The organism is Pseudomonas sp. VI4.1, assembly GCF_002029345.1.
Lineage (GTDB): Bacteria > Pseudomonadota > Gammaproteobacteria > Pseudomonadales > Pseudomonadaceae > Aquipseudomonas.
Window position 1 is genome coordinate 1 of record NZ_MULM01000130.1, and the last position, 41,772, is coordinate 41,772.

Annotated in this window: 39 protein-coding genes, 1 tRNA gene, 3 pseudogenes and 1 riboswitch; of the genes and pseudogenes, 25 read left to right on the plus strand and 18 right to left on the minus strand. The window is 61.0% G+C overall.

Annotated features, from left to right (window positions below; all coding sequences use genetic code 11):
• Positions 1-82: 82 nt before the first annotated feature.
• The 4 genes from BZ163_RS09605 (at position 83) to BZ163_RS09620 (ending at position 1,757) form a co-directional block, all read left to right on the plus strand.
• Positions 83-700 (plus strand): TPM domain-containing protein, encoded by a 618-nt coding sequence (locus tag BZ163_RS09605; protein ID WP_128870709.1) that lies wholly within the window; start codon positions 83-85, stop codon positions 698-700.
• Between the two features lie 133 nt (positions 701-833).
• Complete coding sequence (locus BZ163_RS09610) at positions 834-1,127, plus strand: helix-turn-helix domain-containing protein (protein ID WP_178110456.1); 294 nt, start codon at positions 834-836, stop codon at positions 1,125-1,127.
• Positions 1,124-1,480, plus strand: coding sequence for a putative holin (locus BZ163_RS09615; RefSeq protein WP_128870710.1), 357 nt, complete (start codon positions 1,124-1,126; stop codon positions 1,478-1,480). Before BZ163_RS09610 ends, BZ163_RS09615 begins: the two co-directional genes overlap by 4 nt.
• A 10-nt stretch (positions 1,481-1,490) precedes the next feature.
• Positions 1,491-1,757 (plus strand): phage holin family protein, encoded by a 267-nt coding sequence (locus tag BZ163_RS09620; RefSeq protein ID WP_128870711.1) that lies wholly within the window; start codon positions 1,491-1,493, stop codon positions 1,755-1,757.
• A gap of 23 nt (positions 1,758-1,780) precedes the next feature.
• Here BZ163_RS09620 and BZ163_RS09625 read toward each other — a convergent pair whose 3' ends face one another.
• Positions 1,781-2,206, minus strand: coding sequence for a helix-turn-helix domain-containing protein (locus tag BZ163_RS09625; protein ID WP_128870712.1), 426 nt, complete (start codon positions 2,204-2,206; stop codon positions 1,781-1,783).
• A gap of 299 nt (positions 2,207-2,505) precedes the next feature.
• Between BZ163_RS09625 and BZ163_RS09630 the strand changes: the two genes are divergently transcribed.
• The 3 genes from BZ163_RS09630 to BZ163_RS09640 all read left to right on the plus strand — a co-directional run bounded on the left by BZ163_RS09630 (position 2,506) and on the right by BZ163_RS09640 (position 4,486).
• Positions 2,506-2,790 carry an ogr/Delta-like zinc finger family protein gene (locus BZ163_RS09630; RefSeq protein WP_128870713.1) on the plus strand — a complete coding sequence of 95 codons (285 nt, stop codon included), beginning with the start codon at positions 2,506-2,508 and terminating at the stop codon, positions 2,788-2,790.
• Positions 2,787-3,149 (plus strand): hypothetical protein, encoded by a 363-nt coding sequence (locus BZ163_RS09635; protein WP_128870714.1) that lies wholly within the window; start codon positions 2,787-2,789, stop codon positions 3,147-3,149. Before BZ163_RS09630 ends, BZ163_RS09635 begins: the two co-directional genes overlap by 4 nt.
• Positions 3,150-3,280: 131 nt before the next feature.
• Positions 3,281-4,486, plus strand: a complete 1,206-nt coding sequence (locus tag BZ163_RS09640; protein ID WP_128870715.1) for an SAM-dependent methyltransferase — start codon at positions 3,281-3,283, stop codon at positions 4,484-4,486.
• Between the two features lie 65 nt (positions 4,487-4,551).
• On the opposite strand, the gene BZ163_RS09645 is transcribed toward BZ163_RS09640, so the two are convergent.
• Positions 4,552-5,457 carry a DMT family transporter gene (locus BZ163_RS09645; protein ID WP_128870716.1) on the minus strand — a complete coding sequence of 302 codons (906 nt, stop codon included), beginning with the start codon at positions 5,455-5,457 and terminating at the stop codon, positions 4,552-4,554.
• Positions 5,458-5,776: 319 nt separating this feature from the next.
• Here BZ163_RS09645 and BZ163_RS09650 point away from each other — a divergent pair, with 319 nt between their 5' ends.
• Genes BZ163_RS09650 through BZ163_RS09660 form a run of 3 tightly spaced genes read left to right on the plus strand, consistent with a single transcriptional unit; the run spans position 5,777 to position 7,070 of the window.
• Positions 5,777-6,358, plus strand: a complete 582-nt coding sequence (locus BZ163_RS09650) for a DJ-1/PfpI family protein (protein ID WP_128870717.1) — start codon at positions 5,777-5,779, stop codon at positions 6,356-6,358.
• Positions 6,359-6,372: 14 nt separating this feature from the next.
• Positions 6,373-6,678, plus strand: coding sequence for a ribbon-helix-helix domain-containing protein (locus BZ163_RS09655; RefSeq protein WP_128870718.1), 306 nt, complete (start codon positions 6,373-6,375; stop codon positions 6,676-6,678).
• A 47-nt stretch (positions 6,679-6,725) separates the two neighbouring features.
• The gene (locus BZ163_RS09660) at positions 6,726-7,070 is read left to right on the plus strand and encodes a YegP family protein (RefSeq protein WP_128870719.1); all 345 of its coding nucleotides are present in this window, start codon (positions 6,726-6,728) and stop codon (positions 7,068-7,070) included.
• Between the two features lie 117 nt (positions 7,071-7,187).
• Here BZ163_RS09660 and BZ163_RS09665 read toward each other — a convergent pair whose 3' ends face one another.
• A complete protein-coding gene (locus tag BZ163_RS09665) occupies positions 7,188-8,207 on the minus strand; it encodes a DUF4917 family protein (protein ID WP_128870720.1) in 1,020 nt (339 codons plus the stop codon).
• A 155-nt stretch (positions 8,208-8,362) separates the two neighbouring features.
• Between BZ163_RS09665 and yiaY the strand changes: the two genes are divergently transcribed.
• Positions 8,363-9,511, plus strand: coding sequence for an L-threonine dehydrogenase (gene yiaY / locus BZ163_RS09670; protein WP_128870721.1), 1,149 nt, complete (start codon positions 8,363-8,365; stop codon positions 9,509-9,511).
• Here yiaY and BZ163_RS09675 read toward each other — a convergent pair.
• Positions 9,508-10,673 (minus strand): annotated as a pseudogene (locus BZ163_RS09675) (MFS transporter). The gene yiaY and the pseudogene BZ163_RS09675 overlap by 4 nt on opposite strands.
• A gap of 224 nt (positions 10,674-10,897) precedes the next feature.
• Here BZ163_RS09675 and BZ163_RS09680 point away from each other — a divergent pair.
• From BZ163_RS09680 to BZ163_RS09720, 8 genes and pseudogenes are all read left to right on the plus strand, one after another.
• Positions 10,898-11,806 carry a LysR substrate-binding domain-containing protein gene (locus BZ163_RS09680; protein WP_128870722.1) on the plus strand — a complete coding sequence of 303 codons (909 nt, stop codon included), beginning with the start codon at positions 10,898-10,900 and terminating at the stop codon, positions 11,804-11,806.
• A 107-nt stretch (positions 11,807-11,913) separates the two neighbouring features.
• Positions 11,914-13,108 (plus strand): annotated as a pseudogene (locus BZ163_RS09685) (CaiB/BaiF CoA transferase family protein).
• A pseudogene (locus BZ163_RS09690) lies at positions 13,105-14,030 on the plus strand (hydroxymethylglutaryl-CoA lyase). Before BZ163_RS09685 ends, BZ163_RS09690 begins: the two co-directional pseudogenes overlap by 4 nt.
• 180 nt (positions 14,031-14,210) lie before the next feature.
• On the plus strand, positions 14,211-15,542 hold the full coding sequence (locus BZ163_RS09700; protein WP_128870723.1) for an MFS transporter: 1,332 nt from the start codon (positions 14,211-14,213) through the stop codon (positions 15,540-15,542).
• Positions 15,543-15,617: 75 nt separating this feature from the next.
• A complete protein-coding gene (locus tag BZ163_RS09705) occupies positions 15,618-16,256 on the plus strand; it encodes a LysE family translocator (protein WP_128870724.1) in 639 nt (212 codons plus the stop codon).
• 85 nt (positions 16,257-16,341) lie between these two features.
• Positions 16,342-17,691, plus strand: a complete 1,350-nt coding sequence (locus tag BZ163_RS09710; RefSeq protein ID WP_128870725.1) for a diguanylate cyclase domain-containing protein — start codon at positions 16,342-16,344, stop codon at positions 17,689-17,691.
• A gap of 116 nt (positions 17,692-17,807) precedes the next feature.
• On the plus strand, positions 17,808-17,966 hold the full coding sequence (locus tag BZ163_RS09715) for a KGG domain-containing protein (protein WP_082930399.1): 159 nt from the start codon (positions 17,808-17,810) through the stop codon (positions 17,964-17,966).
• 74 nt (positions 17,967-18,040) lie between these two features.
• On the plus strand, positions 18,041-18,544 hold the full coding sequence (locus BZ163_RS09720) for a DUF4142 domain-containing protein (protein WP_128870726.1): 504 nt from the start codon (positions 18,041-18,043) through the stop codon (positions 18,542-18,544).
• Positions 18,545-18,602: 58 nt separating this feature from the next.
• Here BZ163_RS09720 and BZ163_RS09725 read toward each other — a convergent pair whose 3' ends face one another.
• Complete coding sequence (locus BZ163_RS09725) at positions 18,603-19,013, minus strand: low affinity iron permease family protein (protein WP_128870727.1); 411 nt, start codon at positions 19,011-19,013, stop codon at positions 18,603-18,605.
• A gap of 238 nt (positions 19,014-19,251) precedes the next feature.
• Between BZ163_RS09725 and tam the strand changes: the two genes are divergently transcribed.
• The 4 genes from tam to BZ163_RS09750 all read left to right on the plus strand — a co-directional run bounded on the left by tam (position 19,252) and on the right by BZ163_RS09750 (position 24,367).
• On the plus strand, positions 19,252-20,022 hold the full coding sequence (gene tam, locus BZ163_RS09730; protein WP_128870728.1) for a trans-aconitate 2-methyltransferase: 771 nt from the start codon (positions 19,252-19,254) through the stop codon (positions 20,020-20,022).
• Between the two features lie 775 nt (positions 20,023-20,797).
• Positions 20,798-21,952, plus strand: coding sequence for an LssY C-terminal domain-containing protein (locus BZ163_RS09740; RefSeq protein WP_218190501.1), 1,155 nt, complete (start codon positions 20,798-20,800; stop codon positions 21,950-21,952).
• A gap of 56 nt (positions 21,953-22,008) precedes the next feature.
• Positions 22,009-23,229, plus strand: a complete 1,221-nt coding sequence (locus tag BZ163_RS09745; protein ID WP_218190502.1) for an LssY C-terminal domain-containing protein — start codon at positions 22,009-22,011, stop codon at positions 23,227-23,229.
• A complete protein-coding gene (locus BZ163_RS09750) occupies positions 23,216-24,367 on the plus strand; it encodes a hypothetical protein (RefSeq protein WP_218190503.1) in 1,152 nt (383 codons plus the stop codon). Before BZ163_RS09745 ends, BZ163_RS09750 begins: the two co-directional genes overlap by 14 nt.
• Positions 24,368-24,472: 105 nt before the next feature.
• Here BZ163_RS09750 and BZ163_RS09755 read toward each other — a convergent pair whose 3' ends face one another.
• From BZ163_RS09755 to BZ163_RS09815, 13 genes are all read right to left on the minus strand, one after another.
• A complete protein-coding gene (locus tag BZ163_RS09755; protein WP_128870731.1) occupies positions 24,473-26,017 on the minus strand; it encodes a Fic family protein in 1,545 nt (514 codons plus the stop codon).
• Positions 26,018-26,368: 351 nt separating this feature from the next.
• Positions 26,369-26,442, minus strand: a tRNA-Gly gene (locus BZ163_RS09760).
• Between the two features lie 181 nt (positions 26,443-26,623).
• Positions 26,624-27,508: an alpha/beta fold hydrolase gene (locus tag BZ163_RS09765; protein ID WP_128870732.1), complete on the minus strand. Its 885-nt coding sequence runs from the start codon at positions 27,506-27,508 to the stop codon at positions 26,624-26,626.
• Positions 27,509-27,820: 312 nt separating this feature from the next.
• Positions 27,821-28,513, minus strand: a complete 693-nt coding sequence (locus BZ163_RS09770; RefSeq protein ID WP_128870733.1) for a pseudouridine synthase — start codon at positions 28,511-28,513, stop codon at positions 27,821-27,823.
• A 56-nt stretch (positions 28,514-28,569) separates the two neighbouring features.
• Positions 28,570-28,767 carry a cysteine-rich CWC family protein gene (locus tag BZ163_RS09775; protein WP_128870734.1) on the minus strand — a complete coding sequence of 66 codons (198 nt, stop codon included), beginning with the start codon at positions 28,765-28,767 and terminating at the stop codon, positions 28,570-28,572.
• Positions 28,768-28,773: 6 nt separating this feature from the next.
• Positions 28,774-30,261 carry a sensor domain-containing diguanylate cyclase gene (locus tag BZ163_RS09780; protein WP_128870735.1) on the minus strand — a complete coding sequence of 496 codons (1,488 nt, stop codon included), beginning with the start codon at positions 30,259-30,261 and terminating at the stop codon, positions 28,774-28,776.
• Positions 30,262-30,486: 225 nt separating this feature from the next.
• Positions 30,487-32,265: an allophanate hydrolase gene (gene atzF, locus BZ163_RS09785; protein ID WP_128870736.1), complete on the minus strand. Its 1,779-nt coding sequence runs from the start codon at positions 32,263-32,265 to the stop codon at positions 30,487-30,489.
• A 25-nt stretch (positions 32,266-32,290) separates the two neighbouring features.
• Complete coding sequence (uca, locus tag BZ163_RS09790; RefSeq protein WP_128870737.1) at positions 32,291-35,920, minus strand: urea carboxylase; 3,630 nt, start codon at positions 35,918-35,920, stop codon at positions 32,291-32,293.
• A 310-nt stretch (positions 35,921-36,230) separates the two neighbouring features.
• Entirely contained in the window at positions 36,231-36,896 is a 666-nt protein-coding gene (locus BZ163_RS09795; protein WP_128870738.1) for an urea amidolyase associated protein UAAP2, read from the minus strand.
• An 11-nt stretch (positions 36,897-36,907) separates the two neighbouring features.
• Positions 36,908-37,633 (minus strand): urea amidolyase associated protein UAAP1, encoded by a 726-nt coding sequence (locus tag BZ163_RS09800; protein WP_128870739.1) that lies wholly within the window; start codon positions 37,631-37,633, stop codon positions 36,908-36,910.
• Positions 37,634-37,645: 12 nt separating this feature from the next.
• Positions 37,646-38,434 (minus strand): ABC transporter ATP-binding protein, encoded by a 789-nt coding sequence (locus BZ163_RS09805; RefSeq protein ID WP_128870740.1) that lies wholly within the window; start codon positions 38,432-38,434, stop codon positions 37,646-37,648.
• A gap of 42 nt (positions 38,435-38,476) precedes the next feature.
• Complete coding sequence (locus BZ163_RS09810) at positions 38,477-39,292, minus strand: ABC transporter permease (protein WP_128870741.1); 816 nt, start codon at positions 39,290-39,292, stop codon at positions 38,477-38,479.
• A gap of 15 nt (positions 39,293-39,307) precedes the next feature.
• On the minus strand, positions 39,308-40,375 hold the full coding sequence (locus BZ163_RS09815; RefSeq protein ID WP_128870742.1) for a putative urea ABC transporter substrate-binding protein: 1,068 nt from the start codon (positions 40,373-40,375) through the stop codon (positions 39,308-39,310).
• Between the two features lie 63 nt (positions 40,376-40,438).
• Positions 40,439-40,539, minus strand: a riboswitch (guanidine-I (ykkC/yxkD leader).
• A 265-nt stretch (positions 40,540-40,804) separates the two neighbouring features.
• On the opposite strand from BZ163_RS09815, the gene BZ163_RS09825 reads away from it, so the two are divergent.
• The gene (locus BZ163_RS09825) at positions 40,805-41,053 is read left to right on the plus strand and encodes a hypothetical protein (RefSeq protein WP_128870743.1); all 249 of its coding nucleotides are present in this window, start codon (positions 40,805-40,807) and stop codon (positions 41,051-41,053) included.
• A gap of 166 nt (positions 41,054-41,219) precedes the next feature.
• Complete coding sequence (locus tag BZ163_RS09830; protein ID WP_128870744.1) at positions 41,220-41,693, plus strand: hypothetical protein; 474 nt, start codon at positions 41,220-41,222, stop codon at positions 41,691-41,693.
• Positions 41,694-41,772 lie beyond the last annotated feature (79 nt).

A 41,772-nucleotide genomic window follows, 5' to 3' on the forward strand; every position in this document is an offset into this window, starting at 1 on the left:
CGGGGGCAGTTTCGGGGGCGGCGGTTCGTCGGGCGGCTGGTGATGACAGCGGTAAAACAATAGCGAACAGGCATCTTTGAACATGGCATTACTGACTGAACACGAACAACGCAAAGTCGCCGAGGCGATTGCCCGGGTCCAGCGCGATACCGACGCCGAACTGGTGACAGTGCTCGCGGCCCGTGCCGACGACTATGCCTACATCCCGTTGCTCTGGGCCAGTCTGCTGGCGCTGGTGGTGCCGGGTGTCGTGCACTACCTGACCGGCTGGCTGACCCTGCATAGCCTGCTGCTGGTGCAATGGGTCAGCTTTATCGTGCTGTGCCTGGTGTTCCGGATTCCGCAGGTCACCACGCACCTGATCCCGCGCTCGGTGCGCCACTGGCGCGCCTCGAACCTGGCCCGTCGGCAGTTCCTGGAGCAAAACCTGCACCACACCATGGGCAGCACCGGCATGCTGATTTTCGTCTCGGAAGCCGAGCGCTATGTGGAAATCCTGGTGGATGAAGGGATTTCGCAGCGCCTGGGTAACGAAAACTGGGACTCGATCGTGACGGCGTTCACTCAACAGGTGAAACAGGGGCAGACCTTGCAGGGGTTTGTCACCTGCGTCGAAGCCTGCGGCGAATTGCTCAAGGTGCATGTGCCGGTGACCCATGTGCGCAATGAGTTGCCCAACCGGTTGGTGGTGCTTGGCTGAGGACTGGGTCTGTATATGTAGCTCGCGTCGCTACAACCTCCACGCGTTGTCTGAGTGCAGGCCTGTCTTCAACATCTCTCTCTAACAGTGAGCGCCCGGTCAAGGGTGTTCTGACATAGAGGGAGTTCTTGTCATGTCAATGCATCAACCGCTCGACTCTTTTGCTTATGCAGTGCCCGGTGGCGCCGCAAATGCCCCATCGGTCCGACTGACGGCGAAAGAAAAACAAGCTCTGATCTGGTGCTACCAAGGAAAAACCTCCTGGGAGATCGCCAGGATTCAGAATTGCTCGGTCTCCACGATCAATTTCCACTTCTCCAATATCCGCCGCAAGTTTGCCGTCAGCTCGCGCCGTGCCGCTTTGCTCAAGGCCATTGAGACGGGCCTCTTTGCTGTGGGAAATGATCGATCCGCGAGGCACCCATGAGCCTGACTGACTCGATCTACAACAGCCTCAGTGGGCTGATGCTGGGCCTGGGCATCGCGACGCTGCCCTCGATCGATGGCGAGGCCCTTTTCGGTGCGGCGCTGGGCGCGTGGCTCGTGACCACGACCGGGAGCAATTTCAAGGCCTGGCAGCGTATCGGTTCCTGGTTGCTGTCCGCGGGCGTCGGCTATCTGTTTACCCCGGTTGCGTTGCGGCTGGCCCCGTTCCTGACCGGCGGCGTGACCGCCTTTTTCTGCGCACTGATCGTTATCCCCATCAGCATCAAGCTGATGCAGTGGATTGACGGTGCCGGTATCGGCGAAATCATTCGGCACCTGCGGGGGCGGGGATGATGGGGGTGAAATGATGGCGTTGGTGTTCGTCACGGCTGTTGCTCATTTGCTGAGTGCGTTCAGGCTTGCCTGTTATCAGCGCAACGAACAACGTCATTGCTGGCGTGACGGACTGTTGACCAGTGTGTGCGGAGGGGTGTTCTGCCTTGCCGGTATGGATGTACTGCTGACATTTGCTCCGGTAAGTCCATGGCATGCAGTGACGAGCGTTTTGTCATGCGCACTGATTATGCGCAGCAGCGGCAACATTATGTTGTTGTGGCATGCCTTGAAGTAACGGAATGTCGGCTTACATGAACTTTATCTGTCGTCTGAATGTTGCAGTGCCGCGAGGGTAGAGGCCATTTCCGACAGCTTGAGTTCCATATCGCGCAGTCGCCATTTTTCTTCCAGTGCGTGTTGTATGGAACAGCGATCCTCTTCGCCGAGCAGTCGCCAGAGCGCGAGCATGGTGTTTTCCCGTGAGTTGCTTTCTTCAGTGTCAGCGGGGGGCGCGGCCAGTGTATGGCGCAGGACAGGGCCTTCACCCAGCAGTAGCCAGTCGAGCGAGATGCCCCGCGTTTGCGCTATGTCTACGCATAATGAGTATGGCGTGCTGTCGCGTCCTTTCCAGCTGCTCAGTGTTTGAGGGCTGATCTGCAGCGCGCTTGATAACGAAGCATCAGTTTTTGTGCCTGTTATCAGCTTTAAGCGAGTCAGGACATCTTGTGATTTTTTGCTACTCAATTTGAGCCTCTTCCTTTTGACACGTGCATTTTGAGTGTCTAAATTACGCGTATCGCGTACTTTTTTCTTGTGAGTGATCAATCGTCAACTATGAATCAGAACACTACGATGTCGAAACTTCCTAATGGTAGCAGGGTGATTTCCTACGAGCTTGACTCGTGCATATTACGGAGTTGCCCATTGCACTTCCCTTTGTCTGGCAAACGCTATTTGCAAAACCGACCCGGGGTGATCAATGTTTCAAGCAGTATTGCGTTTGATCCTATTGATTGCCACCCGATCACTGCCAGGAGTCAAGCATGAGTACTTACAAAATGGTGTGTCCGCATTGCCTGAACCGGATGCGTATTCGTACCAGCGAGGGTCGTCATATTTTCCTGCGGGTGGCGTATCTGCAATGTACGTCGGAGGCGTGCGGTTGGGCGGTTCGGGCCGAGTTCGAAATGACCCATGAGCTTTCGCCCAGTGGCATGCCCAACCCGGCCGTGCACTTGCCCTGTGCGGGGCCCGACCTGCGTCGCGCCGCTCGGCCCGTTGCGGTGACGACCTCGTTGGCGGAAACGCCACAGGAGTCATTGACATGAAGGAAGGCGATGAACGCCAGGCATTGAATGCTGAGTTGCTAGCCGTCGCTCAGGCATTCCTGGCCCGCCATGAGGGCGACGGATCGATCGATGATCAGGTGTTGTTCTGTCGGGCGGTGAAGCACCTGGAGCGTATCGATGTGCCGATGCATCTGGCGGAGCGACTGGTCAGCCATGCCTATGGAGCGCTCAAGTCCAGCCAGGATCGCCGGCGTCTGGATGTCTCGGCCAGCTCCGAAACCGTCGCCGTGGTCACTGATCCGGCCAACGGCCTGACCTGGGCGGTGCCGGTGGGGTTGATTGTCAAATACGTCATCAACTCGCCCATCCACCGTAAACTGCGGTTGGTGGAACCCTGAGGGTTCAACGGGCGTATTCAGGTCCTGGCGGCGTGGCCGGGACCTGTCGAAAAAATAACCCCGTGCCGAAACCCCCTATCCCCCTTAAAATGCCGGTCATTCCCCGATTTCCACGCCGAGACGTTTTCTACATGTCCGTTACCGCCAGCCTCACGCCGGATCATCACGCGCAGTTTATCGACCTGTTGACATCCAGTCTGAAGCAGAACGCTTTCATCAAGCTGGTGCTGGCCAAGTACGTTGGCACAGAGACCGACCTGCAGCGGCTGAACATCAAGCTGTTGACGGTCAAGGATCAGCCCTGCCTGTCCTTTGTCTACCGTTACAAGACCCGCGACATCACCAAGAATCTGGCGCTTGACGAGGGCATCGCGACCATCGCCGGGTTGCTGCCGGCCTCGTTCAAAAATGCGCATTTGCTGGCGTTGACTGATGAAGTCCAGCTCGAATACAGCAAAAAGGGCAAGTCCTCGTTGTTCAAGAGCAAACCTCAGCAATTACGCGAAGTGCCGTCCGCCGAACACAACCGCGAGAAAAACCGCTTTCTCGACCTGAGCCGGCCATTCCTCGCCGACCTCGGCGTGACCAATCGGCAACATGAACTGATCCCGGCGATGTCGCGCAAGTGGAAGCAGATCAACAAGTTCATCGAAGTCTTCAGCCACGCGTTGACCTCCTCACCCCTGGCGCTGGACAAGCCGGTACGCGTCGCGGATTTCGGTTCGGGCAAGGGGTATTTGACGTTCGCGATCCACGACTATCTGCGCAATACCTTGAACGCCGAAGGCGAGGTGACCGGGGTCGAGCTGCGTGAAGACATGGTCACCTTGTGCAACACCGCGGCGGCAACGCTGGAGCATCCGGGGCTGGTGTTCAAATGCGGTGATGTGCGCAGCGTCGCACCGAGTGAACTGGACGTGATGATCGCGCTGCATGCCTGCGATATCGCGACCGACTATGCGATTCACACCGGCATTCGTTCCGGGGCCTCGATCATCATGTGCTCGCCGTGCTGCCACAAGCAGATCCGCCTGCAGATCCAGAGCCCGGCGCTGCTCAAGCCGATGCTGCAATACGGCCTGCACCTGGGCCAACAGGCGGAAATGGTCACCGACAGTTTGCGCGCCTTGTTTCTGGAAGCCTGCGGCTACGAGACCAAGGTCTTCGAGTTCATTTCGCTGGAGCACACCAACAAGAACAAGATGATCCTGGCGGTCAAGCGCGCCGAACCGGTGGACCCGGCGCAGCTGTTGGTGAAGATTCAGGAACTGAAGGATTTTTACCACATCAGCGAGCATTGCCTCGAAACCCTGCTGCGAGCCGACGGCTACCTCTGACCCCTGTGGGAGCGAGACCGGCTTGCCGGCGAAGGCGGACAGGCAGTCAATAAAGATGTTGGTAGTTACGGACCCTTCGCGAGCAGGCTCGCTCCCACAGGGGGCTTGACTGCGGTCTTGCGCCCCAGCATCACCGTCACGATCACTCCGGCGGCAAACAGCCAGGTGATCGGCTCGACGTGTTCACCGAAGAACAATGCCGAAAACGCGATGGTGAAGAAGATCTGCAACAGCTGGATCTGACTGACCCGGGCAATGCCGCCCATGGCCAGCCCGGCGTACCAGGCAAAGAAGCCGATGAACTGCGAAAACAGCGAGACGTAACCGAACGCCCACCAGGTCCTGGCCGAAATCTCGCCTTGATGTTGCTGCGCCAGGTACAGCACCGGTCCGATCAGCAGCGGTGTCGACAGCACCAGCGCCCAGCAGATGACCTGCCAGCCACCCATTTCCCTGGCCAGCCGGCCGCCTTCGGCATAACCCAGGCCACCCGCGGCGATCGCCCCAAGCATCAGCAAATCACCGGTCTGAATGCTGCCGGCACCGCTGATCAACGCATACCCGAGCACCAGCGCGCTGCCCAGTGCCGCGCAGGCCCAGAAGGCTTTCGAAGGTCGTTCATGGGACAACCAGGCGGCGTACAGCGCCACGCACAGCGGTTGCAGGCCATTGACCAGCGCACCGTGGGACGCCGGCAAGGTTTGCATGGCCCAGGCCGAGAGTACCGGGAAGCCGAGGATCACCCCGGCAATCACCAGGCTCAGGCCTTTGACCTGTTTCCACGTGGGCCATCGTTCCCGGCGCCACAGCAACAACAGCGCCGCCGGAACCGCCGCGAACAGCGCACGGCCCAGGCCGTTGAGCAACGGATGGAGTTCCTGCACGACGATCCGCGTGAAGGGCAGGGTGAGGCTGAAGATCACAACGCCGAGCAGGCCGAGGGCCATGCCGGTGTTTTCGCGCGAGGACATGATGGCAACCGGAATCGAAGGTGGCGGGAAGAGCCCTCATCTAGCCATAAACCGTGGCGTCTGCGCTGTTACAGCTAGGTGCAGAGTTAGGCGTACAGTTGGGGGTAATCCCCCCAACGTAGGAGCTGGCTTGCCAGCGAAGGCGGCCTGACATTCAACATTGATGTCGACTGACCCACCGCTTTCGCTGCGGTGCAGCGATCCGACAAGCCAGCTCTACAAGTGATCGGCGTAGTAGTCGGGTATTACCTGTCTTGCTGATTAAGGACTACCTTGAATACTCCTGCGAGCCCACCTGTTCCCCAGAGGAGTCCACCCCATGGCTGCCAAGAAAATTCTGATGCTGGTCGGCGATTACGTCGAGGACTATGAAGTGATGGTGCCCTTCCAGGCACTGCTGATGGTCGGCCATACGGTGCACGCCGTTTGCCCCGACAAAACCGCCGGCCAGACCGTGCGCACGGCGATCCATGACTTCGAAGGCGACCAGACCTACAGTGAAAAACCCGGCCACCTGTTTGCCCTGAACTTCGATTTTGCCAAGGTGGCCGAAACGGATTACGACGCACTGCTGGTGCCGGGCGGTCGTGCGCCGGAGTACCTGCGCCTGAACGACAAAGTCCTGGACCTGGTGCGAGCATTCGACAAGGCCGGCAAACCGATCGCTGCCGTGTGTCACGGCGCGCAGTTGCTGGCGGCGGCGGGCATTCTGGAAGGTCGCGAGTGCAGCGCCTACCCGGCGTGTGCCCCGGAAGTGCGGCTGGCGGGCGGTACGTTCATCGATATCCCGGTGACGCAAGGTCACGTTCAAGGCAATCTGGCCACTGCCCCGGCCTGGCCCGCCCATCCGAGCTGGCTGGCCGGTTTCCTCGGCTTGCTGGGCACCAAAATTACCCTGTAACGAGGGACCTGTGCATGTGCGAGCTCTACGTCAAAGCCGATCCGATTCTCTACGAATCGCGCTCCCGCTCGCTGCGAATCTGCGGAGTGGTCACCACCTTGCGCCTGGAAAATCAGTTCTGGGACATCCTCGGCGAAATCGCCGAAGTCGACGGCATGACCACCAATCAGTTGATCGCCAAGCTGTATGAAGAGGTGATGGACTATCGCGGTGAGGTGGTCAATTTCGCTTCGTTTTTGCGGGTGAGCTGTACGCGATACCTGAGTCAGCGACGGGGGCAGGCGCCGGCGTTGTCGGTGGTGCGGGCGGGGGTGAAATAGGCTTTACTCTGAAGCGCGAAACCTCTCAATCGCCAAGGAGAACGAACATGTCTGGATGGTACGAAGTCAGCAAAAGCAGTAATGGTCAGTTCAAATTTGTCCTGAAGGCCGCCAACGCCGAAACCATTCTGACCAGCGAGCTGTACGCCACCCGTGCGGCCGCCGACAAAGGCATCGCATCCGTTCAGGCCAACAGCCCGCTGGATGAACGCTACGAAAAGAGAACCACCCGGGATGGCCATCCTTACTTCAACCTCAAGGCCGGTAACCACGAGGTTATCGGCAGCAGCGAGTCATACGCGTCCGCTGCGGCGCTGGAAAAAGGCATCGCCAGCGTCAAGGCCAATGGTCCGACCAAGGTGATCAAGGACAAGACCCTGCCGGTGCTCTAACCACACCCCTGTAGGAGCTGGCTTGCCAGCGAAGGCGGCGTGTCAGGCAACATCATTATCGGATGTGACGGCCTCTTCGCTGGCAAGCCAGCTCCTGCAGGGGTAGCCGCGTCGCGGCTAAACCTCGACCGGCACGGTCAGCTTCGGGCTACCCAGCGCATGTGTCTTCGAGTCAAAAAACCGCAACTCACTCCCCGTCCCCTCAAACACCTTCGCGTAATGCCGCTTCTGATGCTGGATGAACGCCTTGCTGCGTGGATTGATCGAGATTGCCACCACCGTCGGTTTCGCGTGGCGCAACGCATGGACGATATGACTGTCCTGCTCGCCCAAGGCATGACCGAAGATGCACAACCCATCGCCATGCCCCAGTAACTGGTCATAGCAGAACGACAGATAATCCGAGCTGCGGATGGTCTTGAGCTTGTCCTGAGCCGGTCCTTCGTTGACGAACAGCGGCACATTGTCGAGGGTCTTGATCGAGTTGTTGATGGCGAAACTGCCGAGCAAGGTACCCTCGGTCGACATCAGCTTGCGCGCCGTGCCGTCCTGGTTGCGCACCAGATGCAAGCCACCGTGCAGGTACAGCAGCCGGGTTTTATCGGTGGCCGTGGCGCTCAGGTCGAAGCCTGGCTCGACGCCCTGGAACAGATCGGTGATCGAGTCAGGCTGGTGCTGGGTCGCCCAGTAGTTGAGCAAATCGTAGTTGGTGGTGAACACCGTCCGGTAGCGGCCCAGTTCCTGATTGATCGTCGCCAGGGTCGAAGGCACCACCAGCCGCCACGGGATGTGCACCGCGTGCACCGTGTTGATCAGCGCTTCCTTGATCGCGTAGTAGCGGTTGCGCGGTGCGGCGGAGCTGACGGCGAGGGCCTTGTTGACCCGGCTGGTGGTTTTCAGCGCGCTGAGCACCTGTTCGAAGCTGCGAGTCTGCAGGGCGTCGAACACGCTCAGCTCGGACTGGCTCAGGGGTTTTTCTTCGACGGTGCGGGCGTTCTCAAACAGCGAGTCATAACCGAAGTCATCCCACACCGCGCGACTGGCGCCATTGCCCACCAGCAGGCCGCTGAAAGAGGCGGTGGCGCGCAAGGCGTTCCAGTCTTCAAGCTGGGCATCGACATCCTGGAAATCGGTCATTGCAGTCGGCGTCTCAAAGCAAAAGGTCTGATGGGCGGCGACTTTATCACGACCGGGACTTGAGCCAGATCAAGTTACTGCGCAACCGAAGGGCCGATCCTGTGGGCGCCCGCTGGATCCGCCCTCCGATTCGGCCCCAGATTGGAAATTCGCTCATGAGCAGCACGTTTTTCATCCCCGCCGTGAACATCATGGGCATCGACTGCCTCGACGAAGCCATGGTCGCCATTGGCAAATACGGCTTTCGCAAGGCGTTGATCGTCACCGACACCGGGCTGGCCAAGGCCGGCGTGGCGAAGATGATTGCCCAGAAGCTGGCGGTGCTGGACATCGACTCGGTGATCTTTGACGGCGCCAAGCCTAACCCGAGCATCGCCAACGTCGAGCTTGGCCTGGGACTGCTCAAGGAAAGCCGCTGTGATTTCGTGGTGTCCCTCGGTGGCGGTTCGCCCCATGACTGCGCCAAAGGCATCGCCTTGTGCGCGACCAACGGCGGACAGATCCGCGACTATGAAGGCGTGGATCAGTCCACCCGACCGCAACTGCCGTTGATCGCCATCAACACCACCGCCGGCACGGCCAGCGAAATGACCCGCTTCTGCATCATCACCGACGAATCCCGCCATGTGAAAATGGCCATCGTCGACCGCAACGTCACGCCGCTGATGTCGGTCAACGACCCGGCGCTGATGGTCGCCATGCCCAAAGGCCTGACCGCGGCCACCGGCATGGATGCATTGACCCATGCGATCGAAGCCTACGTCTCCACCGCCGCCAACCCGATCACCGATGCCTGCGCACTCAAGGCCATCACCTTGATCAGCAACAACCTGCGCCTGGCCGTCAGCGACGGCAGCGACCTGGCGGCACGGGAAAACATGGCGTATGCACAGTTCCTCGCCGGCATGGCGTTCAACAACGCGTCGCTGGGCTACGTCCACGCCATGGCTCATCAGCTGGGCGGGTTCTACGACTTGCCCCATGGCGTATGCAACGCCGTGCTGTTGCCTCATGTGCAAAGCTTCAACGCGCTGCAGTGCGCCGATCGCCTGGCCGATGTTGCCGTGGCAATGGGCGTCGACACTCATGGGTTCAGCCCGGAAAAAGCTGCTCAAGCTGCCATCGCGGCCATCCGCAGCCTGTCCAGGGACGTGGACATCCCCGCCGGTTTGCGTGAGCTCGGTGCCAAACTCAACGACATCCCGATGCTTGCCAGCAATGCCTTGAAAGATGCCTGTGGCCTGACCAATCCGCGGGTGGCGGATCAGCGGCAGATCGAGGAAATGTTCCGCAGCGCGTTCTAAATGGATTTACCCCTGGGCGCGAGCATCACGCAAAGCATCGCGCCCACCGCCAGCAAGGTGCATAACAGCGACAGTGGCCAGGCCTGCGGACTGGCGATCAGGCTGGCGACCCCGCCGATGGCGGCAGCCATCAGTTGGTGAATGAACCCGCCCAACGCCATCGCATAAGCGCCGCCGACCGGCGAACCGGCGTTGGCCAGCGACAGGCTGATCGGGTAATTCAACGACTGGCCGAATACGGCAAGGCAATACGGCAGCCAGAACAGCAAGGCCACTGAAGTGCCCGCGATACTCCCCAGCAACATCGCTGCGCTGCCAGCCAGCACCAGCCCTGCGCCAGCTGTCATCAGCCTGCGTTGACCGACATGAAGCACAAACGCATTGACCCCCAGCGCCCCCAGAAAATACGCCGCACTGATGGGCCAGCCCAACAACCCGTACTCGACTGCCGACCAATTGAACGGTCCTTGCAGAATCAGCGGCGCGGCCGTGTTGAACGCGATGATCACGCCGTAACCGAGACCGCCGGCGAGGGCTGGTAACAGAAAGGCCCGATCACACAGAATGCCCAGTAGCTCGGCCAGGCGGACAATCGAACGTTGTCCTCGGTCAGTATCGGGAACGTAACTCGCACTACAACCCCCGCCATCAACAGGCTCGCACCACCCAACAGGTAGAAAATCGCTGACCAGCCCAGCGCAACTTGAATGATCGACCCCAGGTATTGACCGATCCCCAACGCCACCACGAAGGAAATGGAAATCCAGGACAGCGCTTTGGCCAGCACGTCACCGCGGAAACTGTCGCGGATCAGCACCCGCGCCATCACCGAAATTCCGCTGGCGCCAATGCCCTGAACCAGTCTCAGCACCAGGAACGATTCAAGCGACTCGGCCAGTGGAAGCGCCAGATTGCCCGCTCCATAGGTACCGAGTGCGGCGAGCAACACGGGCTTTCGGCCAATGCGCTGGCCCAGGCTGCCCCAGAACAGCATCGGCAGGGCCATGCCGATCAGGTACACCGCCAGTCCCCATGAAAGCTGCGAGGCGTCGGCGGAAAGGCTTCCAGCCATCTCCGGCAGGGCGGGCAGATAAATGCTCATGCCCAATTGAGCGAGAAAAACTGTGCTGCAGGTGACGAGGAGGGTGGTGCTGCTATTCATGGAATCTTCCCTGGATTTCAGTGGCCGACTCCTCAGGGTTAATCTGATGGCTGCACTGTTCAGCGTTTTTTCCAGACTATATAAACTGTGTGGCGGCGTGAAATCAGCTATTTCCATTACGGTTGAGTGCTAAGCGATTTATGTGCAGGGCGAGCGCTTATGATGATGTTGGCCAAAACCGGGCTATCCTGCCGGCTCAGTCGAACCAGATATCGAGCTCTCTCATGCTGCAAAAAAGCCTGATCCGCCGTCTCGACCTGATCACTCTCCAGCTGTTTGTCGCCGTCCATGAAGAAGGCACGTTGACCCGTGCCGCTACCCGCGAAGCGATTGCGGTGTCGGCGGCGAGCAAGCGGTTGATGGAGCTCGAGGAGGCGCTGGGCATCAGCCTGTTCGTGCGCCAGGCAAAGGGCATGACGCTGACGCCCGCCGGTGAAACCCTGTTGCACCATGCGCGGCAGATGCTGTTCAACGTCGAGAAAATGGGACTTGAGCTGGGTGAGCATAGTCATGGCATTCGCGGCTATGTGCGGATGCTGGCCAACCTGTCGGCGATCATCCAGTTTCTGCCGGAAGACCTGCGGGACTTTTCCGAGCGGCATCCCCAGGTCAAGACCGACCTTGAGGAACGGCCCAGCGCCGGGGTCATTCAGGGGGTGCTCGATGGTGTGGCCGACCTGGGGATCTGCTCCAGTGACAGCGACGTCAAAGGCCTGCACAGCGTGCTGTATCGACAGGACAAGCTGGTGGTGCTGATGCTGCCCGATCATCCATTGGCGAGCCGCTCCGCCCTGGCGTTTGCCGACACCCTGGACAGCGATTATGTCGGCCTGCACGCCGCCAGTTCGATCAACGCGCGCACCCATGCTGCGGCGCGCAAGGCCGGAAAAGTGTTGCGGCTGCGGATTCATGTGCCGGGTTTTGATGCCATGTGCCGGATGGTGCAGGCCAATATGGGCATTGGTATTTTGCCGCACAAGGCTTACGAACTGTTTGGCCGGGCGTTGGGATTGCACGCGGTGCCGTTGACGGATGACTGGTCGGATCGTGCGTTGATCCTGGTGGTGCGCGATGAAGCATCGTTGTCGCCGGTGAGCCGGATGTTGTTTGAGCAGTTGCGGGGGCAGGTTTGAGCGTTCGCGTTTCGCGAACGCCCCTTGCCCATTGAGGGGTGGATTCATCACCCAGCGGTCCTCTAGCCTTGGCGCATATTCCAAGAACAACATAGAGGTACCCCGCGATGACTGCCCCCTTAAGTGCAATCAAGGTGATCGAGATCGGCACGCTGATCGCCGCGCCGTTCGCCGCCCGCATGCTCGCCGAGTTCGGCGCCGAGGTGATCAAGATCGAAGCCATGGGCCAGGGCGACCCCCTGCGCAAATGGCGCAAGCTGCACGAAGGCACCTCGTTGTGGTGGTACCTGCAATCGCGCAACAAGAAGTCCCTGGCGTTGAACCTGAAATCCCCCGAAGGCATCGAGCTGGTCAAGCAACTGGCGACCAGTGCCGACGTGCTGATCGAAAACCTGCGCCCCGGCGCCCTGGAAAAACTCGGCCTGGGTTGGGACGTGCTGCATGCCCTTAACCCCAACCTGACGCTGGTGCGGATTTCCGGTTACGGCCAGACCGGCCCGTACCGCGACCGCCCAGGCTTCGGTGCGATCGGCGAGGCCATGGGCGGGATTCGCTACACCACCGGCACCCCCCGGTTCGCCGCCGGCCCGGGTCGGTGTCAGCCTCGGCGATTCCCTGGCGTCGCTGCACGCGGTGATCGGTGCCTTGATGTCGCTGCTGCGGGTCAAGACCGGGCAGGGCGGCGGACAAGTGGTTGATGTGTCGCTGGCCGAAAGCGTGTTCAACGTCATGGAAAGCCTGGTGCCGGAATACGACATGCTCGGCCATGTGCGTGAACGCAGTGGCGGAGCCTTGCCGGGCATCGCGCCTTCCAACACGTACCTGACGGCCGATGGCGCTTATGTGGTGATCGCCGGCAACAGCGACCCGATCTACAAGCGTCTGATGCACGTCATCGGTCGCGACGACCTGGCCGAAGCGCCGGAGTTCGCCCATAACGATGGCCGTGCCGCCAAAAGCAATGTGCTCGACGCCGCCATCACCCACTGGACCAGCAGCCTGCCGATCGACGAAGTCCTGTCGGCCCTGGAAGCCGCAGAGGTTCCAGCCGGGCGCATCTACTCGGTGGCCGACATCGTCGCCGATCCGCATTACCAGGCGCGAGACATGCTGCTCAGTGCCGAACTGCCTGGCGGCGCCCGGGTGAAGATGCCGGGAATCGTGCCGAAAATGTCGGAAACCCCCGGCGGCGTGAACTGGTCCGGCCCGAGCCTGGGACAGCACACCGACGGCATTCTCGCCGGGCTGGGCCTGACGGCATCGGATATCGAGCGGCTGAAAACTGAAGGGGTGGTGCAATGATCACTGATTTTTTCCAGACCCTGATCGTTCAGGAAGTCTCCCCGCGGGACGGCTTGCAGATCGAGCCGACCTGGGTCGACACCGTCGACAAGATTGCGCTGATCGATCAGCTGTCACTGGCCGGTTTCAGCCGAATCGAGGCGGGTTCGTTCGTCTCGCCCAAGGCGATCCCGGCGCTGCGCGATGGCGAGCTGGTGTTCAAGGGTATCGCCCGGCAACCGGGGGTGATCTACGTCGCGTTGATCCCCAACCTCAAAGGCGCGCAACGGGCGCTGGAGGCCCGGGCGACGAGCTGAACCTGGTGATGTCCGCCAGCCAGACCCACAACCTGGCGAATATGCGCATGCGTTGCGAAGCCTCGTTGGCGGCGTTCGGCGAGATCGTGCAGTACGTGGACGGCACGCACGTGCGGCTCAACGGCAGCATCGCCACCACCTTCGGCTGCCCGTTCGAAGGCAAGATCGACGAGGACCGCGTCCTGCAGATTGTCGAGGCTTATCAGGAACTCGGCATCCAGGGCATCACCCTGGCCGACACCACCGGCATGGCCAATCCGCGGCAGGTCGATCGGCTGGTGCGACGGGTACTGCAACGGGTTTCGCCAACGGACCTGACTCTGCATTTCCACAACACCCGCGGCCTCGGCCTGTGCAACGTGCTGGCCGCCTATGAGGCCGGTGCCCGACGCTTCGATGCGGCACTGGGTGGTCTCGGTGGTTGCCCCTTTGCACCGGGCGCCTCGGGCAATATCTGCACCGAAGACCTGGTGAACCTGTGCGATGAAATCGGCATTCATACCGGCATCGATTTGCCGCTGTTGCTGAAGTTGTCCCGAGGGTTGCCGGCGCTCCTGGGCCATGAAGTGCCTGGTCAACTGGCCAAGGCCGGACGCAATTGCGACCTGCACCCCAGCCCTTCCTGACTCCCCCCCTGTGGGAGCGAGCTTGCTCGCGATGACTGAATCACATCCGACATCGATGTCGACTGACACACCGCCATCGCGAGCAAGCTCGCTCCCACAGTAAAAGCACAGACACCGACCCTCTCAACCAGACAACAAAAACAATCGGACCCCCACGGGAAGTCCGCCTGGAGAACCCCTATGAGCCTTAATGTACTGGATGCGGGCGCGAGCCCGTCCGTTAGCGTCGACGAAGAAAAAGCCCTGGTCAGCAAAGTCGCCTGGCGCCTGATGCCCCTGATCATGGTCTGCTACCTGTTCGCCTTTTTCGATCGCATCAACATCAGCTTCGCCAAGTTCCAGCTGCAAACCGACTTGAGCCTGAGCGACACCGCCTACGGCCTTGGCGCCGGGTTGTTCGTGGTCGGTTACGTGATCTTCGAAGTGCCGAGCAACATGATGCTCTACAAGGTCGGCGCCCGCCGCTGGATCGCGCGGATCATGATGTCCTGGGGCGTAGCCACCGCGGCCATGGTCTTCGTCAACAGCGAATGGCAGTTCTACGCACTGCGCTTCGTGATCGGCGCGATGGAAGCCGGTTTTGCGCCGGGTGTGCTGTATTACCTGACGCTATGGTTCCCGCAGCACTATCGCGGACGCATCACCTCGATGCTGTTCCTGTCGTCGGCCTTTGCCGGCCTGGTCGGCGCACCGTTCTCCGGACTGGTGCTGCAACACCTTGACGGCTTTATGGATATGCGCGGCTGGCACTGGCTGTTTCTGCTTGGCGGCGTGCCTTGCATCGGCCTCGGATTGCTGGTGCTGACGCTGCTCAAGGACCGCATCGAAGATGCCCATTGGCTGACGCCATCGGAGAAGACCTTGCTGGCCAGCCGCATCGCACACCATGAGCCGCACAAGACGGGCGGCTCGTTGCTCGCCGCACTGCGCATCCCCGGTTTCCTGACGCTGGGGCTGATCTACTTCCTGATTCAGGTGGCGTCCTACGGTTTGAATTTCTGGGCGCCGCAACTGATCCGCAGTGCCGGCACCGAGAGCCCGGTGATGATCGGTTTGCTGACTGCCATCCCTTACATCTGCGGCGCCATCAGCATGGTGGTGATCGGGCGCCTGTCCGACTCGACCGGTGAGCGACGCAAGTTCGTCGCGGGCCTGGTCGCGGTGGGCGCGGTAGGGTTCTTCTGTGCGGGGATCTTTGCCAACCACACGACTTTCCTGATTGTCGCGCTGGGCTTGCTCGGTGCCGGGATCATCGCTTCCATCCCGAGCTTCTGGACCCTGCCGCCGAAACTGCTGGCCGGCGCTGGTGCCGGCGCGGCGGGCGGGATCGCGGTGATCAATACCCTCGGCCAGTTTGGCGGCATCGTCAGCCCGGTCATGGTCGGACGGATCAAGGACCTGACCGGCAGCACCACCCCGGCCCTGTATGTCATCGGCGTCTGCGCGCTGATCGCCGTCGCGCTGCTGTTGTGGGGGTTGCCGCAGAAGCTGCGTACGCTCGACAAGTACTGACAACAAGCGGCACCACCGCCCCGCAGACCTGAGATAAACTGGCGCGCATTCATCCAGGCTCGACAAGGACTTCCCATGACCCCATCGCTACTAATGGCTGTTCTCGCCTCGGGCTTTATCTATGGCATCACGCCGGGGCCGGGGGTGCTGGCGGTGTTCGGCATCGGTGCGGCGCATGGCCGGCGGGCCGGGGCAGGGTTTCTCTGCGGGCATTTGCTGGGGGATGTGGTCTGGTGCAGTACCGCATTGATCGCGATTGTCGGTGCGCGGGAAATCGGCAGTACAGCCTTCGATGTGCTGGGTGTGCTCAGCGGCCTCTATCTATTCTGGCTCGGCGTGCGCGCGGTGCGTGCTCGTCGCAGCAGTGTCGAGGCGCCTCAAGGCCCGGCGCGGCAGCCGTTCTGGCACGGCATTCTGTTTGGCCTGACCAATCCGAAGGCTTATCCGGTGGCGGTCGCGACGTTTACCGCGCTGCTCTCGAGCCGCGCAGAACTGCTGAATTGGTCAATGTTGCCGTGGTTGATTGTTCTGAGCTTCGTCGGCGGCCTCATGGCCTACGCTATCCTCATTGGCATCGTCGGTGCGCGGCGGGTGCGCAGCCTGTATCAGCGGCATGAACTGGCGATCACCCGGTTGTGCGGGGTGATGTTCATCGGTTTCGCCATCAACGCCCTGGTGCATGCATTGCCGGGGCTGATGCCGAACAAGGCGTGAGGCTGATGGCACGGACGCGTCAGCGGCACTGATCGGTCGGGATGGTTTTTTTTTTGCTGCATTGTCGGGAAGCGCCCAACGCACCATGGCAACCAGAAATTCAGCGCCTCAGGCAAGCTACCTCGATCTCTTGCTGGACGCTGTCTGTGCGGTCGATAAACAAGGTCGCTTCGTCTTTGTCAGCGCAGCCTGCGAGCGCATTTTCGGCTACACCCCCGACGAGTTGATCGGCCAGCCGATGATCGATCTGGTGCATCCCGCCGATCGGCAGCGCACCCTCGACGCCGCCCGGGAAATCATGGGCGGCGAGCCCAAGCTCAACTTTGAGAATCGCTACCTGCGCAAGGATGGCCGGGTGGTGCACATCCTCTGGTCGGCCCGCTGGTCGGAAGTCGACCAACTGCGCATCGCCGTGGCCCGCGACATTACCGAGCGCAAGGAGGCCGAGGCCCGGCAAGCGGCGCTGTACGCGATTTCCGAAGCCGCTCACGTCACGGAAGATTTGCTCGCGCTGTTCCAGCGCATCCATTTGCTCATCGGCGAATGGCTGCCGGCGCTGAATTTCTCCGTCGCCTTGTATGACGAACATTGCGGGCAGCTGGATTTTCCGTATCACGTCGACGACCATGAACTGCAACCCGAACAGCCCGGAACGATCACCGGGCGTCTGTGCGCCGAGGTCATTCGCAGCGGCCAGCCGATCCTGCTGACCCCGGAACTGGCCAATGTGCCTGAAGGGTATGAGGCGCTGGTCGCGAACCAGCAATCGTCCTGTTGGCTGGGCGTGCCGTTGAGTTCTCAAAACGGCACCATCGGTGCGCTGATCGTCAAAAGCGTGCCCGGTGGCGAGCGCTACACGGAGCAGGACAAGGAGCTGTTGCAGTACGTTTGCGCTCAGGTCGCGACGGCGATCGAACGCAAGCAATTGCATGCCCGGCTGCAGCGCATGGCCCAGTACGATCAACTCACCCAGTTGCCCAATCGCGAGTTGCTCCGTGAGCGACTCAAAGCGTCATTGGTACTGGCCCGGGCAGACGGCGGCCGAATGGCCTTGCTGTACATCGATCTCGACCGCTTCAAGGAGGTCAACGACACCCACGGCCACGCGGTGGGCGACATGTTGCTGCAAGCGGTCGCCAATCGGCTCACGCACTGCGTGCGCGAAACGGACACGGTGGCGCGCATCGGCGGTGACGAGTTTGTCGTATTGCTGCACAGCATCCACGCCTGCGAAGACGCCGGCAACGTGGCGGAAAAAGTCCGCCAGGTCCTCTCCCAGCCTTTGCGCCTGGACGGGCACAGCGTGAACATCCAGCCGAGCATCGGCGTTGCGCATTACCCCGAGCATGGCACCGAGGAACATCAGTTGTTCAGGCATGCCGACGAGGCGATGTACAGCGCCAAACGCCAGCGGCATCTGCCACCCGATACCTGAAAAACCGCCGCCGTTCGTCGCGTCGACCCGATGTTTTTCTAAACCTTTGCGGTGTTCGAAATTCTGATTCTATGCGGGCTTCTGCTCGCTGCGCTCATCAAAAGAGGTAGAAAATCATGCCTAACTCAAGAAACTCGAACTCGGGAAACTTCGCCAACGATCGAACGAAGGCGTCTGAAGCGGGTCGCAAAGGTGGGAAAACTACCACTACGACTGTCGAAAAAGACCCTGCGAAACCCGATATGGGCCGCAAAGGCGGTCAGAAATCGAAATAGTCGCTGAGGTAGTTTTGATTGAGAGGCGGGGGCGCAAGCTCCCGCTTGAATTTTACGAGAAGGAGGGCGCGACCATGAGCCGGATGGCCACCCGATTACGCAATGCCAGTTTTGCCACGTTACTGGGCCTGTGTGCCAGCAGTGCCTTTGCCCAGTCCCCTGCCGAATTCATCAATGATGCCTCGGCCAAAGGCATGGCCGACATCGAAGCCAGTCGCCTGGCGCACCAATTGTCCGAGTCCAAACAGGTCAAGGATTACACCATCGTCGTCATCAACGACCGCACCACCGCCAACCAGCATCTGGCGAAAATCGCCAAGCAACTGGATTTGCCAGTCGCCCCGCGCGAAGAAGTGGTCGACAAGGCCAAGGCCCTGATGCCGGAAGTGAAAGCTGACGCAAGCTTCGACCAGACCTACGCGGCCAGCCAGGTGAAAACCACCCAGGAAGCCATCGAGCAGCTGCAGCAGGCCGCGCAGACCACCGATGTGCCGCAAATCAAAGCCTTCGCTGAAGAAACCCTGCCCAAACTGCAAAACCATCTGCAGATGGCCAAGGCGCTGCAAGCCAGTCGCTAGGAGTTGGCAGTGTTAAACGCAAACGGCGCGTGACTCAGGTCAGGCGCCTTTTTTTTGCTCAGCACTCGTCCCACTTGGGTTTTTGCTTGCCCTTGGAGACGAGGCCTTCGAGGTCGAACACCTCATTTTCGCCCATGGCGCGATAGTGTTTGCGCAAGGCTTCCAGCTGCTTGAGATCGAGCAATTCGAGCCCCAGCATCGCGTTGCGCGCCTCCTTGTTGACCCGCAGCAATTCATCGATCTTCAGGTGCAGAATGTCGGTATCGCGGTTCTGCGTGTTCTGGATCAAGAACACCATGAGGAAGGTGATGATGGTGGTGGAGGTGTTGATGATCAGCTGCCAGGTGTCGTTGTAATCGAAAATCGGACCGCTCAGGCCCCACAGACCAATCAGGATCAGCGCGCCCATGAAGGTCTTGGGGCTACCGGCCCACAGAGCGAGTTTCTGCGAGATTTTTGCGAATTTCATTGCCGTGTTCCTTATTGGGATGCGCCTGATTTTGTGACAGCGCCGGCATGCTGAAAATTCTGCTTACATATTCCCATTCGGCCAAATCGGCTCTTTCGGACAATACGGACGCCACCAGGTTTTCGGTGCAGATGCAGGAGAAGGGGGGGATAAGTAGAGATCGCGGGGGTAGGGCGGAGCTTGTCGACCGAGGTATCGTAGCGGACAGCCCATGACAACGCACAGACAGGAGAACGCAATGAGTTGGTCCGCCAAACAATACGTCGCTTTTGAAGATGAACGCACGCGCCCGGCCCGTGACCTGCTGGCGGCCATTCCCGGCACTGACGTGCGCTCGGCCATCGACATCGGTTGCGGCCCCGGAAACTCGACCGAGTTGCTGGTGGACCGCTTCGCCAACGCCGCGGTGCGAGGGCTGGACAGTTCGACCGACATGATCGACGCCGCTCGCAGGCGTTTGCCACAGGTGCAATTCGATACCGCTGACATCGATACCTGGAACGAAAGCGGCCCGTTCGATGTGATCTTTGCCAATGCGGTGCTGCAGTGGCTGCCTGATCACGCGAACTTGCTACCGGCATTGGTGAACAAGCTGGCGCCCGGCGGCAGCCTGGCGATCCAGATGCCGGACAACCTCAACGAGCCCTCGCACCGCTTGATGCGCGAAGTCGCGGCCGATGGGCCGTGGGTTGGCAAGCTGGCAGGCGTCGCCGGGCAGCGGACGCCAATGGACAGTGCCAGCGGTTACTACTCGATGCTGCGCCCCCACTGTTCCCGGGTCGATGTGTGGCGCACGACTTATCACCATCCGCTCGCGGACGGCGCGGCTGGTGTGGTCGAGTGGTTCAAGGGCAGTGGATTGCGGCCGTTTCTCGAGCCGCTGGATGAAGCGGAGCGGGGGCAGTTCCTCAAGCAATATCAGGCAGCCATCGAGCGTGCTTATCCGCCGTTGGCCGATGGCTCGGTGCTGCTGCCGTTCCCGCGGTTGTTTATTGTTGCGACCCGTTGATGCAAAAATGTACAGGTGACGCTGAACGTCATCCGTCTAATTTGCCCAGCGGGTCTCTATTCAGCGCTGAACCTTAACCCGCCTCATCATCGGCCGTTCCCGTTCTCAGCCCTGCTGCAACACCTTGGTCGCTGAGAATCACCGAATCCGTGGTGATGTCACCGCGCATCGCGAGGTTTTCCAGGACCTGTGTCACCGCACCAATTCTGTAACGGGCGGTGCTGAGCACTGGAGTGCAGCGGTTGGGTGGGAACAGTGCCAATCATTGCTCGACGCGCAGAGGTTGTGCCAGTGCGATGTCGTAACGGTTTGCAAGGTGCCTGAAACCGACTTGCATTGACGAAATCCTTTACTGGGGCAAGAAAAACGCTAACAGAACAGCAGTTTTATGCGAAAACGATAATTTTCGTCGGTGTGAAAACGCTAATGCTGGATGAAATTTGATACTGAATCCGTGATATGTGAAAAAAACGCTAACAAATTTCAGTGTAGATGACAGCGTCCCTGCTACAGATACAAAAAACCTGCGCAATTCCCGGGGCGGTTCATAATGAAAGGCTGAGACATGGAAACCGATGTGCGCAGTCGCCACGGATTACCCAGGCAGGGCAGCGAAGCTCAGTTGATGAGGTTACGCGATGCATCGCATGGTGAGACACGCGCTCGCAGCAATGGCCATCGCAGCCGCGCTCGTCGGCTGCGCCTCCCAGCCTCAGTCAACGACGAGCCTTGACTACAAAAGCCGCGCGGTGACGCGCAGCGATGGCGCCTGGGGGTGTCGACCGCCGTACTGTCGGCCGCAGAAAGCGAAGTGGTCTACGGCGTGCCCCTGGCGAATAAATCGATACAGCCAGTCTGGGTCGAAGTCAAAAACCGGGAAGACCGCGCCTACTATCTGCTTTCGCCGGGCCTCGATCCAAATTTCTTCCCTGCATCCGAGGCGGCCGAAGCATTTTTCCCGGGGGGCACGCAGGACGAGCGGACGGCGCTCGACCGGCACTTTCGTCGGCTGGCCTTCCGCAACCCTGTCGCACCTGGCGCGACAACCTCGGGCTTCGTGTTGACCCATCTCGACGAGGGGTTCAAGTTCGTTAACCTCGATCTGGTGGCAGACGGGCGGTCGAGGCATTTCTCTGTCCTGGCCATCGTGCCGGGCCTGCGCACCGATTACCACATCAGCGAAGTGTTCAGGCAGGGCATCTATCCGCCCGAAGACATTGTGAACTACACCGATGACGCCAGTTTCCAGGCGGCGCTGGAGGCGCTGCCGTGCTGCGTCACCAACGAGGAGGGTTCCAGGAACGGCGATCCGCTGAACCTGGTGATCGTCGGCGGCCTCGATGATGCCTTCCCCGCATTCGCGCGTCGCGGCTGGCGCGGAACCGAGGAAAAGTGGTCGGGGGCGATCATGAAAATGGTTCATTCGGCGCTTGCCGGCGAGCGCTATCCCTATGCGCCGGTGAGCGATCTCTATCTGTTCGGGCGAGCCCAGGACCTTGCCTTGCAAAAGGCGCGTGACAACGTCCACCAGCGTAATCATCTGAGGCTGTGGCTGAGTCCGATGCAATATCACGGCAAGAAGGTGTGGATCGGACAGATCAGCCGTGATATCGGCAGCCGGTTGACCATGCATACTGCGACGCTGACGACGCACAAGATCGACCCTGATGTCGACGAAGCGCGCAGTGCGCTGACGCAGGATATGGCGTATTCGGTGACGCTGGCCAAGTTCGGATTCGTGAAGGGTGTGGGGGCCGCGCCCAAGAGCGCGCCGCGCGAGAACCTGACGACCGATCCTTACTACACGGATGGGCTGCGCTGTGTCCTGGTATTCGATCCCATGCACACCTCCCTGGCGCAAATAGAGTTCTTTCTCTCGAAGGGCATCTATGAGAATGACGGACAATCACCGGGGCGGGTCAAGCCATGAGCCGCTTGCCGTCGGCGCCACCCGCCAGGGGGACTCTGCGGTGTGCAACACGCTGCTTGTGCACCCTGGGTTGTGCAGCGATTCTTGCGCTCGTCGTTGCTTGTACGACCTGGCAGGCACCCGCCGATTTAAGTACTACCGAGTTGCGTGAACGTGCGCAGACGGCCACCAGGCATCAGGTGCGCGTCAGCGCCGCCGTGCTCAGTGCCGAAGACAGGCAGCGCATGCTGGGTGTGGAGCTGGACAAGACACGCGTGCAGCCCGTGTGGGTCGAAGTCCAGAACCAGACTGCCGATCCGCTCTTGTTGCTGCGACCGGGAACCGATCCCGACTATTTCTCGCCACTCGAAGTCGCCTGGTCCATGCACGGGATATTCGCCCCGGCCGCGAACGCACGCATCAATGCACACTTGGACCAACTGGGGTTCAAGAATCCCGTCCTGCCAGGCGAAACGAAAGCCGGCGTGCTGTTCATCAACCCGGAGCGCGTTACGCGGCTGCTGAATATCGATCTGCTGCAGAGAAAGACGCTGATCCCGTTCTCCCTTTTCTTGCGGGTGCCGGACGATGCCGGGGAAAAATGGTTTGCCGAAGGCTTGTTCCAGCATCATGGTTCCGAGATCAAGGACTATGACGATCTGGCCGCGTTGCGTTCCGCGTTGGAGCGCCTTCCCTGCTGCGCCACTGACGCGAACGGCAAGGCGCCCGGCGATCCGATCAATGCCATTCTCGTCGGCGAGTTCGCCGATATCGCCGCCGCATTTGTGCGTCGCGGCTACCGGCGTGCCGCGAACCCCGCGGATGCGGCCGAACGTGTGTTCGGCCGCATGCCCGATGCCGTGGTTCGCAAGCGATCGCAAGCCGGAGCGCCGGCGACCTGGGTGCGCGTGTGGAACACGCCAATGCGCTTCGAAGGTCACTCCGTCTATCTCGCGCAGGTCGCAAGACCGACCGGCGGACGCTTTGCACCGCGCGATTCGCAAAACCTCGTCTTGCATGAAGATGTCGATGAGGCGAGAAACCTCCTGATCCAGGACATGATGTATTCGGCCGGTCTGGACAAGCTCGGGTTCGTCACCGGCGTCGATCCCGCGTCCCAGGCACACTCGCGAACGACGTTCAGCGGCGCCCATTACTTCAGCGACGGTCTGCGTGCGGTCATGTTCTTTGCGACGCGGCCGCTCAGCCTGTCGCAGGTGAAGCTGCTCGATTGGGAACCGTATCTGGACCGGCGCGACTCGCCTGCACAAAAGGAGGTCGATGATGCCCGCAAGTGACCTGTTCGGCAGGCCGGATGACTCGGCCGGCCGTTTGTGCGGTACCCACCCATTGTTGTGCAGCGCTGGCATGGCATGGCTGATGATCGCTGGCTGCCATGCGCTCACCGCCTGCACACCCGCGCCGCTGATTGCCTACTCGGCGGACACCCCGCCGCTGGTACTGGTCCCAGCGTCGCAGGCCGGCGTGAAGGACCAGCGGGCGCGCTTTCGCGAGATTTTCTGCTCGATCCTCGACACGCGAGCAAGCGTTCTGCCCGATAGCCGCCCTTGCGAGGAGGCATTGACGCGCGTCGGTAGCGAACCGGGTGGCACCGGCAAACCCGTCGATCTCGGTCAATCGAAACGCCGTCTGGTTGGCGCTGTGGTGGCCGGCGTCGGCTACGAATGCTTCGAGCAATGGCTGCAAGCGCCGGGCAGCGTAGCGGTTCATCTGCGCCAGTTCGGATATGACCTGGTGCAGATCAAGGTCGACGCCTTATCGAGCTCCGCAAAGAACGCTCGGCAAATACGCGACGCGATCATGGCGATGCCAGCTGACGCCGGACCGCCGCGCCTCGTCCTCATCGGCTATTCGAAGGGCGCGCCCGACATCCTCGAAGCGATGGTCGCTTACCCGGAAGTCCGCGGCCGCGTGGCGGCAGTGATCAGCGCAGCCGGCTCGGTCGGCGGCTCGGCGCTGGCCAACGATGCCGAGCAGTACCAGGCGGACCTGTTGCGGCACTTTCCCGGTGCGACCTGCGATTCGGGCGACGGTGGCGCGATCAACAGCCTTCGACCCGCAACGCGCAAGAACTGGCTGGCGCAGAACCGGCTGCCGTCCGAACTGAACTACTATTCGCTCGTGACCTTCCCGCAGCCGGATCACATCTCGGCCGTGCTGAAATCGAGTTACAACAAGCTGGCGCGCATCGATGCCCGCAACGACAGCCAAGTGATCTTCTACGATCAGGTTGTGCCCGGCAGCCGCCTGATGGGCTATATCAACGCCGATCATTGGGCACTGGCAGTGCCGATCGCCCGAACGCATTCCACCCTAGGTTCACTATTGGTGACACAGAATGCCTATCCGCGGGAGGCACTGGCGGAGGCGATGCTGCGCTTCGTCGAAGAGGATCTGGCGGCATCTTCGCGCTGATCTGCTCCCGCATGTATCGGCGGCTGGAAGCGTGAGGATTCTTCGCGTCGAAGAGCGCGGGCAGGGCTGGAGGCTCGAGAGCACCTTATCCGGATTCGCCGGAAATCACTCTTCGCCAGCCCCCATCTCCCGATTCTCAAACGCGGAACGCACGGCCTCGACGACGCGTTTCGCCGTGCCCTCATCTTCAAGCTGCGGATACCCTTTCTTTAGCTTGCCAGATACCGTCCAGCCATTCTCCTTGATGGAGCGGATGATGCGGTTTGCATCCTGGTCTGGCATCTCCAGTACCTCTTTCAGCTGCTCCTGCGCTCGCTGAAAAATCACCAGTACTCGGGCTTCATCCGCCATTTCCTTTCGAATCGTGTGCTCGACGACGCGTGCGGTGTACAGGACGTGTTCGGTCAGATCGGGATACCGCCAGGCAAAGCACGCGTCCTCGTATTCATCGAAGATGAAGTTGCTGGGAGTGCCGTCCTCGTAGGTCACGAGTTCGCCGAACCGGTAGTCCGTTGCGTAACGTCGCATGAACGGCCGCGAGAACGCTTCGAGCGTACGATCGTAGCCAGCCCTGAAGTCGATCGAACTGGTGATGGTGGCCGACACTGGCAGTATCACGCCGTCAGGCACCGCCTTATCCCGAATCAAGGTGTCGTTGATCAGGAAGCGATGAATCCGGCCATTGCCGTCGCGCATGGGATGGATATACACGAAACCAAATGCCAGCACCGCGGCACGTGCCAGTGACTCCGCACCACGTGTTGCGACTTCAAACTCGTTGAGCCCTGCCAATAGCTGCGCGAGATCCTCAAAATGAGGGGCAATGTAATGCACGATGTCCTCGCGCATTGTGGCCTGGCCCACAAACACAGGAGAGCGCCGCAAGCCCAGTCCGATGGCATCACGCCCCAGAATGCCGGCTTGCAGGGACTGCAGGCTGTCGTTGCTCAACGGGTTTTTGATATGACCGCAGTGCTGGGCAATGACATGGGCAAACCGCTGGATGCGATCCGCCTGGTCGGCTTCCTTTTCGATGAGAAAGCTCGCGCGCGATTCCTTGAACGTCAGCCAACTGGCCGTACGCATCAGAATGTCGGCGCCATAGGCGTGATCCAGTTCTTCCAATGCCTTGCGCAGATCGAATTGCAAAGCTTCCTGGACTGACGGGGTACGACGAACCAAGGGGCAGAACTCAGCCGTCCCCGGGAGGTTGTTATTGACACGCCAACGCCGTGTTCGCAGTGCCTCACTACGTGTCAGGTAATCTGTTGGAGAAACGGCATCAACATAGCGGCCATTGGTCACGTCAGGCACATCCAGACGTTCCCCTGTCAGCCATTCGTAGAAGAACCCGGTGCGACGGGCGTACTGGCCGAAAGGCTCCCGTCGACACCAGTCTTCGATAGGCTGCGGGCCTGTGACCGCGAACAGGCGAGCAAAAAACTCGAGATGAATTTCTTCGTACTTGAGACCGAATTCGAAATGCCCTGCGAAATCGTCTGCAGGTCGGTAGCTTGGTGGATACCGGTTCTCCACCTGGCCCTCACTTTCGCGGCTGACGCGAACCGTGCCGATCATCGACTCGGCACGCAGAGGCTGCGCCAATGCGATGGCGTAGCGGGTCGCGAGGGTCTTGAAACCGACTTGCATTGACGAAATCCTTTACTGAGGCAATAAAAACGCTAACAGAAGGCCGATCTTATGCGAAAACGATAATTTTCGTAGCTGTGAAAATGTTAATGCTGGATGAAATTTGATACTAAACCCGCGATTTGAGAAAAAAACGTTAACAGAGTAAAGGGTAGGCGCTTCCCTCCCTCGGACACTAGCTCAACGACCAGCGGAAAATGGGTGAGGGGACGATGAAAATGGGGGTCGCTTTGCTTGTAAAAAATGAGCCCAATCCCACCAAACCCCAGACACAAAAAAACCGGCCATCAAGGCCGGTTTTTTCTTTACCTGCATCCCCCGTCAAAAACCGACGTGAGACTGAAATTCGATTGGAGCGGGTGAAGGGAATCGAACCCTCGTTATCAGCTTGGGAAGCTGGAGTAATGCCATTATACGACACCCGCTCAGAGCGGCTGACTTTGTACCAGATGTGCGCATGGATTTGAAGTTTTTCTTTGTGCTCGTTGCATTTAGCAGCGGATAAAGCAAAAACAGGGACCGCGGGACGGTCGTTCGCGGGCAAGCCTCGCTCCTACAGGATGCGTTTAACGCTGTAGGGCGGGGCTTGCTCGCGATGACGCTGTTTCAGATGGACAGTGCATGTTGGTCCTGGACGTAGTGGTACCGCGGTCGGCTCGACTGTGGCGCCGGTTTCAGGAAGCCCAGCAGTGCGTTGCGGCTGTCTCGGCAGGCGGCTTTGTGCTCCATGTCGAGAAAGTGGCCGGTGGCCTGCAGGGTGCTGAAGGTGGCGTCTTGCACGTGGTTGGCGAATAACCGGGCGCCATCGGCGGCGGTGTATTCGTCCCATTCGCCGTTCATGAACAGCACGGGCACGGTGATTTTCTGCGCGGCCTTGAAAAAGCACTGGCGATCGCTGTGCAGAAGGTCGCTGATGTGGAAGTGCATCTGCCCGTATTCATGCTCGGCCAGGGAACTGACGTGCCGATAGTTGAAGCGCTTGAACAGGGTCGGCAGGTGTTTGCCGATGGTGCTGTTCACCAGGTTGCCGACCCGGTCGCCGTCCCGGCTGCCGAGGTAATCGATGCCGCGCTCGAGGTAGTCGAGCATGTGCGAGTTGATCTCCGGCGAGAACGAGCTGATCACGGCTTTTTCGATGCGCCGTGGCTGTTGGGCCAGGGCGACCAAGGTCGCGGCGCCACCCCAGGAAAACGACAGCACGTGTTCGGCGGCGAAGTGATCGATCAGTTCCAGGAGGATCTGCCCTTCGATTTCCTTGGTCAACGATTGCTCATGCAGGTTGTGGGCTTTTGACTTGCCCGCGTAGGGCTGGTCGTAGCAGACCACGTTGAACTGCGGGTGGAGGTTTTTCACGGTTTGTGCAAACGACGCAGTCGTGGCCAGCGAGCCGTTGACCAGAATAATGGTCTTCTCTGCGGCGTCTGCGCGATAGAACTCCGTGTAAACCCGATACTGACCCTGTATATCCAGCACAGCGATTTCTGGCCTCATGTCATCAGACTCCAAGCAAGCGGGTATGCGCGCAACTGAGATTGCACGAGCTTTATGACAGGTAGGCATACGCCTGGAATTCTGGAGCCCATGTCGATCCAATGCAGTCCGGTCGACGGGTATTGTTATTGGCGGGCAGTCTGCCGGGGGAAGGCGGAACCTGAGGGTTCTCTACCGGCAAAAAGTTTCTTAGAAGTATGTTGTGACTCGTCGGTCACATTTCGGCCGACGTCCTGATTCAAGCAGGGGTCACGTTCGCGCGCAAGTATCATTCGTAAATTGTTCGACAACTTCTGCTGAGCGGTCGTCTGCTTAGAACAAAAGGATCTCTTCGGTGCACAATGCGCGGTACTCGCCCGGTTTTAGGGCATTGTCGAGCGCCAGCGGGCCCATGCGTTCGCGGTGCAGGCGCAACACTTTGTTGTCGAAGTGGCCGAACATCCGCTTCACCTGGTGATACCGGCCTTCGACGATGCTCAGGCGTGCGGATTTCGGCCCGAGCACCACCAGGTCGGCGGGCTGGGTGACGAGGTCTTCGAAGGCGAAGTACAGGCCTTCGGTGAAAGTGATCGCGTAGTCGGGACCGATGTCCTGTTCAGTCTCGACGTAATAGACCTTGGGCAGTTTGGTCTGCGGTTGGGTCAGGCGTCGTGACCAGCTGCCGTCGTTGGTGATCAGCATCAAGCCGGTGGTGTTGTAATCCAGGCGCCCGGCGATGTGCAGTTCGTCCTTGTCCGGCTCATGGATCAGGTCGAGTACGGTCGGGTGTTCCGGGTCGCGGGTGGCGCTGACGCAGCCGACGGGCTTGTGCAGCATGAAGTAGCGGGCGGGCTTGCCGACTTGCAGTACGTGCTCGTCGACCTCGACGCGACTGAACACCGAGACCTCGGCGTGGGTGTCGCTGACGATGTTGCCGTCGATCCGCACGCGCTTTTCCACCAGCAACAGGCGCACCTGCTGACGGTTGAAGCGGGGCAGGTTGCTGAGGAAACGGTCGATGCGCATGACGACAATCAGTGGAGAAAGGGGGCCGTATCTTACGTGATCGACAGCGCGGTTGCTTAACCCAACTGTGCCTCGACCTGGGCGCAGCGGGGGCACAGGCAGGATAGGTCGCGCAGTTCCGGCGGCAGCGCTTCGAGCACCGCCGGGTCGATGCTGACGCCATAGCACCAGCAGGCCCGATCGGCGGTTCGAGGGTCGGCCAGGGTGCAGTCGTTGGAGGCGCCGCAGGCCGGGCAGAATTCTGGTTTGTTCATGTAGGACTATGCATAACTGGAGTGAGGCATTTCCACGCAGGTGCGGTTACGACCGGAATGCTTGGCACGATACATCGCTTGATCGGCCCGGGACAGTAGCGTGTGCAAGGTGTCGTCCGCTTGCAGGGTGGTCAGGCCGATGCTCACCGTCAGGCGCAGTTGCTTATCGTTGTAGGCATAATGCTGTTCTTCGACATGCCGGCGGATCTTCTCGGCGATCATCTTGCCGGTGTGACCGTCGGTGTCCTTGAGCAACACGATGAATTCTTCACCGCCCCAGCGGCAGACGATGTCGGAGTGCCGCAGGCAACTTTCCAGGTCCCGTGCGAAGCCGATCAGCACCTGATCGCCGGCCAGGTGACCGTAGGTGTCGTTCAAGGCCTTGAAGTGGTCCAGGTCCAGCAACAGCGCGGTCATTGGCCTGGGCTCGCGCCGGGCTTCGTGCATGGCTTGCGCGGCCAGCAGGTCGAAGCCGCGACGGTTGGGCAGTTCAGTCAGGCTGTCGAGGGTTGCCTGAGTCTGGATTTTGCCCTGATAGCGCTTGATCACCCGGTTGAGCAGGGCCAGCACGGTCAGGGTGACGATCAGGCAGATCAGCAGGTTGAGGTACAGCGACTGGCGGATCTCGCTGAGGGCGCCATCTTCGCGCTTGTCGACGAACAGGTACCAGTTCAGCTCCGGAATGAAGCGCACGTTGAGGAAGTGGCCCTGGCCCTGGACAGAATACTCGTAGCTGCCGCTGTGGGGTTTGGGCAGTTGGCTGACCAGGCTCTTCATGCTGTCGAGTTCGCCGAGGGTCTGTCCAACCTGGGCGCCTTGCGGGCCACCTTCTGCGCCGGTGAGCACCAGGCGCCCGAAGGTGTCGACGAAATACACGCTGCGCTGGTAGCGCTGCTGGTATTTGTCGATCAGCTTGATCACCGCGTCGACCGTCAGGCCGACACCCGCCGCGCCGATGAAGCGGTTGTTGTAGTCGTAGACCTTGTAGTTGATGAAGAAGGTCAGGTTGTCCTTGTTGGCCAGGTCCGGGTCGACATTGATCTCATAGGGATCGGCCATGTCGCGGACGCGAAAGTACCAGGCGTCGCGGGGCTCATCGACCTTGACCTGCTTGAGCACGCCTTTGGCGTGGTAGTAGGTCAGCGTGCCGTTGGAGACGAAAAACGCGGTGTAGGCGCCGTAGTGGGTCATGACCTCGTCGAGGTAGCGGGTCATCTGCCCTGGGTCGTTTTCGCCATTGACCACCCAGTCCCGCATGAAGGTGTCGCGGGACATCATCGAGGAAATCAGGATCGGCCTGACCAGGTCTTTCTGGATTTCCGAGTAGACCGTGTCCGAGGTCAGCGGCAATTCGGTATTGACGATACTGTCGCGGATCGACGCCCGCGAGGCGTAGTAGCTCAGGAAAGAAGTGGCCAGGAATCCGGCGCCCAGCAACGCAATCAGCGTGAGCACCAACGAGCGTTGCGAATACAGCGGCGAGCGAAGCGGCATGGCGATTCCGTTGCAGTAATCCGATGCAAGCATTCTAGTGGCACTTTGTGGAAATAACTGCGGGATTTGTGGGGTGAATTGGCAAGGATCAGGGCCGGTGGTGTCTGGGCTTGCCAGCGAAGGGGGCATGCCTGATACACCGCATCGCCTGGTTCGCCAGCAAGCCGGCTCCTACAGGGTTTTGCGCGGACCTTGTAGGAGCTGGCTTGCCAGCGAATCGTGAGATCAACGCAGATCTTTCAGGTACGCCCGCCACCCGCCCAGATGACTGATATCCACCGCCCCCTCCAACCCATACGCCTCGCAGATAAACCCGCTCTCCCAGCGCCCATCCGCCAGTTGCACCTTGCCCAACCCCAGCGGTGCCGGAATCCCGGTCAGAAACGAGCCCAGCTCACTGCTCGGCAGTTCCCAGACCTCCACGGCGATGGCGACACCACCTGCCTTCACCCGAACCATCCCGGGCCGCAGCGGTGGGCCGCCGGCCAATGCATACAGCTGGTAGTCAGGTGAGCTGAACGTCGTCTCGATCAACCGGGCTCCACGGCGTTTCAGTTGCCAGTTCAACGCCAACCCATCCAGATGCGCACCGCACACCACCAACCGTGCTCGATCATTGCGCGCGACAGTCGTCGGTGCAGAGGTTGCCAATCCTTGCCGACGTTGCAACGCATCCGCCACCCCTAACAAATACTGATCGGTGAACGCCCGGCCAAACAGCGTCACGCCCCATGGCAGGCCGTTGCGCATGAAGCCGGTGGGCACGGCGACGGCGGCGTAATCGAGCAGGTTCATGAAGTTGGTGTAGTAGCCCAGTTCCGAGTTGCGCACCACCGGTTCGGCTGCCAGTTCCGCCAGTGTCACCGGTCGGCCGATGGTTGGCGTGAGCACGCAATCGAGTCCGTCCAGCGCCTGGTCGCACAGCGCTTTCAAGGCTTGCAGGCGATACTGGGCACGGAAGGTTTGCACGCCGCTCACCGCCGGCGCCTTGGCCAGTACCGCGCGAATCACCGGCAGCACGGCTTCGGGATTTTGCGCCAGCAACTCGCCGGCGACGCTGTAGCGCTCGGCTACCCACGGCCCTTCGTAGAGCAGGCGCGCCGCTTCCAGGAACGGCGACAAATCCAGCGCCACCGCCTCACCGCCCAACGCGGTGAGTTGATCGACGGCATCGGCGAATAACAACGGACCTTCAGGGCAACCGAAGAACTCCAGGTCTTGGGTGCGCGGCACGCCGAAACGGAACGGGCGCGGCGTACCGAACGCCGAGCCGTCATTCCACAGCGGATTGCGGCGGCTGTATTCATCCCGTGGGTCGAGTTGCGCGGTGAGCGCCAGGAGTTGGCTGGCTTCCCGGGCAGTGGCGGTGAAGGTCGTGACGCAATCGAGCGTGCGGCAGGCCGGCACCACGCCCGCCGTGGAGATCAACCCTTTGCTCGCTTTCAACCCGACCAGATTATTCAAGGCCGCCGGCACCCGCCCGGAACCTGCCGTGTCCGTGCCCAGCGAAAAGCTCGCGACACCCAACGCCACTGCCAGCGAAGAACCGGCACTGGAACCGCCCGAGGGATAATCCGGCAACACACTGTTCGGGCACGCGCCATAGGGTGAGCGACTGCCGTTGAGGCCAGTGGCGAACTGATCGAGGTTGGTCTTGCCCAACGGAATAGCGCCCAGGGCGAGCAGTTGCTCGACGATGGTCGCCGAACGCTGCGGCACGTAGGCAAACGCCGGGCACGCCGCCGTGGTCGCAATGCCCGCCAGGTCGATGTTGTCCTTGATCGCGAATGGCACGCCGTACAGCGGCAGACTGTCCGGGTCACGACCGTCGAGGGCGGCGAGGTAGGGTTCCAGTTCCTCGACGCTGAGCAAGTGGATGAACAGGTGATAGTCCGGGTTCAACGCTGCGGCTTTATCGCGCAGGCTCGACAGCAATTGCCGAGGCGTGGTGCTGCCATCGCGGTAGGCGCTGCGCAGGGCGTCGAGTTGCAGATTGATGTTCATGGCATTCATCCTTTTCAAAATGGGTTCACTCGAGTTCCAGCACCACGACGCGCTGGCCGGCGCGCACGGGCGACCCCGGCTGTACGCGAATTTCCCGGACGACGCCGGCCATGGGCGCGAGCAAGGGGATTTCCATCTTCATCGATTCCAGAATCACCAGCACATCACCGGCGGCGACCCGGCTGCCGGCCTCCACCTGGACCTGCCAGAGGTTGCCGGCGATGTGGCTGTCGACGCTCTGTTGACCAGGGGCCAGTGGCGCGTCTTCGGTGGCGTCCGGGGCCGGTTCTTCGCTGTCGAAATGTGCTTGGCCGCTGGCGATCCAGCGCTCGCGTTCGGCGTTGAACGCGCCTTGTTGCTGATCGCGAAACGCGGCAATGGTCTCGGCTTCTTTGCTCAGGAACGCCTGGTAGTCCGCCAGGTTCAGCTGACTGTGCTCGATATTCAGATCGAAACGCCCCAAGGGGAAATCCCGGCGAATGCGCAGCAGCTCATCGGCGCTCACCGGATAGAACCGGATCTGGTCGAAGAAGCGCAGCAGCCATGGTTTGCCATCGAACGCGGCGACCTCTCGGTAGCGATTCCACATCTGCAAGGTACGACCGACGAACTGATACCCGCCGGGGCCTTCCATGCCGTACACGCACATGTAGGCGCCACCGATGCCCACCGAGTTTTCCGCGGTCCAGGTGCGGGCCGGGTTGTACTTGGTGGTGACCAGCCGATGCCGTGGATCGAGCGGGGTGGCGACAGGTGCGCCGAGGTAGACGTCGCCCAGGCCCATCACCAGGTAGCTGGCGTCGAACACCGTGCGCTGCACCTCGTCGAGATTCGGCAGGTCGTTGATGCGGCGGATGAACTCCAGATTGCTCGGGCACCAGGGCGCGTCCTTGCGCACGGTGGTCATGTATTTTTCGATCGCCAACTGACACGCCGGGTCGTCCCAGGACAGTGGCAGGTGAACGATGCGCGAGGGCACTTGCAGGTCCCTGGCGGCGCACACGGCGTCCCATTCGCCGGCGACGATGCCGAGCAGATCGGCCAGTGGCAGTTGTTCGGGTTGGTAGTGTACTTGCAGCGAGCGGATGCCTGGGGTCAGGTCGATCACGCCGTGCAGGTGCTGGCTTTCCAGGGCTTGCATCAGGGCGTGAGCGCGGAAGCGCAGGACGAGGTCCAGCTCAGGTGCGCCGATTTCCAGCAGCAGGTGAGTGTCGCCGGACAGCCTTGCGACAAGCCGCGTATCCCCCTGACCCAAATCCAATACCACAGGCGACACAACCCCCTGTAGGAGCTGGCTTGCCAGCGAAGGGGCCCTGACAGACACCGCGTCAATTTCTTCGCTGGCAAGCCAGCTCTTACAGGGGGTATTCCATTTCAAGGCGAGGTTGCGGGCGGTCTTCAGGTCGACGGGGAGGAACTGAACTTTATCGCCTGCCTTGAGCTGCCCCAATTGCCAAAGATCGGCCTCGATCACCGTCACCGGGCACACAAACCCGCCCAGGCTCGGGCCGTCCGGGCCAAGGATCACCGGCATGTCCCCGGTGAAATCCACCGCGCCGATGGCATACGGATTGTCATGGATGTTCGACGGATGCAATCCCGCCTCGCCACCGTCGGCGCGCACCCATTCCGGCTTCGGCCCGATCAATCGCACGCCGGTACGGCTGGAGTTGAAATGCACTTCCCACTGGGTGGCGAAGAAGGTGGCGATGTAGTTTTCGCTAAAGTATTCCGGCGCGCCATGGGGGCCGTAGATCACCCGGATTTGTCGCACGGCGGGTAGCTCGGTGCCGTGGTCCAGTTGTTGGCCGACGCTGCGGTCGATCAATGCAGGTACATGCAGCACATCCCCAGCGCGCAATGCTCGGCCACCATGCCCACCGAATTGTCCCAGGGTGAAGGTGCTTTTGCTGCCCAGGTATTCAGGCACTTGCAGTCCGCCGCGCAGGCACAGGTAGCTGCGAGCGCCAGCACCGGCAATCGTGCCAAGGCTTAAGGTCGCGCCTGCCGGGATCAGCAGCGCCGTGTTCATTGCGACGGTTTCACCGTCCAACATCAGTGGAATCACCGCCCCGGTCACCGCTATCACCGCCTCGCAATTGAAGCGCAGCAACGGGCCGCTCATGGTGATTTCCAGCGCTGCCGCCCCTTCGTCGTTGCCCAGCAACAGGTTGCCCAGGCGCAACGCGCGGCTGTCCATCGGCCCCGACGGCGGTACCCCCACCGCCCAGTAGCCGAGGCGGCCGGGATAGTCCTGGACGCTGGTCTGGGTGCCGGCGCTGAGCACTTCGAAGGTGTTGGCCCGATAGACCAGGCCTTCCAGGCAACGGGTCCACGCCTGGCCGCTGGCGAAGGGTGCATCGAGCAGGATCTGGCGCAGGTAATCGCGGTTGGTCTCCACCCCGTAGAGCAGGCTGTCGCCCAAGGCCTGGTGCAATTCGGCGCGGGCCTGTTCGCGGCTCGGCGCCCAGCTGATGACCTTGGCGATCATCGGGTCGAAGTAGGGCGGGATCTCGCAACCGGCTTCGACCCAGGTGTCGATCCTTAACTGTTTGCCATCGGCGACAGGAAAATCCACCGCCGTGAGCAGGCCGGGGCTCGGTTGAAAATCCCGGCCCGGATCTTCGGCATACAGCCGTGCCTGAATCGCGTGACCGCAAGCTTTCAACCCTTGGCTCAACTCGCTCAACGGTGGTAGATCACCGGCCGCCAGTTGCACCATCCAGCGCACCAGGTCCACGCCCCACACTTGCTCGGTGACGCCGTGCTCCACCTGCAAGCGGGTGTTCACTTCCAGAAAGTAAAAGTGCTGATCTTCACTGTCGAAAACGAATTCCACAGTCCCGGCGCTGCGGTAGTTCACGGCTTGCGCCAGTTTGATCGCCGCCGCGCAAAGCGCTTCGGCCATGCCGTCGGGCAGGTTCGGCGCCGGGGTTTCTTCGAGGACTTTCTGGTTGCGCCGCTGCACCGAGCAGTCGCGCACACCCAGGGCGATCACTTCACCGTGGCCGTCGCCGAACACCTGGACTTCCAGATGCCGCGCCCGCTGGATGTACTTCTCGATGAACACCCCGGCGTCGCTGAAATTGTTCTGGCCGAGGCGTTTGACCGCTTCAAAGGATTCACTCAGTTGCGCCGCGTTGCGGCATACGCGCATGCCGATACCGCCACCCCCGGCGGTGCTTTTGAGCATCACCGGGTAGCCGACCTGTTCCCCTGCGATCAAGGCGGCGTCGAGGCTGTCGAGCAGCTCGGTGCCTTCGAGCAGGGGCACCCCGTGTTGCCTGGCCAAGGCGCGGGCGGTGTGCTTGAGGCCGAACACTCGCAGTTGTTGCGGCGTCGGACCGATGAAGGCGATACCGGCGGCTTCGCAGGCTTCGGCGAACGCGGCGTTTTCCGAGAGAAAACCGTAGCCGGGATGAATCGCCGTGGCGCCGGTGGACTTGGCGATGGCGAGCAGCTTGTCGACCATCAGATAGGTGCCGGCCGCGGCACCGTCACCCAGGCTGTGGGCTTCATCGGCCTGCAGGATGTGCAGGCTGGCGGCATCGGCTTCGGAGTAGACGGCAACGCCCTGGACCTGCAATTGGCGCAAGGTGCGCAGGATACGGCAGGCAATGGCGCCACGGTTGGCAATCAGGACTTTTTCGAACATGGCAAAACCCCCGGAGGCGATAGCGCATCAGCCTCGACCTGGGATGCGGGCCGTCCCGCAGTTTTTCGATGGGCGCCGGGGTCGTCCCCGGCGGCAGAATCACTGAACTTGAAACCACTGCTGATCCACCCCTGTGGGAGCGGGCTTGCTCGCGAAAGCGGAGAGTCAGTCGACATCAATGTTGAATGTGCTGGCCCCTTCGCGAGCAAGCCCGCTCCCACATGAGGGCTGTGGTGTTCTTACTGTTTGAGGCATTGGCTTGAACGGGCCTGACACAGGGCAAACAACCACCGCCGCAACCGCGCCAATTTCAGTTCCATACCAGCACCTCCGCCGGCGTAGGGTTGTAGGCGTTGCACGGGTTGTTCAGTTGCGGACAGTTGGAAATCAGTACGATCACGTCCATCTCCGCCCGCAGGTCGACGTATTTACCCGGTGCCGAGATCCCATCTGCAAAGGTCAAACCACCCTCCGCCGTGACCGGCACGTTCATGAAGAAGTTGATGTTCGGTCCGATGTCGCCCTTGCCCAGTCGTCCGTCGTGGACGCAGGCGCGCAGGTAGTTGTCGCGACAGCTGTGCATGTAGCGTTTTTCCAGCGCGTAACGCACGGTGTTGCTCTCCTGGGCGCAGGCACCGCCGAGGGTGTCGTGCCGGCCACAGGTGTCGGCGACAATGGTCAGCATCGGTTGGCCGAGATTGGAATAGAGCACGCTGCCGGTGCCCAGGTAGACGCTGTTTTGCCGGCGCAAGGTGCGTTGCACGTCGTAGCGTTCCTTGGGGTTGGCGACACTGTAGAACAGGGTGTCGATCGCCTGGTTGCCTTCCAGGTCGAGGATGCGCAAGGTCTGGCCGGCCTTGACCTCCAGCAGCCAGGGTTCGCCGGCGGGGATGGTGGCGCGGTAGACCGCGGTGTCTGGCTGCCTGTTTGCGGCAGTGTCATCAGAAGCGGCAGCGGTAGCGATGGCGAGTGACATGGCAGCGATCCTCAGGCGAACAGGCGGTCGGTGTTGATGAAGCCGCGCTCGTTTTCCGGGCGCGAGGTGCGGCAGTGTTCGGCGACGCTGGCGTCGGCGTTCATCCAGCTGAGCTTCAGGGGTTGGGGCGCGTATTGCGGCGACGGGTCCATCGGGTGTTGCAAGGCGGTCAGCACCACCAGCGTGTCCATCGGCGCATACAACTCGATGTAATCGCCGGCCCTGGAGTTGCCTTCGACGAAGTGGAAACGTCCGGCCTCATCGACGTTCACCCGACTGAACAGGTTGAGCGTCATCAGCAGATCGGACAGGCCCAGCCCCCATTTGCCCAGCTCCACCAACAGGTTGTCGGTGCCGTTGCGGTAGAAACCGTTGCGCAGTTCCTGATAGCGGCCCTGACCGTATTTTTGCGTGACCTCTTCAGCGCACAGCACGCCGCCGAGGCTGTCGCTCCAGCCGCAGGTGTCGGCAGTGATGGCAGCCAGCACCCGGCCCATGTCCGAGTACAGGCAATGGCCCGTGGTGAGCTTGGCGGTGTGTTGGCATTTGAGGCTGTCGGGCAGGTTCAGGCGCTCGGTTTTTTCGTTGGCGTTGAGCAACGTCAGGCTGACGTTGGCGCCACCGCGCAGGTCGGTCAGGCGCAGCAATTGGCCGCGCTTCAATACGAAAGAGCGATGACCGCCGCCGGGGAGCATTTCTTCGGCGAAGGGCGGGAACAGTTGAGTCGAATCGGTCATTGCAAAATTCCTCTAGGCAATACGAAGCGTGCCCGCCAGCTGAGCCGGCAGGGCGTCGACAGCCGCACGATTGATGCGGCGGTCGCTGTTCAACGGGATGTCGTAGGTGATGCGCGCGCCATAGGCGCCGGGGGCGTGCGGGTCGAGGCGAACCTTGTCGAACACCAGCAGGCGCGTGCCAAGGCTGAAGCCTTCGGACAGGTCGTGGGTGACCATGAACACCGTCAGTTGCGTCTCGCGCCACAGCTCCAGCAGCAGGCCGTGCATGTCCTTGCGGATGCCCGGATCGAGGGCGCCAAACGGCTCGTCAAGTAGCAGCACCCGGGGTTTCATGATCAGTGCCTGGGCGATGGCCAACCGTTGCTGCATGCCGCCGGACAGTTGCGCCGGGTACTTGTCCCGCGAGTGGCCGAGGCCGACCTTGTGCAGCAGTACCGAGGCCTGTTCTCGTGCGTCTTGTTTAGCGCTGCCGAATAACCGCCCCAGCCATGGCGAGCGCGGCAGTTCGAGACCGAGGGCAACGTTGTCCAGCACGCTCAGGTGCGGGAACACCGAATAGCGCTGGAAGACCACGCCACGGCTGGCATCCGGCTCGCCGGCCAGGGCCTGGCCATCGAGCAGAATCTCGCCGCGACTGGCGCGTTCCTGGCCAAGCAGCAGGCGCAGGAAGGTGGATTTGCCGCAACCGGAAGCGCCGACCAGCGTGCAGAACTCGCCCTCGTTGACGTTCAGGTTCAGCCCTTCGAGCACCACCTGATCGGCGTATTGCTGCCAGACATTTTTCACGGTGATGAAGCTCATGCGCGGGCTCCTCCATAACTCATTTAGGGGCACCTTCGTGGCTCATTTAGAGGCACCTTCGTGCCAGGGGAAGGCCCGTCGGGTCAGGCGCTTGAGGCCCCAATCCATCAGCCAGGCGAGCAGGGTGATCCACACCACGTAGGGCAAGATCACGTCCATCGCCAGGTACCGGCGCACCAGGAAAATCCGGTAGCCAAGGCCGTCGGTAGAGGCGATGGCTTCGGCGGCAATCAGGAACAACCAGGCCGAGCCGAGCATGAGTCGTAGCGAGATCAACAGGCGCGGCAACAACTGCGGCAGCACCACCCGCAGCATCAAGGTCCAGGTCGAAGCCCCGAGCGTCTGGGCCTTGATCAGCAACTCGAGCGGAATCTCCCGGGCGCGCTGTTCCAGATCCCGCGCCAGGCACGGGGTGATGCCGATCACGATCAGCATCACTTTCGACAACTCCCCCAGTCCGAACACGATGAACAGAATCGGCAGGATCGCCAGCGGCGGCACCATCGACAGCACCGTCAGCAACGGCGACAACGGTGCGCCGAACAGCGGCAGGGTCCCGGCGACGATACCCAGGCACAACCCGGCCAACGCGCTGATGCCCAGGCCGATGGCCAGGCGACGCAGGCTGGATGCGGTGTCTTGCCAGAGCAGGTAGTCACCGGTGCGGGTGTCGGCGGTGAACGCCAGGAGTTTCACTGCGTCGGTCATCTGCACCGCGCTGGGCAGCAGCTTGTCGTTGGGGTTGTCCGTCAGCCGCTCGGCCGAGCCCATGAAGTAGGCGAACAGCACCAGGGCGAACGGCAGGATCACCAACAACAGGCGACTCGGACGATCCGGGTGGCGATTGATCAGGCGCATGGCCAGTCCTCCTGTTTACAGCTTGGCGTCGGCAGCCATCTGCACGAAGGTCGGGTCGAAGCGCAGCTTGAGGTTGCCCTTGTCGCCGCTGGTCACGCCATTGGCGAAGGCTATGCCGACAGCGCTGGTGTCCTTGGCGCCTTCACCCAGCAAACCGTGCTGGAACGAGAATTCGGCGACCTTGCGCATGGTTTCCGGCAGTTGCTTGCTGGTGGCAAACACGAGGGCTTCTTTGGGCGTGGCGAACAATCGGGTGGTATCGAGTTGCGCCTGGAATCCCGCCAGATCCGTGCCCGAGGCTTTGGCCATGTGCTCCAGGGCGGCTTTGCCGGCGGCGTTTTTCGCGTGCATCAACTCGACCACTTCGAACCAGGCGCCGGTGAGTGCTTTGCCCAGGGCCGGGTTGTCTTTGAGGGTGGCGCTGTTGACCACCATCATGTCCATGATTTCGCCGGGGATCTGGCTGGAGTTAAAGACTTCGGTCACCCCGGGCCTGGCCTTGATGTCCGAGAGCATCGGGTTCCAGGTGGTGACGGCGTTGACCTGATCGGTGTTGAAGGCGGCCGAGATGTCGGCGTCGGAGGTGTTGACCACTTTCAGGTCTTTCTCGGTGAGGTCCACCGAATCCAGCGCCCGGGCCAGCAGGTAGTGGGACACCGACAACTCCACCAGATTGACGTCCATGCCCTTGAGGTCGCCGACGTTCTTGCCGTCGCCCTTGAGCACGATGCCGTCGTTGCCATTGGAGAAGTCGCTGACGATCAGCGCGGTGCTGTCGACGCCACCGGCCGCCGGAATGGTCAGTGCGTCCATGTTGGTCATGGTGCAGCCGTCGAACTGGCCAGCGGTGTACTGATTGATCGATTCGACATAATCGTTGAGCTGCACCACCTCGATCTGGATGCCGTACTTTTTCGCCCATTTGTCGACGATGCCCTGGCTGCCTGCGTATTCCCAAGGCATCCAGCCGGCGTAGATGGTCCAGCAGACGCTGAAGTGGTCTTTCTGTGCAGCCTGGGACGAGAGGCTCAGACAGGCTGCGAAGGCAGCGGCGAGCAGGGCGGGTAATCGAAGTCGGGACATGGGATGGTTCTCCAGTTGATCAGGGGCGGGCAGGAGTCAACGCGGCACCGCGAACGGTGGCTTGTCTCCCGGGCTTTTGTCCCGCCGTGTAACCTCAACTGGAGGTCGCCAACTCTCGGACCAGCCACTCGCCTTAGCGAGCCGGAACCCTAGTCAGCCATTGCAAATTGTGGTGCCGCGAACCTGTGATGACTCCTGCACGCCTTTGCTAAAGCGAGAGCCGTGCCAAGTCGGTTGGAACGCTCTAGGCCGCAGGAAACAGCCACAGTCGTTGCAGGAAAGGGTAAAGGGTTGCCTTGTGATGGTGCGTGAGTGCACCGCAATGGAACGGATTGGCCACTTATCTGAAGGTTTTTCTCCTGGCGCACTCGGTCCGGGTATTCAAGTCAAAACAGATGAGTGTTGTCGCGGGTCTTCCCGGAGGCCGTCATGCTCCTTCAGAAAAAGCTCCGTCCGCTGCTGCTGAGTGCGTTGCTGGGGTTTGGCCTGTCTGGCTGTTACTACTACACCGGTGGGGCCACTGTGTATCCGGCGCCCTATTACTACCCCGGTTACCGTTCGCCTTATTACTCACCCGGTTATTACGACCCGCGCGTCTATGGGGGCTATCGCTATTGGTACTTTGGCGGCCATGGCCCACGGTATTACCGGGGCGGATATCACCACTGGCACCATTGATCGGCAGGTGCAGGATGAAAAACCTTTCATCGGTCACTTGTTTCAATGTGTTTCGCGAACGCACCAGATTTCGAATTCGATGTCTGATCTTTCGACAGTCACCGAATAATTGACTGTCGCCCGCCAGCGTCGCTGGTGTGGCTCACTCGCGGTCCAGGAGGCCGCCATGCTCTGTCGAAAACAGCTCCACCGACTTCTTCTGCTTACCCTGATGGGATTGTCTCTTGGTGCGTGCGTGCCCTATTCCGATGGAGGAGCCAGCTACTACCGGTCCGAGGTCTACACATCCCCTGCGCCGTATTACTCCGGTGGCGGGCCTTATTATTCCAACGGCGGTTATTACACGGCGCCGCGCCGGTATTATGCGCCGCCTGCACGGTATTACCAGCCAACGCCGCGGTATTACCACCAGCCGCGGGTTTATCAACCGGCACCGCGTTATTACCAGTCGGCGCCGCGGGCCGACTACCGGGCTCATCAGAGTCGCAGTTGGGATGGGCACAGCCGTAGCGGTTGGGACGGCCGTAACCGCGGCGGTCGGGACAACGACAATCGCAGCCGTGGCGGGCGCGACAACCGTGGTGGAAGAGGCGACCACGTCGGCCGCGGCGATCACGGTGACCGGGGTGGCCACCGTTAATACGACGTTAAACGCAATCACTGTGGGAGCGGGCTTGCTCGCGAAGGCGGTGTGTCAGACGGCATTAATGTCATCTGAC

Coding starts and splice junctions, on each gene's coding strand:
- BZ163_RS09765 (WP_128870732.1), bottom strand. CDS start 27,508: ATGAGGCCAGAAATCGCTGTGCTGGATATACAGGGTCAGTATCGGGTT.
- BZ163_RS09770 (WP_128870733.1), bottom strand. CDS start 28,513: ATGCGCATCGACCGTTTCCTCAGCAACCTGCCCCGCTTCAACCGTCAG.
- BZ163_RS09605 (WP_128870709.1), top strand. CDS start 83: ATGGCATTACTGACTGAACACGAACAACGCAAAGTCGCCGAGGCGATT.
- BZ163_RS09780 (WP_128870735.1), bottom strand. CDS start 30,261: ATGCCGCTTCGCTCGCCGCTGTATTCGCAACGCTCGTTGGTGCTCACG.
- BZ163_RS09705 (WP_128870724.1), top strand. CDS start 15,618: ATGACCCCATCGCTACTAATGGCTGTTCTCGCCTCGGGCTTTATCTAT.
- BZ163_RS09795 (WP_128870738.1), bottom strand. CDS start 36,896: ATGTCACTCGCCATCGCTACCGCTGCCGCTTCTGATGACACTGCCGCA.
- BZ163_RS09710 (WP_128870725.1), top strand. CDS start 16,342: ATGGCAACCAGAAATTCAGCGCCTCAGGCAAGCTACCTCGATCTCTTG.
- BZ163_RS09725 (WP_128870727.1), bottom strand. CDS start 19,013: ATGAAATTCGCAAAAATCTCGCAGAAACTCGCTCTGTGGGCCGGTAGC.
- BZ163_RS09630 (WP_128870713.1), top strand. CDS start 2,506: ATGAGTACTTACAAAATGGTGTGTCCGCATTGCCTGAACCGGATGCGT.
- BZ163_RS09645 (WP_128870716.1), bottom strand. CDS start 5,457: ATGTCCTCGCGCGAAAACACCGGCATGGCCCTCGGCCTGCTCGGCGTT.
- BZ163_RS09660 (WP_128870719.1), top strand. CDS start 6,726: ATGTCTGGATGGTACGAAGTCAGCAAAAGCAGTAATGGTCAGTTCAAA.
- BZ163_RS09720 (WP_128870726.1), top strand. CDS start 18,041: ATGAGCCGGATGGCCACCCGATTACGCAATGCCAGTTTTGCCACGTTA.
- BZ163_RS09815 (WP_128870742.1), bottom strand. CDS start 40,375: ATGTCCCGACTTCGATTACCCGCCCTGCTCGCCGCTGCCTTCGCAGCC.
- BZ163_RS09750 (WP_218190503.1), top strand. CDS start 23,216: ATGCCCGCAAGTGACCTGTTCGGCAGGCCGGATGACTCGGCCGGCCGT.
- yiaY (WP_128870721.1), top strand. CDS start 8,363: ATGAGCAGCACGTTTTTCATCCCCGCCGTGAACATCATGGGCATCGAC.
- BZ163_RS09810 (WP_128870741.1), bottom strand. CDS start 39,292: ATGCGCCTGATCAATCGCCACCCGGATCGTCCGAGTCGCCTGTTGTTG.
- atzF (WP_128870736.1), bottom strand. CDS start 32,265: ATGAACATCAATCTGCAACTCGACGCCCTGCGCAGCGCCTACCGCGAT.
- BZ163_RS09715 (WP_082930399.1), top strand. CDS start 17,808: ATGCCTAACTCAAGAAACTCGAACTCGGGAAACTTCGCCAACGATCGA.
- uca (WP_128870737.1), bottom strand. CDS start 35,920: ATGTTCGAAAAAGTCCTGATTGCCAACCGTGGCGCCATTGCCTGCCGT.
- BZ163_RS09610 (WP_178110456.1), top strand. CDS start 834: ATGTCAATGCATCAACCGCTCGACTCTTTTGCTTATGCAGTGCCCGGT.
- BZ163_RS09620 (WP_128870711.1), top strand. CDS start 1,491: ATGATGGCGTTGGTGTTCGTCACGGCTGTTGCTCATTTGCTGAGTGCG.
- BZ163_RS09635 (WP_128870714.1), top strand. CDS start 2,787: ATGAAGGAAGGCGATGAACGCCAGGCATTGAATGCTGAGTTGCTAGCC.
- BZ163_RS09640 (WP_128870715.1), top strand. CDS start 3,281: ATGTCCGTTACCGCCAGCCTCACGCCGGATCATCACGCGCAGTTTATC.
- BZ163_RS09825 (WP_128870743.1), top strand. CDS start 40,805: ATGCTCCTTCAGAAAAAGCTCCGTCCGCTGCTGCTGAGTGCGTTGCTG.
- BZ163_RS09655 (WP_128870718.1), top strand. CDS start 6,373: ATGTGCGAGCTCTACGTCAAAGCCGATCCGATTCTCTACGAATCGCGC.
- BZ163_RS09665 (WP_128870720.1), bottom strand. CDS start 8,207: ATGACCGATTTCCAGGATGTCGATGCCCAGCTTGAAGACTGGAACGCC.
- BZ163_RS09650 (WP_128870717.1), top strand. CDS start 5,777: ATGGCTGCCAAGAAAATTCTGATGCTGGTCGGCGATTACGTCGAGGAC.
- BZ163_RS09755 (WP_128870731.1), bottom strand. CDS start 26,017: ATGCAAGTCGGTTTCAAGACCCTCGCGACCCGCTACGCCATCGCATTG.
- tam (WP_128870728.1), top strand. CDS start 19,252: ATGAGTTGGTCCGCCAAACAATACGTCGCTTTTGAAGATGAACGCACG.
- BZ163_RS09805 (WP_128870740.1), bottom strand. CDS start 38,434: ATGAGCTTCATCACCGTGAAAAATGTCTGGCAGCAATACGCCGATCAG.
- BZ163_RS09775 (WP_128870734.1), bottom strand. CDS start 28,767: ATGAACAAACCAGAATTCTGCCCGGCCTGCGGCGCCTCCAACGACTGC.
- BZ163_RS09700 (WP_128870723.1), top strand. CDS start 14,211: ATGAGCCTTAATGTACTGGATGCGGGCGCGAGCCCGTCCGTTAGCGTC.
- BZ163_RS09830 (WP_128870744.1), top strand. CDS start 41,220: ATGCTCTGTCGAAAACAGCTCCACCGACTTCTTCTGCTTACCCTGATG.
- BZ163_RS09680 (WP_128870722.1), top strand. CDS start 10,898: ATGCTGCAAAAAAGCCTGATCCGCCGTCTCGACCTGATCACTCTCCAG.
- BZ163_RS09615 (WP_128870710.1), top strand. CDS start 1,124: ATGAGCCTGACTGACTCGATCTACAACAGCCTCAGTGGGCTGATGCTG.
- BZ163_RS09800 (WP_128870739.1), bottom strand. CDS start 37,633: ATGACCGATTCGACTCAACTGTTCCCGCCCTTCGCCGAAGAAATGCTC.